Annotated in this window: 56 protein-coding genes (2 of these 56 cut by a window edge); 30 read left to right on the top strand and 26 right to left on the bottom strand. The window is 58.2% G+C overall.

Annotated elements, in window-relative coordinates:
- The 7 genes from tilS to ACR0NO_RS07260 form a co-directional block, all read left to right on the top strand.
- Window positions 1–1,075, top strand: partial view of a tRNA lysidine(34) synthetase TilS gene (gene tilS, locus ACR0NO_RS07290; protein ID WP_480723474.1) — the 3' portion only. Its footprint begins 185 nt before the window's first position; only the last 1,075 of its 1,260 coding nucleotides appear in the window; its start codon lies off the left edge, out of view; it ends in the stop codon at window positions 1,073–1,075.
- A 76-nt stretch (window positions 1,076–1,151) separates the two neighbouring features.
- On the top strand, window positions 1,152–3,068 hold the full coding sequence (ftsH, locus tag ACR0NO_RS07285; protein ID WP_170639309.1) for an ATP-dependent zinc metalloprotease FtsH: 1,917 nt from the start codon (window positions 1,152–1,154) through the stop codon (window positions 3,066–3,068).
- Window positions 3,069–3,162: 94 nt separating this feature from the next.
- Window positions 3,163–3,738, top strand: a complete 576-nt coding sequence (locus ACR0NO_RS07280; RefSeq protein ID WP_480723614.1) for an MOSC domain-containing protein — start codon at window positions 3,163–3,165, stop codon at window positions 3,736–3,738.
- Window positions 3,739–3,903: 165 nt separating this feature from the next.
- Entirely contained in the window at window positions 3,904–5,580 is a 1,677-nt protein-coding gene (locus tag ACR0NO_RS07275; RefSeq protein WP_480723473.1) for a formate--tetrahydrofolate ligase, read from the top strand.
- A 60-nt stretch (window positions 5,581–5,640) separates the two neighbouring features.
- Window positions 5,641–5,946, top strand: coding sequence for a chorismate mutase (locus ACR0NO_RS07270; RefSeq protein ID WP_425083877.1), 306 nt, complete (start codon window positions 5,641–5,643; stop codon window positions 5,944–5,946).
- 51 nt (window positions 5,947–5,997) lie between these two features.
- Complete coding sequence (folD, locus tag ACR0NO_RS07265; RefSeq protein WP_170477523.1) at window positions 5,998–6,888, top strand: bifunctional methylenetetrahydrofolate dehydrogenase/methenyltetrahydrofolate cyclohydrolase FolD; 891 nt, start codon at window positions 5,998–6,000, stop codon at window positions 6,886–6,888.
- A 266-nt stretch (window positions 6,889–7,154) separates the two neighbouring features.
- Window positions 7,155–7,844 carry a LytTR family DNA-binding domain-containing protein gene (locus ACR0NO_RS07260; RefSeq protein WP_480723472.1) on the top strand — a complete coding sequence of 230 codons (690 nt, stop codon included), beginning with the start codon at window positions 7,155–7,157 and terminating at the stop codon, window positions 7,842–7,844.
- A 24-nt stretch (window positions 7,845–7,868) separates the two neighbouring features.
- Here the strand turns inward: ACR0NO_RS07260 and pdeM are convergent, their stop codons facing one another.
- From pdeM to ACR0NO_RS07185, 15 genes are all read right to left on the bottom strand, one after another.
- Window positions 7,869–8,531, bottom strand: a complete 663-nt coding sequence (gene pdeM / locus ACR0NO_RS07255) for a ligase-associated DNA damage response endonuclease PdeM (protein ID WP_480723471.1) — start codon at window positions 8,529–8,531, stop codon at window positions 7,869–7,871.
- A gap of 41 nt (window positions 8,532–8,572) precedes the next feature.
- On the bottom strand, window positions 8,573–10,984 hold the full coding sequence (locus ACR0NO_RS07250; protein WP_480723470.1) for a ligase-associated DNA damage response DEXH box helicase: 2,412 nt from the start codon (window positions 10,982–10,984) through the stop codon (window positions 8,573–8,575).
- Window positions 10,985–11,024: 40 nt separating this feature from the next.
- Window positions 11,025–12,332 carry an ATPase gene (locus tag ACR0NO_RS07245; protein WP_170471981.1) on the bottom strand — a complete coding sequence of 436 codons (1,308 nt, stop codon included), beginning with the start codon at window positions 12,330–12,332 and terminating at the stop codon, window positions 11,025–11,027.
- A gap of 117 nt (window positions 12,333–12,449) precedes the next feature.
- Window positions 12,450–12,995 (bottom strand): prepilin peptidase, encoded by a 546-nt coding sequence (locus ACR0NO_RS07240; RefSeq protein ID WP_170665681.1) that lies wholly within the window; start codon window positions 12,993–12,995, stop codon window positions 12,450–12,452.
- Window positions 12,996–12,998: 3 nt separating this feature from the next.
- The gene (locus ACR0NO_RS07235) at window positions 12,999–13,850 is read right to left on the bottom strand and encodes a tetratricopeptide repeat protein (RefSeq protein ID WP_170471977.1); all 852 of its coding nucleotides are present in this window, start codon (window positions 13,848–13,850) and stop codon (window positions 12,999–13,001) included.
- A 30-nt stretch (window positions 13,851–13,880) separates the two neighbouring features.
- On the bottom strand, window positions 13,881–14,405 hold the full coding sequence (locus ACR0NO_RS07230; protein WP_170472275.1) for a tetratricopeptide repeat protein: 525 nt from the start codon (window positions 14,403–14,405) through the stop codon (window positions 13,881–13,883).
- A gap of 67 nt (window positions 14,406–14,472) precedes the next feature.
- On the bottom strand, window positions 14,473–15,447 hold the full coding sequence (locus ACR0NO_RS07225; RefSeq protein ID WP_170639316.1) for a type II secretion system F family protein: 975 nt from the start codon (window positions 15,445–15,447) through the stop codon (window positions 14,473–14,475).
- Window positions 15,448–15,457: 10 nt separating this feature from the next.
- Complete coding sequence (locus tag ACR0NO_RS07220; protein ID WP_170471973.1) at window positions 15,458–16,426, bottom strand: type II secretion system F family protein; 969 nt, start codon at window positions 16,424–16,426, stop codon at window positions 15,458–15,460.
- Between the two features lie 11 nt (window positions 16,427–16,437).
- A complete protein-coding gene (locus ACR0NO_RS07215) occupies window positions 16,438–17,868 on the bottom strand; it encodes a TadA family conjugal transfer-associated ATPase (protein ID WP_170471971.1) in 1,431 nt (476 codons plus the stop codon).
- Window positions 17,869–17,892: 24 nt separating this feature from the next.
- Complete coding sequence (locus tag ACR0NO_RS07210; protein WP_170471969.1) at window positions 17,893–19,128, bottom strand: CpaE/TadZ family protein; 1,236 nt, start codon at window positions 19,126–19,128, stop codon at window positions 17,893–17,895.
- Between the two features lie 199 nt (window positions 19,129–19,327).
- Window positions 19,328–19,954, bottom strand: coding sequence for an OmpA family protein (locus ACR0NO_RS07205; protein ID WP_170471968.1), 627 nt, complete (start codon window positions 19,952–19,954; stop codon window positions 19,328–19,330).
- A gap of 17 nt (window positions 19,955–19,971) precedes the next feature.
- Window positions 19,972–21,378 (bottom strand): type II and III secretion system protein family protein, encoded by a 1,407-nt coding sequence (locus ACR0NO_RS07200; RefSeq protein ID WP_170471966.1) that lies wholly within the window; start codon window positions 21,376–21,378, stop codon window positions 19,972–19,974.
- A gap of 193 nt (window positions 21,379–21,571) precedes the next feature.
- Complete coding sequence (gene cpaB, locus ACR0NO_RS07195) at window positions 21,572–22,480, bottom strand: Flp pilus assembly protein CpaB (RefSeq protein ID WP_170471964.1); 909 nt, start codon at window positions 22,478–22,480, stop codon at window positions 21,572–21,574.
- A gap of 236 nt (window positions 22,481–22,716) precedes the next feature.
- Window positions 22,717–22,953 (bottom strand): Flp family type IVb pilin, encoded by a 237-nt coding sequence (locus ACR0NO_RS07190; protein WP_170471962.1) that lies wholly within the window; start codon window positions 22,951–22,953, stop codon window positions 22,717–22,719.
- 288 nt (window positions 22,954–23,241) lie between these two features.
- Window positions 23,242–23,484: a hypothetical protein gene (locus tag ACR0NO_RS07185; protein ID WP_170471960.1), complete on the bottom strand. Its 243-nt coding sequence runs from the start codon at window positions 23,482–23,484 to the stop codon at window positions 23,242–23,244.
- A gap of 353 nt (window positions 23,485–23,837) precedes the next feature.
- Between ACR0NO_RS07185 and ACR0NO_RS07180 the strand changes: the two genes are divergently transcribed.
- On the top strand, window positions 23,838–24,707 hold the full coding sequence (locus ACR0NO_RS07180; protein WP_480723469.1) for a lytic transglycosylase domain-containing protein: 870 nt from the start codon (window positions 23,838–23,840) through the stop codon (window positions 24,705–24,707).
- Between the two features lie 33 nt (window positions 24,708–24,740).
- On the opposite strand, the gene ACR0NO_RS07175 is transcribed toward ACR0NO_RS07180, so the two are convergent.
- The 5 genes from ACR0NO_RS07175 to tldD form a co-directional block, all read right to left on the bottom strand.
- The gene (locus ACR0NO_RS07175) at window positions 24,741–25,367 is read right to left on the bottom strand and encodes a CoA transferase subunit B (RefSeq protein ID WP_419740955.1); all 627 of its coding nucleotides are present in this window, start codon (window positions 25,365–25,367) and stop codon (window positions 24,741–24,743) included.
- Window positions 25,367–26,071 carry a CoA transferase subunit A gene (locus tag ACR0NO_RS07170; protein ID WP_170640390.1) on the bottom strand — a complete coding sequence of 235 codons (705 nt, stop codon included), beginning with the start codon at window positions 26,069–26,071 and terminating at the stop codon, window positions 25,367–25,369. The genes ACR0NO_RS07175 and ACR0NO_RS07170 overlap by 1 nt, the downstream gene beginning before the upstream one ends.
- 101 nt (window positions 26,072–26,172) lie before the next feature.
- Window positions 26,173–28,824 (bottom strand): type I DNA topoisomerase, encoded by a 2,652-nt coding sequence (topA, locus tag ACR0NO_RS07165; protein WP_480723468.1) that lies wholly within the window; start codon window positions 28,822–28,824, stop codon window positions 26,173–26,175.
- Window positions 28,825–29,004: 180 nt separating this feature from the next.
- On the bottom strand, window positions 29,005–30,129 hold the full coding sequence (dprA, locus tag ACR0NO_RS07160) for a DNA-processing protein DprA (protein ID WP_480723467.1): 1,125 nt from the start codon (window positions 30,127–30,129) through the stop codon (window positions 29,005–29,007).
- Window positions 30,130–30,368: 239 nt separating this feature from the next.
- Window positions 30,369–31,790, bottom strand: a complete 1,422-nt coding sequence (gene tldD / locus ACR0NO_RS07155) for a metalloprotease TldD (RefSeq protein WP_480723466.1) — start codon at window positions 31,788–31,790, stop codon at window positions 30,369–30,371.
- A 176-nt stretch (window positions 31,791–31,966) separates the two neighbouring features.
- On the opposite strand from tldD, the gene coxB reads away from it, so the two are divergent.
- From coxB to ACR0NO_RS07100, 11 genes are all read left to right on the top strand, one after another.
- On the top strand, window positions 31,967–32,878 hold the full coding sequence (gene coxB, locus ACR0NO_RS07150) for a cytochrome c oxidase subunit II (RefSeq protein ID WP_480723465.1): 912 nt from the start codon (window positions 31,967–31,969) through the stop codon (window positions 32,876–32,878).
- Between the two features lie 81 nt (window positions 32,879–32,959).
- Entirely contained in the window at window positions 32,960–33,913 is a 954-nt protein-coding gene (gene cyoE, locus ACR0NO_RS07145) for a heme o synthase (RefSeq protein WP_480723464.1), read from the top strand.
- Complete coding sequence (locus ACR0NO_RS07140; protein ID WP_170462197.1) at window positions 33,913–34,074, top strand: hypothetical protein; 162 nt, start codon at window positions 33,913–33,915, stop codon at window positions 34,072–34,074. Before cyoE ends, ACR0NO_RS07140 begins: the two co-directional genes overlap by 1 nt.
- The gene (locus ACR0NO_RS07135; protein ID WP_170377874.1) at window positions 34,074–34,649 is read left to right on the top strand and encodes a cytochrome c oxidase assembly protein; all 576 of its coding nucleotides are present in this window, start codon (window positions 34,074–34,076) and stop codon (window positions 34,647–34,649) included. Before ACR0NO_RS07140 ends, ACR0NO_RS07135 begins: the two co-directional genes overlap by 1 nt.
- 22 nt (window positions 34,650–34,671) lie before the next feature.
- Entirely contained in the window at window positions 34,672–35,487 is an 816-nt protein-coding gene (locus ACR0NO_RS07130) for a cytochrome c oxidase subunit 3 (protein ID WP_480723463.1), read from the top strand.
- Window positions 35,488–35,641: 154 nt separating this feature from the next.
- Window positions 35,642–36,319 (top strand): SURF1 family protein, encoded by a 678-nt coding sequence (locus ACR0NO_RS07125; protein WP_480723462.1) that lies wholly within the window; start codon window positions 35,642–35,644, stop codon window positions 36,317–36,319.
- Complete coding sequence (thrC, locus tag ACR0NO_RS07120) at window positions 36,316–37,704, top strand: threonine synthase (protein ID WP_480723461.1); 1,389 nt, start codon at window positions 36,316–36,318, stop codon at window positions 37,702–37,704. Before ACR0NO_RS07125 ends, thrC begins: the two co-directional genes overlap by 4 nt.
- A complete protein-coding gene (locus ACR0NO_RS07115) occupies window positions 37,701–38,963 on the top strand; it encodes a M16 family metallopeptidase (protein WP_480723460.1) in 1,263 nt (420 codons plus the stop codon). Before thrC ends, ACR0NO_RS07115 begins: the two co-directional genes overlap by 4 nt.
- A complete protein-coding gene (locus tag ACR0NO_RS07110; protein WP_170701608.1) occupies window positions 38,963–39,547 on the top strand; it encodes a GNAT family N-acetyltransferase in 585 nt (194 codons plus the stop codon). The genes ACR0NO_RS07115 and ACR0NO_RS07110 overlap by 1 nt, the downstream gene beginning before the upstream one ends.
- Before the next feature lie 84 nt (window positions 39,548–39,631).
- Window positions 39,632–40,468 (top strand): MBL fold metallo-hydrolase, encoded by an 837-nt coding sequence (locus ACR0NO_RS07105; RefSeq protein ID WP_480723459.1) that lies wholly within the window; start codon window positions 39,632–39,634, stop codon window positions 40,466–40,468.
- Window positions 40,469–40,506: 38 nt separating this feature from the next.
- Complete coding sequence (locus ACR0NO_RS07100) at window positions 40,507–41,922, top strand: FAD-binding oxidoreductase (protein WP_480723458.1); 1,416 nt, start codon at window positions 40,507–40,509, stop codon at window positions 41,920–41,922.
- Window positions 41,923–41,958: 36 nt separating this feature from the next.
- On the opposite strand, the gene ACR0NO_RS07095 is transcribed toward ACR0NO_RS07100, so the two are convergent.
- Window positions 41,959–42,441 carry a fasciclin domain-containing protein gene (locus ACR0NO_RS07095; protein ID WP_480723457.1) on the bottom strand — a complete coding sequence of 161 codons (483 nt, stop codon included), beginning with the start codon at window positions 42,439–42,441 and terminating at the stop codon, window positions 41,959–41,961.
- A gap of 169 nt (window positions 42,442–42,610) precedes the next feature.
- A complete protein-coding gene (locus ACR0NO_RS07090) occupies window positions 42,611–43,150 on the bottom strand; it encodes an adenine phosphoribosyltransferase (RefSeq protein WP_480723456.1) in 540 nt (179 codons plus the stop codon).
- Window positions 43,151–43,474: 324 nt separating this feature from the next.
- Between ACR0NO_RS07090 and ACR0NO_RS07085 the strand changes: the two genes are divergently transcribed.
- Window positions 43,475–43,648, top strand: a complete 174-nt coding sequence (locus tag ACR0NO_RS07085) for a hypothetical protein (RefSeq protein ID WP_170377890.1) — start codon at window positions 43,475–43,477, stop codon at window positions 43,646–43,648.
- Here the strand turns inward: ACR0NO_RS07085 and ACR0NO_RS07080 are convergent.
- Window positions 43,645–44,274, bottom strand: a complete 630-nt coding sequence (locus ACR0NO_RS07080) for a LysE family translocator (RefSeq protein WP_170554643.1) — start codon at window positions 44,272–44,274, stop codon at window positions 43,645–43,647. The two genes, ACR0NO_RS07085 and ACR0NO_RS07080, sit on opposite strands and share 4 nt — an antisense overlap.
- A 167-nt stretch (window positions 44,275–44,441) precedes the next feature.
- On the opposite strand from ACR0NO_RS07080, the gene ACR0NO_RS07075 reads away from it, so the two are divergent.
- Complete coding sequence (locus tag ACR0NO_RS07075; protein ID WP_480723455.1) at window positions 44,442–45,278, top strand: alpha/beta hydrolase; 837 nt, start codon at window positions 44,442–44,444, stop codon at window positions 45,276–45,278.
- A 2-nt stretch (window positions 45,279–45,280) separates the two neighbouring features.
- On the opposite strand, the gene ACR0NO_RS07070 is transcribed toward ACR0NO_RS07075, so the two are convergent.
- Window positions 45,281–46,153: an S-methyl-5'-thioadenosine phosphorylase gene (locus ACR0NO_RS07070; protein WP_480723454.1), complete on the bottom strand. Its 873-nt coding sequence runs from the start codon at window positions 46,151–46,153 to the stop codon at window positions 45,281–45,283.
- A gap of 218 nt (window positions 46,154–46,371) precedes the next feature.
- On the opposite strand from ACR0NO_RS07070, the gene ACR0NO_RS07065 reads away from it, so the two are divergent.
- Window positions 46,372–48,006 (top strand): SulP family inorganic anion transporter, encoded by a 1,635-nt coding sequence (locus tag ACR0NO_RS07065; RefSeq protein ID WP_480723453.1) that lies wholly within the window; start codon window positions 46,372–46,374, stop codon window positions 48,004–48,006.
- A 140-nt stretch (window positions 48,007–48,146) separates the two neighbouring features.
- On the opposite strand, the gene ACR0NO_RS07060 is transcribed toward ACR0NO_RS07065, so the two are convergent.
- A complete protein-coding gene (locus tag ACR0NO_RS07060; protein WP_170639335.1) occupies window positions 48,147–48,752 on the bottom strand; it encodes a flavin reductase family protein in 606 nt (201 codons plus the stop codon).
- Window positions 48,753–48,824: 72 nt separating this feature from the next.
- Here ACR0NO_RS07060 and ACR0NO_RS07055 point away from each other — a divergent pair, with 72 nt between their 5' ends.
- The 5 genes from ACR0NO_RS07055 to ACR0NO_RS07035 all read left to right on the top strand — a co-directional run bounded on the left by ACR0NO_RS07055 (window position 48,825) and on the right by ACR0NO_RS07035 (window position 51,869).
- Entirely contained in the window at window positions 48,825–49,319 is a 495-nt protein-coding gene (locus tag ACR0NO_RS07055) for a GNAT family N-acetyltransferase (protein WP_480723452.1), read from the top strand.
- Between the two features lie 53 nt (window positions 49,320–49,372).
- The gene (locus ACR0NO_RS07050) at window positions 49,373–50,116 is read left to right on the top strand and encodes an EcsC family protein (RefSeq protein WP_480723451.1); all 744 of its coding nucleotides are present in this window, start codon (window positions 49,373–49,375) and stop codon (window positions 50,114–50,116) included.
- A 121-nt stretch (window positions 50,117–50,237) separates the two neighbouring features.
- Complete coding sequence (locus ACR0NO_RS07045; RefSeq protein WP_480723450.1) at window positions 50,238–50,699, top strand: NUDIX hydrolase; 462 nt, start codon at window positions 50,238–50,240, stop codon at window positions 50,697–50,699.
- Window positions 50,700–50,771: 72 nt separating this feature from the next.
- Window positions 50,772–51,227 carry a DUF1178 family protein gene (locus ACR0NO_RS07040; protein WP_170471911.1) on the top strand — a complete coding sequence of 152 codons (456 nt, stop codon included), beginning with the start codon at window positions 50,772–50,774 and terminating at the stop codon, window positions 51,225–51,227.
- 3 nt (window positions 51,228–51,230) lie between these two features.
- On the top strand, window positions 51,231–51,869 hold the full coding sequence (locus ACR0NO_RS07035; RefSeq protein ID WP_480723449.1) for an SDR family NAD(P)-dependent oxidoreductase: 639 nt from the start codon (window positions 51,231–51,233) through the stop codon (window positions 51,867–51,869).
- On the opposite strand, the gene ACR0NO_RS07030 is transcribed toward ACR0NO_RS07035, so the two are convergent.
- Window positions 51,863–52,219 carry a hypothetical protein gene (locus ACR0NO_RS07030; RefSeq protein WP_170640361.1) on the bottom strand — a complete coding sequence of 119 codons (357 nt, stop codon included), beginning with the start codon at window positions 52,217–52,219 and terminating at the stop codon, window positions 51,863–51,865. The two genes, ACR0NO_RS07035 and ACR0NO_RS07030, sit on opposite strands and share 7 nt — an antisense overlap.
- Before the next feature lie 165 nt (window positions 52,220–52,384).
- Between ACR0NO_RS07030 and ACR0NO_RS07025 the strand changes: the two genes are divergently transcribed.
- The 3 genes from ACR0NO_RS07025 to zwf form a co-directional block, all read left to right on the top strand.
- Entirely contained in the window at window positions 52,385–53,623 is a 1,239-nt protein-coding gene (locus ACR0NO_RS07025; protein WP_170377908.1) for an aspartate kinase, read from the top strand.
- Window positions 53,624–53,669: 46 nt separating this feature from the next.
- Window positions 53,670–55,913, top strand: a complete 2,244-nt coding sequence (gene ptsP, locus ACR0NO_RS07020) for a phosphoenolpyruvate--protein phosphotransferase (protein ID WP_170471907.1) — start codon at window positions 53,670–53,672, stop codon at window positions 55,911–55,913.
- A 161-nt stretch (window positions 55,914–56,074) separates the two neighbouring features.
- A protein-coding gene (gene zwf / locus ACR0NO_RS07015) for a glucose-6-phosphate dehydrogenase (RefSeq protein ID WP_480723448.1) crosses the window boundary here: on the top strand, window positions 56,075–56,648 show its 5' end (the start). Its footprint extends 872 nt past the window's final position; only the first 574 of its 1,446 coding nucleotides appear in the window; its start codon is at window positions 56,075–56,077; the stop codon falls past the right edge of the window.

The following is a 56,648-nucleotide window of genomic DNA, read 5'->3' as shown; positions in this document are numbered from 1 at the left end:
TTTGCGCGCCGAGTCGGCGGATGAGGCCCGAACGGTTGCAAAACAGGCTGCCACGTTGGGTATTCCCCACGATACTTTGCGGTGGCAGGGGTGGGACGGCGCAGGCAATTTGCAGGATCACGCCCGGCAGGCGCGGTATGCCTTGCTGACCGAATGGGCGAAGAGCAACGACATCAAAGCGATTGCTCTGGGCCATACGGCAGATGATCAGGCCGAAACGATTCTGATGCGACTGGCCCGTTCAGCCGGCGTCACGGGATTGTCGGGAATGCCAAGCAGTCGAACCCACGATGGGATCGACCTGTTGCGCCCTATGCTAGGGATCACTCGAGACAGGCTGCGGGCCTATTTGACTGAGATCGGCGCGCAGTGGGTTGAGGACCCCTCGAATCAGGACACCCGCTTCGATCGGATCAAGGCGCGGCGAGCCGTGTCTGATTTAAGGCCGCTTGGTATTTCCGCCGAAACCCTGACGCGCGTCGCCGACAACCTCACACAAGCGCGTGAGGCGCTGGAACGCTATGCGCAGGACTCCGCCCAACGGGTTGCTACGGTCGATGCCGGGTCCGTTGTGCTGGATCGCGAGGGCTTCGCCGCGCTGCCTGAAGAAATCCGGCGTAGGGTTCTGGTTGGCGCTATTTCATGGATCGCGGGGCCCGGCTATCCGCCGCGCCAATCAACCGTGGATCAGGCGTTGCAGGCCATCCTGAACGGAAGTTCTGGCGCAATTGGGGGCTGTTTGCTGTTTTCTCAGGCAGAAAAACAGTGGATATGCAGGGAATTCAACGCGGTTGACGGCCTGACCGCGAAAATCACGGGTACATGGGACGCGCGCTGGGCGCTGTCCGGCCCCGATATTCCGGGGGCTGAGATTCGGGCTTTGGGTGAAAACGGCCTGCAGATGCTGCCCGACTGGCGTGCCGCGGGGCGTCCACGGCTTGCTTTGCAAGCGTCTCCGGCGGTTTGGAGGGGCGACACTCTTGAGGCCGCACCCCTAGCCGGATTCGTCAATGGGTGGCGCGCTGATCTGGCCCCTGATTGGCCCGAGTTTCACGCATCTTTTTTATCGCATTGAACCTCAGCCAATCCTCTCTATTTTAAGAAGCAACCCGGCAGGTCCTTGTCTGCCGAAATCTTTTAGGAGAATTTCCTTGGGCAACGCTCGTAATATCGCCTTCTGGGTCGTTCTGTTCCTGCTGATCCTTGCACTGTTCAACCTGTTCAGCGGACCGGGCGGGACACTTCAGGGCAATGAACGCACCTATTCCGACTTTGTCAGCGCCGTTCAAAGCGGTGAGGTCAAGAACGTCACCCTGGATGGTGAGCAAATTCGCTACACCACACAAAGCGGCGCGAATTACACCACGATCAAACCCGGCGACGCCGAGGTCACGAAGCTGCTGATCGACGAACAGATTCCGGTCGAAGCGGTCAAGCAGCAGCAATCAGGCTTCCAATCGTTCCTGATCACTCTGCTGCCCTTCCTGTTGCTGATCGGCGTTTGGGTCTATTTCATGAACCGGATGCAGGGTGGCGGCAAAGGTGGTGCGATGGGCTTTGGCAAGTCCAAGGCCAAGATGCTGACCGAAAAGCACGGCCGCGTGACCTTTGATGACGTTGCTGGCATCGACGAGGCCAAGGAAGAGCTGGAAGAGATCGTTGAATTCCTGCGCAACCCGCAGAAGTTCAGCCGTCTTGGTGGCAAGATCCCGAAAGGTGCGTTGCTGGTTGGCCCTCCGGGTACCGGTAAAACGCTGCTGGCCCGTGCGATTGCGGGTGAGGCGGGTGTGCCGTTCTTCACCATCTCGGGTTCTGACTTCGTTGAGATGTTCGTGGGTGTCGGTGCGAGCCGTGTCCGTGACATGTTCGAACAGGCCAAGAAGAACGCGCCTTGTATCGTGTTTATCGACGAAATCGACGCCGTGGGTCGCCATCGTGGTGCCGGCTATGGCGGTGGTAACGATGAGCGCGAACAGACGCTCAACCAATTGCTGGTCGAGATGGACGGCTTTGAGGCCAACGAAGGTGTGATCATTCTGGCCGCGACCAACCGTAAAGACGTTCTGGACCCGGCTCTGCTGCGTCCCGGCCGTTTCGACCGGAACGTGACTGTTGGGAACCCCGACATCAAAGGCCGCGAGAAGATCTTGGGCGTGCATGCGCGCAAGACGCCTCTGGGCCCTGATGTTGACCTGCGTATCATCGCGCGCGGTACTCCGGGCTTCTCGGGTGCGGATCTGGCGAACCTCGTGAACGAAGCCGCGCTGATGGCTGCGCGTGTAGGCCGTCGCTTTGTCACCATGGAGGACTTTGAGAACGCCAAGGACAAAGTGATGATGGGGGCTGAGCGCCGCTCGATGGTGCTGACCCAGGATCAAAAAGAAAAGACCGCGTATCATGAGGCTGGTCACGCTGTTGTAGGTCTGGAGCTGCCGATGTGCGACCCGGTTTACAAGGCAACGATCATTCCGCGCGGTGGCGCGCTGGGTATGGTTGTCTCTCTACCAGAGATGGATCGCCTGAACTATCACCGTGATGAGTGTGAGCAAAAGCTGGCCATGACCATGGCGGGCAAAGCGGCCGAAGTCATCAAATATGGCGAAGACCATGTCTCGAACGGTCCGGCGGGTGACATCATGCAGGCCAGCCAATTGGCGCGCGCCATGGTGATGCGCTGGGGTATGTCGGACAAGGTCGGCAATATCGACTACGCCGAAGCCCATGAAGGCTACTCGGGCAACACCGCTGGTTTCTCGGTCTCTGCCCATACCAAAGAGCTGATCGAGGAAGAGGTGAAGCGCCTGATCCAACAGGGCTATGAGCGCGCCCACCAGATCCTGACCGACAAGAGTGAGGAATGGGAGCGTCTGGCGCAGGGCCTGTTGGAATACGAAACCCTGACCGGCGACGAGATCAAGCGGGTCATGAATGGCGATGCGCCGACCGAAGGCGATGACGAGGGCGACAGCCCGGATCAGGGCAGCGCGCCCAGCGTGACGGCTATTCCCAAGACCAAACCCAAGAAATCTCCGCCCGAAGGTGGGATGGAGCCGGAGCCAACCGCATAAACAAGAGAAACCCGAGGTCCAGACCTCGGGTTTTTCTTTTCATCCGCCAACTGCTCGTCATTATGCGGGCAAATGGATGAAGAAGGAAAAACCCATGCCGTTCCTGCGTGAAACCGAATACTCTGCCGAGGTCGTCTGGTTGGGGCGCGTCCCGGCCGGTCAGTCGCTGCGCGCTCAGCCCGTTGAGACGTTGGAGTTTGGCTTTGACGGGGTGCAGGGCGAACGGCACGAGGGGCTCAACCGTGCTTCATGCGTGCGTGTCAGCAATGTCTACCCGAAAGGCACCGAGATTCGGAATGTCCGTCAGGTGTCGATTCTGTCAGCCGAGGAGCTGTCCGAGATTGCCGCCGCGATGGAGCTGGACCATCTTGATCCGTCTTACTTGGGAGCTTCGATCGTGTTGAAGGGCATCCCTGATTTTTCCCATATCCCGCCGTCTTCGCGCCTTCGGTCCGAGGCGGATTTGACGATCACGGTCGATATGGAAAACGCACCTTGTGTCCTACCCGGACGTGAGATCGAGGCGGATCACAGCGGCTACGGTGCCGCCTTCAAACCGGCCGCGCAGGGGCGGCGGGGGATCACGGGATGGGTCGAACGGCCCGGAGCTCTGCATATCGGCGATCGTTTGAAGCTGTTTGTTCCCGATCAGCCGCTCTGGCAGCCATAGCATTCATTCGTTTCCGATTGGAAACACTTGAAATCGGGCGACGCCGTTTCGCGGCACGAATATGTCGGAATCCTTAGCCACTGCTTGGGTATGCAACTGTATGGGTTTGTCAGCACCGACGCGCCGCGTCGGTTTTGTACGGCATTCAATCAGGGACCCTGCCCAATGAGCTACAAATCTGACATCGAAATCGCGCGCGAAGCGAACAAGAAGCCGATTCAGGAAATCGGCGCAAAGATCGGTATCGAATCTGCCGATCTGCTGCCTTACGGCCACGACAAAGCGAAGGTCAGCCAGGACTTCATCAACTCGGTCCAGGACCGCGAAGATGGCAAGCTGATCCTGGTCACCGCGATCAACCCGACCCCTGCGGGTGAAGGCAAGACCACCACCACCGTGGGTCTGGGCGATGGCCTGAACCGCATCGGCAAAAACGCGATGATCTGTATCCGTGAAGCTTCGCTTGGCCCGAACTTCGGCATGAAGGGCGGCGCTGCAGGTGGCGGTTACGCTCAGGTTGTTCCGATGGAAGAAATGAACCTGCACTTCACAGGTGACTTCCACGCGATCACTTCGGCGCACTCGCTGCTATCGGCGATGATCGACAACCACATCTACTGGGGCAATGAAGCTGAGATCGACGTCCGCCGCGTTGCATGGCGTCGTGTGGTCGATATGAACGACCGTGCTCTGCGTCAGATCACGGCGTCGTTGGGTGGCGTGTCGAACGGCTTCCCGCGTGAAGCAGGCTTTGACATCACCGTTGCGTCCGAGGTTATGGCGATCCTGTGCCTTGCAAACGACCTGAAAGACCTGGAAAAGCGTCTGGGCGACATCATCGTTGCTTACCGCCGTGACAAGACCCCGGTTTACTGCCGCGACATCAAGGCAGAAGGCGCAATGACCGTTCTGCTGAAGGACGCAATGCAGCCGAACCTGGTGCAGACGCTGGAAAACAACCCGGCCTTCGTCCATGGCGGCCCGTTTGCGAATATCGCGCACGGCTGTAACTCGGTCATCGCGACCAAAACCGCTCTGAAGGTTGCTGACTATGTCGTGACCGAAGCCGGTTTCGGTGCTGACCTGGGTGCCGAGAAGTTCATGAACATCAAGTGCCGCAAAGCCGGTATCGCACCGTCGGCCGTTGTTTTGGTTGCCACCGTGCGCGCGATGAAGATGAACGGCGGCGTTGCAAAAGCCGATCTGGGTGCCGAAAACGTCGACGCGGTTCAGTCTGGCTGTGCCAACCTCGGCCGTCACATCGAGAACGTGAAGTCCTTCGGTGTGCCGGTTGTTGTCGCTATCAACCACTTCGTCACCGACACAGATGCTGAAGTTGAAGCGGTCAAGAGCTACTGCGCCGAGCACGGTGTTGAAGCGGTACTGTCGCGTCACTGGGAGCTGGGCTCCGAAGGCTCGGCGCCTCTGGCTGAGAAAGTTGTTGAAATCGTTGAAGGTGGCACCGCGAACTTCGCGCCGATCTACCCCGACGACATGCCTCTGTTCGAGAAAGTCGAAACCATCGCCAAGCGCATCTACCGCGCGGACGAGGTTCTGGCAGACAACAAGATCCGCAACCAGCTGAAGGAATGGGAAGCAGCCGGATATGGCAACCTGCCGGTCTGCATGGCGAAAACCCAATACTCGTTCTCGACCGACCCGACCCTGCGCGGCGCACCTTCTGGCCACTCGGTTCCGGTACGTGAAGTTCGCCTGTCCGCTGGTGCTGGCTTCATCGTGGTTGTCTGCGGCGAGATCATGACCATGCCGGGTCTGCCGCGCAAACCTGCCGCTGAGACAATCCGTCTCAACGAAGAAGGTCAGATTGAGGGCTTGTTCTAAGCCGATTTTTGAACCATCTCGTGGTCCGGGGATTACACCCCGGGCCATGAGGAGATCACGATGCCCACTCTGACACCGCCGCAAGACTGTGAGACGATGCAGGACTTGCGCGTTCAGATCGACAAGCTGGACCGCCAACTTATCGCGATGTTGGTGACGCGCGCGGGATATATTGATCGCGCCTCGCAGTTGAAGCCAGGCGAAGGCCTTCCGGCCCGCATCCCGGACCGTGTCGAAGAGGTGGTGCAACGTGTGCGCGCAAGCTCGGATCAGTTGGGGATGGACCCGGATCTGGCCGAAAAGCTCTGGCGCATTTTGATTGACTGGTCGATTGCCCGCGAAGAGCGCGTGATTGGCCCTGACTGAACACCCGGGCGCTAGGCGCCCGATCCGTTTTTGGAAAGAAGGGATCACAGGATGGTAGCCCAGGTTATCGACGGCAAAGCCTTTGCGGCCAAAGTGCGCGCGCAAGTGGCCGATCAGGTTGCAAAGCTGAAAGAAGAAAACGGCATCACGCCCGGTCTGGCAGTGGTTCTTGTGGGCGAAGACCCTGCAAGCCAGGTCTATGTGCGCTCAAAGGGCAAGCAGACCGTTGAGGTCGGCATGAACTCGTACGAGCACAAGCTGGACGCCGAGACCTCGGAAGAGGACCTGTTGGCGCTGATCGACAAGCTGAATAACGATCCTGCGGTTCACGGTATTCTGGTGCAACTGCCTCTGCCCAAGCACCTGAATGAAGACCTGGTGATCAACTCGATCGATCCGGCTAAGGACGTTGATGGCTTCCACATCTCGAATGTGGGCCTGCTGGGTACCGGTCAGAAGTCGATGGTTCCCTGCACCCCCCTAGGCTGCCTGATGATGCTGCGCGACTATCACGGCTCGCTGTCGGGTATGGATGCGGTTGTAATTGGCCGCTCGAACATCGTGGGCAAGCCGATGGCGCAACTGCTTCTGGGTGACAGCTGCACCGTAACCATCGCGCATTCTCGCACCAAGGACCTGCCGGACGTCGTGCGCCGCGCCGACATCGTTGTCGCCGCCGTAGGCCGCCCCGAGATGGTTCCGGGCGATTGGATCAAAGAAGGCGCGACCGTGATCGACGTGGGCATCAACCGCATTGAGCGCGACGGCAAAAACAAGCTGGTCGGTGACGTCGACTACGCCAGCGCGGCGGAGCGCGCGGGCGCGATCACTCCGGTTCCGGGTGGCGTGGGTCCGATGACCATCGCCTGCCTGCTGGCCAACACTCTGACCGCGTGCTGCCGCGCCAACGGCCTGCCAGAGCCCGAGGGCCTCACAGCCTGATCCACGACTTCGTCGGACCGCGCTGTGCAGTCCGACCCTGACGAGACGCGGGCCGTATCAGCGGCCTGCGCCTTAACCTATGCATGAATTGTGTTTTACAGGACCTCAATTCATGATATTCGTTATTTCCCAGTCAGTTGCCGAGTAAACATCGTGACCGTCCAAGATGTCCTGACTGGGTCTTGGGCCGTTGTTCTGTAAGTATGACGTTAAACATCGGGCTATTGCGTTCTCATTGTACCCCACAGAGGGTGGTGGCGGGCGTTGTGTTCCTGCCCTTACTTGCCTACGTATTCCCCCCATTTCTGGCCGCGGAGCTGTCTTTTTCCCTGCGTTTGCTGTTTTGGGCTGGTGTTATGGTGTTGGCATTGGCCGCCATTTGGGCCGCGCGGAATGTGATTGAACGACATCAGGTTTTGGAGCAGCTGCCCGCGCGCGATCTGGCATATGCGGTTGTGATTCTAACCATGTTCACTCCGACCCTTTGGCTTTTGGCATGGTTGTTGTTCACTTGGGGTGGTCATATGGCGCCTGAGATGGCTACTGTTGCCAGTTACGGCATATTGTTTGCCACAGGCTTGTTGCTGGTGCGTCGGGCCGAATGGCGCGATGGCAAGGTCGAAGCCGAACCTGAGCTAAAGCCGATGCCGCGGCTTGCGCGCCGTCTGCCCGAGAGTTTTCAGGGTGAGTTCTACCGCCTGACCGTGCGCGACCACAATGTGGACGTCGTAACGTCTGAGGGGACCTTTACGATCCGCTCACGCTTTACCGATGCCATAAACGAGATGGAGCCTGTTGCGGGCCATTGCTCGCACCGGTCGCATTGGGTGTGCGATGAGGCTGTAGCGGGTGTTGAACGGTCCGAGGGCAAGATCTTCCTGCGTCTCGTCAATGGCGATCTTGTTCCGGTCAGCCGTAAGTACCGGCCGATGCTGGAAGAGGGCGGCCTGATCTGAGGCGCTGCACGACGTCCTTCCGTCTCAGCGAGGCATTGGGATCATCTGCGGTTTAGGGCCCGTTAGGATTGCCAATGCCTTCGGTCCCATCAGACCAGTCAAAACCTGATCCGAGCTGCGCAACCCGCCTGTGTAGGTGCCAAAGGCGGGCAGGATCAGACGATTTGAATCGAACAGAAAGGCCGGGCGCGTGATGCTGCGGCCACTCGCGCGCAGCGTGGCCTTTGGATGATAGTGACCCGAAATCTCACCTTGTGCACCGGACTGCGCGATATGGCGAAAGGTGAGCGTGTCGCAAGTCCACTCGGCCAGATGCGTACCGCCGAGTTCAACCGGGCCGGGGTCGTGATTGCCTTCGATCCAGATCCAGCGACGCCCGGCTTGCAGGGTGGCAATGCGCAGCCTCTCGGCGCCGGGCAGGGACAGAGAGGCGTCCAGATCATCAAAGCTGTCCCCCAGGCAGATTACGGTTGCGGCCCGCGTAAACTCCAGATCTTTGGCCAGCCTGTCCAACGTGTCCTGACTCTCATAAGGCGGCAGGATCGCACCACCGCGCCGGGCCATGCGTTCGGACTTGCCGAGATGGAGATCGGATACACACAGCAATTGCCGCTCAGGCCACCACAATGCGCCGGAGGGTAGGGCGCTCAGGTTCTGCCCTGCAAAGGAAAATTCAACCTTGTTCATGGAACGTTCTTCGCGCGTTTTGCGCGCGCGCGCAAGGTGGATCAGAGGGTATCCAGCCCGGCCGCTTGCAGCAATCGCGCACTTTCCTCCGCCAACAAACGTTCTTCGCCGGCCCCTTTTACCGGAACTTTTCCAACTTCTAGGAACAAGGGTGCGGCGAGAGGTGACACGCGGTCCAGCCGAACCAGATCAATCCGGTCGCCAATCCGTTCGACCATCGCCTCGATCCGGCCGAAATCGACAAGGCCGCGCATGGCCTCTTCGCGGGTGATCTGCATCAAAAGGTGGTCGGGGTCGTATTTCAGCAGCGTGTCGTAGAGGATATCTGACGAAAACGTAGCCTGCCGACCGCTTTTGCGTTGCCCGCTGGTGTTGCGCTCGATCAGGCCCGCGATGGTGGCCGAGGCGCGAAAGGTGCGCTTCATGACGGCATTCCCAGCCAGCCATGTGTCCAACCCGTCGCGCAGCGCATCGATCCGAAACAGAGGCGTCGGATCGGTCACTGCATCCAAGCCCCAGATCAGGGTCGCGTAGTCGGTCGCAACAAATCCGAGAGGGGCAAGGCCTGTTTCCTCCATCCGTTTGGTGAGGAGCAGGCCTAAGGTTTGTTGCGCGTTGCGTCCAGCGAAGCCATAGACGCAAATATGCTCGCGCCCGTCGCTGGGAAAGCTTTCGACCAACAGGCGGTCGCGTTTGGGAAGTCGAGAGACATGCCTCTGAAGCTTCAACCAGTCGGCTGTGTGTTGCGGCAGCTGAGGCCAGTCGGTCTGCGCGAACATGCGCAGGATACGGTCGCTCAGCTGCGTTGAGGTGGCGAACTTGGTCCCCGCAAAAGTGGCGATTTTGGGCTTCTTGTCGGCACGGCGGCTGACTTCGACCACAAGCTCTCTCAGACCCTCGTAACGCACGATCTGACCGCCGATCAGGAAGGTGTCGCCGGGGGTCAAAGTGGCTGCAAAACCCTCTTCAACCTCGCCCAGTGGCTTACCGCCCCGGTTGCGCTTCAGGCGGACTTTTAGGGTATCAGTGTCCTGAATGGTGCCAAGGTTCATCCGAATCCGGGCTGCGGCGCGGGGGTCTCGTAGCTGCCACAAACCATCGGCGCGTTGCTGCAATCGTTGCCATCGGTCATAGGCCCGCAGGGCATAGCCGCCGGTCGCGCAGAAATCGAGACAGTCGTCAAACTCGGGCCGCGATAATTGCGCAAACGGTCCGGCCGAGGTCATCTCGGTGAACAGCGCATCCGCATCAAACGGTCCCGCAGATGCCGCGATCAGGATATGTTGGCACAGCACGTCTCGGGGGCCTACGCCGCGCGGCTCTCCGTCCAGATCATGGTCTTTTGCGGCCTCGAGAGCGGCAACGCATTCAACCACTTCAAACCTATTGGCAGGTACCAGCAAGGCTTTAGACGGCGCGTTGTAGCGGTGATTTGCCCGTCCGATACGCTGCACCAGTCGCTTGACGTTCTTGGGCGCGCCGATCTGGATGACCAGATCAACGTCACCCCAGTCGATGCCTAGATCGAGAGAGCCGGTGCAGACAATGGCGCGCAGGTCACCTCGGACCATGGCGGCCTCGACCTTCTCGCGTTGCTGGCGATCCAGACTGCCGTGATGGATTCCGATGGGCAGACTGTCCTCGTTGGCAAGCCACAGATTGTGAAAGAAAATCTCAGCCTGCGCGCGGGTGTTGTGGAAGATCAGTGTCGTCTTGTGTTGGCGGATTTGGTACAGCACCGCTGGGATCGCATAGGCCGCGCCTCCGCCCGACCATGGCGGCATCTCGGCAGTTTCCAGCATCGCGATGTTGGGATCGGGGCCAGGATCGGCTTGAATGATCTGACACGGGTCGGGGTGACGGGCCAGAAAGCGGGCAATGGCCTGAGGGTCCTCAACAGTGGCCGACAAGCCCACACGTCGGATGTTTGGACATAGAGTCTGGAGCCGCGCCAGCGCCAGCATCAGTTGATCCCCGCGCTTACTTTCGGCCAAAGCGTGGATTTCATCGACGATCACACGTTGCACTCCATCAAACATGCGTGGAGCGTCCTCATATGAGGTCAGCAGAGCCAGACTCTCGGGCGTGGTCAGCAGGATATGCGGCGGGTCGGCGCGCTGGCGTTTTTTCTGCGTGGCTGAGGTATCGCCTGTGCGGTCCTCAATGCGGATGGGCAACCCGATCTCGTCCACGGGTGTGCGCAGATTCCGTTTTATGTCCGCTGCAAGGGCCTTGAGGGGCGAGACGTATATAGTATGCAATCCGGTACGTGTGCCGTCCGCCAACTCGGCCAGTGAGGGCAGAAACCCCGCCATCGTTTTGCCGCCGCCCGTGGGCGCAATCAGCAAAGTGGCCGGGTCTTGCGCCCGGTCGAACATGTCCTGCTGATGAGGGTGGATGGTCCAGCCCTTGGTGCTGAACCAAGTGCCGATCCGGGCGGGAATCTGCGTCATATGCGCAGACTACCCCTGTCATCCCGAAAATGGCACGGCGTTATTTGACGATTTTCTCGTCCTTGACGAACATGTTGGCCCAGGCGCGGTCGATCAGGTCGGGGCTCATCTGATACGGAATGCCCTCGAACTCACAGATCGAGATCATCTGGTCGATCAGGAAGATCGGCTGGTAGTTCGCATAGATGTTGTCGATGGTCGGGTATTTCACCTTCAACAGATGCACCAACGCGGCCTCATCCAGCGGCATGCCGCGTTTGCGGGCGACCATTGCGAAGATCTTCAGGAAGTTTTCTTGGTTCGGGCCATCAATCTTGATCTTGAAGAAGATCCGGCGCAGGGCCGCTTGGTCGAAGATCTCATTCGGGTGGAAGTTGGTCGAGAAGATCACCAGCGTGTCGAAGGGGACTTCGAACTTTTCACCCGATTGCAGACCGAGGATATCCTTGTTCTCTTCCAGCGGAACAATCCAGCGGTTGACGAGGGCCTGAGGGGGTTCGGCCTGTCGTCCAAGGTCGTCCACGATGAAGATGCCACCGGTCGATTTCAGCTGCAGCGGGGCCTGATAGGTCCGCGCGGTGGGGTTGTAGACCAAGTCCAGCATGCTGAGCGACAGTTCACCACCGGTCACAACAGTTGGGCGCTCGCACTGAACATAGCGCGAATCGAACCTCTTGCGGCGGCGCAGGCTGTTGGGGTCGTCAGGCTCCTGCTCAATCGCGGTATGTACGATCGGGTCATAAACGGTGATCACCTGACCGGCATATTCGATCGCGTAGGGGACATAGACATTATCACCCAACGCGTCCCGAATACCGTTCGAGATCGAAGACTTACCATTCCCCGGAGGGCCATACATCAGGATCGAGCGGCCCGCGCTGACCGCGGGGCCGAGGTGATCCAGCAGGCTGTCGGGCAAAACCAGGTGGCCCATCGCATTGGTCAGCTGGTCTCGCGTGACCTGAATATTGCGGATCGATTGGCGTTTGACCTGCTCGCGATACACATCCAGGGGCACGGGCATTGCACCGAAATATTCCGACTGGCTGAGCGCGTCCAACGCACGGGCCTTGCCTGCGTCGGTCAGCTGATAGCCCATCTCATTGCCGCTATTGGCATTCAGGGTGCCAGTGGCCTCAAGCAGTTTTTGGTCACGCGCAATGTCGATCAGTTCCTGCGTGACAGAACCGGGCAGGCAGACGGCCTCGGCCACTTCGGTCACGGTGCTGGCGTTCTTGCGAAATATCGTCTTCAGCAAAATGTCCCGCATCATCACCAGCGGGAGCTGCATTTCACCCAGGCCCTTCGGGGCAGGGGGCGCCATAACTGCGGAGGTCTGCATATTCATGAGCGGGACTCGTCTGTTCTGATGTCACACCAAAGGCCCCAAAGCGGGCCAGTTGTGTGAAATCTGGCGCAGCTTTGTGGCGGGACCAAGGCAGGGACAAGGCGCGCAGATGATAGTTTACGATCCGAGAACAGTCCCAAGAATCAGATACATGGCAAGCGAACCGGATAGGGCCAGCCCCATCGGAAACTTTTTGCCCTTGTCCCAGCTCTCCCAATGTGGGGCAATCGTGCGCAGCCTTGTGTGCTTGGCCAAACGGTGGGTCGCTACTGCCCCCAAAGTACAGGCCATCAGAATAGCCATGAGCAGAATCAAATCCGCGAACCAGATGAACGGAGCGGCTGCGGCCAGAAACTTGGCATCGCCCGCGCCCATCGCTCCGGCGGCGTTCAGGATGATACCGGCAAGCAGAACCACGAAGATATGCAGGAATTGCCAGACATAGATAGGCAACGCGATATCAAGAGGGCCGATCTGCCCTCCCATCAGCCCCGTCGACCACGGAGGCAGCACAAACAGCCCAACGACGATATAGACCAGAACCAACGCCGCTACGGCGTGGTTCTTGATCTTCATTTCACGCATATCCGTGAACGCGACGTAAAAGCAGATCGGTAGCACAAAGGGCAGAAACCATGCTGCCGCATAGGCCGGTATCGCCATGTGTCAGCTTTCCTCGAGCGCGCGAAGCGAGCGGACGGCTTCATCGAAATGCTGGGGATGCGTCGCAATCGCCTCACGGAGGAGGTTCTTGCCGGTTGCCGTATCTCCTTGTTTCACCGCGGAAATTGCCATCGTGTTCAACAGCCGGGCGCGTTCAACCTGTGTCATGGGCACAACCGGCAGGCTGTAATTCCCCTGCGCCGACCGGGCCAGAACCAGATTGTTCTTGGCTGTAAACAGGCTCTTGTCCTGGCGGACTGCCTCGGTGAACAGGCGTTCGGCCTCGGCATATTGTCCACGGGTCAGCTTGGAATAGCCCCAGTTGTTCATAACCCCACCGGGGCGCGTGGTCAGGCCCACGGCAGTTTCATAGAAGTGATCGGCGCGTTTCCATTCCTTGCGGGAATCCGCGACGACGGCTTCAAGCCGGTAGCGCTTGAACGACTCGTGGGTCGGCGGGACCGAGTTCAAAACGGTGTGGGCCGTGTTCCAATCCCCATTGCGCACCAGCGCATCCGCGTATTCGACCCGGTCGGCCGCGTTGGCGCCGTTCATGGTCGTCACGCGTTTCCACGCGGCGGCCGCCTCGGTCGAGCGTTTGGCGCGACCCAGCGATATCGCAAGCCCGCGCTGCAGGTCGATCCGATCGGGGTTCTTGGCGGCGGCGTTATGGAAATAGGTGACCGCCTCGTTGGGGTCGGCTGCGGTCAGAAGCACGTCGTTCAGGTTAGTTTCGTCAATGACGTTCACTTCCTGAAATGTACGTTCAACCTTTTCCTCTTCAGTTTCTTTTGCACAGGCGGACAGGATCAACCCAGTGACCACGAGTGACGGAATCAAGAATTGTTGGCGCATTTTTGCGTCCTTTTACTGCTCTTGCCTCGGTTACTGGATTTTGCGTAGCGAAAATTGCCCGTCGCCTAGCTGCTCCAGCGTATATTCTTGTTCTTGGTCAGTATTATTAACAGGATTTTCCATTTTTGCGATAGCTAAGCGAAGATTGTCGCGGATTGCGTCACTTTCGCCATTGTCCAACGCAAAGGCCCGTCGAAACACCTGTTCTGCTTCGGGGTATTGTCGCGTTTCCATCAGCAGGACACCCAAATTGTTCCAAGCGATGGGCCAGTCCGTGTCATCCTCGACCGCGCGGCGCAGAAGGGTTTCGGCCTGCCCCAAACGACGCAGCCCCAGATTTGCCGTTCCCAATGAAGTCAGAACCTGCGGCGTCATCCCCTGTTCCAGCGCGGCGCGGGTAAAGCTGTCGAGGGCCAGCTCATATTCTCCGGCGGCCATCAGGCGGTTTCCTACGGTGATGTTGTCTTCGGCTTGTCCCGTCGGATCTATACCCGGCGCATCGAGGTCATCCGACAGGCTCCCTTCCGTGCAAGAGGCCACCATGGCGAAAACCATGATGGCCTGAAAATTTCGGCGAAGCCTAAGCAAGGCACAGCCTTTTTCTGGGAGCATCGAAGTTACATCATCCTCCGAAGTTCGAAATGACGCTTGCAGAAGGCCCCACCAGAATGATCAATAGAGGCGGTACCGTTAGGGTCATTGTGACCAGAGTCATCTTGGTAGGCAACTTGTTTGCGGCTTCTTCTGCACGCATCACACGTTTGTCACGCATTTCGGCAGCATAAACCCGCAGAGCCTCAGCAATTGAGGTACCAAACGTGGCTGATTGGATCATCACGGTCACAAACGCTCTCACATCCTGAACGCCGCAGCGCGTTCCAAAGTCACGCAAGACCGTATCCTTGTCCTTACCAGCTTTCATTTCATAGGCAACGACTTCGAATTCCTGCGCAATCTCCGGGTAGGAGCTTTTCATTTCCGATGCAACGCGCACGATCGCTTGGTCGAGGGACTGACCGGCTTCCACGCAGACCAGCATCAAGTCCAACGTGTCCGGAAAGGCAGATGTAATGGCTTCACGTCGCTCTTCAACGCGGCGAGTAATCCAGTATTTCGGTATGAAATACCCAATCCCGCCCGGAACCAGAACACGGATCAACAATTGGGTTCCAGTGAACTCCTGATCGCCAGCAAATACCGTGACCCATACAACTCCGAGGAGAATACCCAGGATACCCAGAGCGAATTGAGCGAAGTGAAAGAACCGGACCGCGTCCTTGGATTGATACCCCGCCTGACGCATTGTTAGCTGAATGGCCGACAGCTCTTCTTCGCTTTTGGGCTCAAGGAAAGTCGCAAACTTTTCCAGCTGCTCGTTTCGACCGCTTTGACGCAGTTGATCCTTTTTGGATTTCTTCGGCGTTTTTGGCGGGGCGTTCGAACGTTGAAGTTTTTTGAGGGGATCCTCAGGCTGGTTCAGCATCAACAGAACCGCCACGGCTACCAGAACCACGCCGAGTACACCGACCACGATCAGGGGGCCGAACTCTCCCAGGTGCTGCGCCAAAGTATCATTGATGGAGGCTAGAAATTCCATGACACAGACCTCAAACCTTAATGTTGGTGATCATTTTCATAACGATCAGGTTCAGTGTCAGCATGATGCCAACGATGAAACAGCATGGGATAAACCAGGGGTGGTCAAGAACTTCGTCATAGTAGTCTGGCGATTTTACCAAAATAAAGACCAGACAGAACAACGGGAATCCCGAAAGGAATTTGCCGGACCATTGCGCCTCCGCGGTGATTGCCTTGACGCGGCGGAACAGGCGGAAACGTGCACGTATCACCTGGGCCAATCCAGCCAGAATTTCGGCCAGGTTGCCACCTGACTGCTGCTGGATGCCAACTGCGACCGCTAGAAAGCGCAAGTCTTGCATGTCCAGTCGCTCTGCCATGTCTTTGAGGGCCTCGCCCACGTCACGACCATAGGCGCACTCATCCGCAATTACACCAAATTCGGTTCCAAGGGGGTCCTGAACTTCGTTTGCAGCGATCTGAATTGAAGACACGAAAGGGTTACCGACGCGCAGTGAGCGGACCATAAGCTCGACTGCGTCAGGCAGTTGTTCTTCGATCATGCTCATGCGTTTTTTGGCTTTGCTACTGACCCACATGAAGACGCCACCAACACCGATGGCGATCGAAATAGCCGCGCGCAGCACAGTTTCAGTTGCCGTGCCAATACTCAAGCCAACAAAGGCAAAAGCCGAAACAAGACCCATGATCATGATCAGTTGTCTTGGCGTGAACGCGATGGCGGCCTTTTGGGCCTTGTCAGCAAGCAGCGAATACAGAGGGATGCTCTGCGTTTTCATATGCTGCTGCATTTCCTTGCGCAGCTGTTCCAGAACTTGCTCGCGGCCCGCGCCCTTGTCGAGCATGTCCAGACGACGGTTGACCCGGCTGTTCAGGCTGATGGATTTGCCGAACGCCACAAGATAGATGCCTTCCACCAGGGCAAGAACGCCCACGAAGATGGCGACATAGATGAGAGCCTCCATAGGCAATTGCATGTCGTAATCTCCTACATTGTGGTTGGGTCGTAGATGGACGAGGGCAGGTCAAAGCCCCACAGGCGGAAGCGCTCGGAATAGTGGCTGCGCACGCCGGTGGCGGTGAAGTGACCGATGATTTTGTTATCGGGTGTCAGGCCAACGCGTTGGAAACGAAAGATTTCTTGCATCGAAATCACATCGCCTTCCATCCCGGTGATTTCGGTGATCGAGGTCATGCGGCGCGAGCCATCCTGGAGACGGCTGGCCTGAACGATCAAGTTCACAGCGCTTGAGATCTGGCTGCGAACCGCCTTGATCGGCATTTCGATCCCCGCCATCGCGATCATGTTCTCGAGACGCGAGATACCATCCCTTGCCGAGTTTGCGTGGATTGTGGTCATTGAGCCGTCGTGGCCGGTGTTCATCGCCTGCAGCATGTCGATCACCTCGGCGCCACGAGTCTCACCCACGATGATGCGGTCGGGACGCATCCGCAGGGCGTTTTTCAGACAATCGCGGGGGCTGACCTCACCTTTTCCTTCAACGTTTGGCGGGCGGCTTTCCATCCGGCCGACGTGAGTCTGCTGAAGTTGAAGTTCCGCCGTATCCTCGATGGTCAAGATACGTTCAGCGTCGTCAATAAAGCTCGAAAGCGCGTTCAGAGTAGTCGTTTTACCGGAACCCGTACCGCCCGAGACGATGATATTCAGGCGTGTCGAAACGGCGGCTTGAAGATAGGCGGCCATTTCTTCGGTGAACGCGCCGAAATTGACCAGATCATCGATGCCCAGCTTGTCTTTTTTGAACTTACGAATCGACACCAGCGAGCCGTCAACAGCGATCGGAGGGACCATCGCGTTGAAACGCGAGCCATCGGCCAGACGGGCGTCGACATAGGGGTTGGATTCGTCAACACGACGGCCCACTGCGGACACGATCTTGTCGATGATCCGCATCAGGTGTTTTTCGTCCTTAAACGTGATGTCGCTGATTTCCAGCTTACCCGCACGTTCGACAAAAATCTGTTGCGGGCCGTTCACCAGAATATCGTTGACCGTATCGTCGCGAAGCAGGGCTTCAAGTGGTCCGAGGCCCGTGACCTCGTCGTAAAGCTCCTTGTTCAGCTGCGCGCGGTCGTCGCGGTTGAGCACGATGCTTTTGGCTTCCAAAACTTCGCTGGCAATTGCGCTGATCTCGGTGCGAAGCTCGGCCTCTCCTGCGTTTTCAAGGGCTGCGAGGTTCAAATTTTCCAGTAGTTCCCGGTGCAGCTCAATCTTGATTTCGCTCAGGCGCTCTTTCCGTTTGCGGTCGCGGTCGGCGCTCGTGACTTCGCCAGCTTTCTTCTGAACGGGCTTGCGTGCAACTGCTGTTGCCGTTGGCGCTGCGGGGGCCGCTTCGGGCGCTTTGGCCGGAGTCTCGACCGGCTGCGCATCAGACGCTTTCTTATATCTGGAAAACATGGCGGCTCTTCCCTTGGAGTTGTGTTATGCGGCCTCAGCGTCGTTGCTGCCGAGGCTGTGGAGCGACTTTGCAAGCTTGGCAATTTCGCGGCGCAGCGGGTTTTTGGCGGCTGAACTGGCCAGTGGCAGGCCATGATCGCCACTTTGCATCACCGGCTTGCCCCCATCGGGCAGTTGCAGGTCGATCGAAATTCCGAGGCTTTCGCCCATACGTTTGATGCGCCCCTTGCCGTTTAGATCGGTGAACTTGGGGGCCCGATTTAGGGCGAAGCGCAATTTGTTGAACGGCAGCTCTTCGGCCTGTAAGGCGCGTTTCAGACGCAATGCGTTCTGAGCCGAGCGCATGTCCAACTCGATCATGGCGAAATAGACATGTGCAGCTTGAAGAACAGTTTCTGACCACAAAACCAATGTCTTGGGCATGTCCACGATCACATAGTCGAAATGTTTGCGCGCCGTATCTATCACGCGCTGGATGTCTTCGGGTGTGATCAAATCCAACGGCACCATGTCGGATGGGGCCGTCAAAACCTGCATTTTTTCTTCATAGCTTTGAAGGGCTTGCGAGAAGACCTCATCATCCATTGACGCTGTGTCGGACAGCATCTCGAACACGGTTTCACGGCGTGGCAGGTCCAAATAGGTCGAAACCGTGCCGTATTGCAGATCCAGGTCGATCAGACAGACAGAAGGTGCGTCCTTGTCCGAGATTGTGGCTAGTTCCCAGGCCAGGTTCACAGCCAGTGTCGTGGAACCAACGCCGCCCGCCAGACCTTGTACAACGAACAGAGCGCCTTCTTTTGATTCGCCACTGGTCAGAGTGGCAGCGGCTGCTTGTGCTGCAACCACAGGATCGGGCTTGTTCATTCGCTCGATCGCTTCGTTCAATTCGCCTTCGGGAAGCGGGTAAGGGACAAATTCATCCGCGCCTTTGCGCAAAAGCTGGTGTAGCGAGGCGGGGGTCACGTCCTCGGCAATAAGCACCACTTTGATCTTCTTGTCTTTTGCCTGGGTGATGATTTCGCCCATCAACGAGAGGTTGTCTTCATCTTCACCATCAATGGCCAGGGCAACGAATTCCAGTGTTTCTGCCTCAGGTTGGCTGAAAAACGCGAGAGCTTCGGCAAAGCCAAGATCGCCCCAACGCTCACCCAGAATTGTTTCCATGTCTTCGATCAGCAGATCGAAGTTTTGGACGTCCCGGCTGATCGTGCAGGCCAGAATTCCCGAGTCGTTGTCTTGCGGCGTCGCGCTACTCATATACACAATCCTCGTAGAGAGGGCTTGGCATTTCATGCGAACGTGTACGCTCGGGTAGATTTGCTGTCGCCCCAATGCGGTCAATTTTGGCCGCAGGTCACCCTATTGTTCACAATGTCGCTTGGAAGTTGGGCGAGAATTTGGCGCAAAAGAACCAATTGTAGGGAAACGGGCGACGATGTCGCCCGTTCAGATGGGATTATCCACCGCCGCCGCCAGTTGCGTCGACTTGTTCGACTGTAGAACCGGAAGCTGCGCTTTCGACGTATTCGCGATAGATGACATCAGCATACTTGCCGTCCAGCGTTTGTGGTGCGCGATCCACAAAGCCCGAAACCTCGGTTACTGTCCGGCGATTCCGGCGATCGCGATTCGTTGTAGCAACCAATGGGCGCGTTTTGCCGAAAGAAACCACCGCCTCTAATCGAGACCGCGAGATTCCCTGTTGGGCAAAGAAGGACACAACAGCCTGTGCCCGACGCAAGCCAAGGCTCTTGTTATAGCTGGCTGAGCCCACTGCGTCCGTGTGGCCATACACACGGAACCGTGCTTCAGGGAATTGTTTGATCCAATCCGCCTGCTGCAACAGAATACGTTGGGCCGACGCATCGAGCTGTGAACTGTTGAAGGCAAAGTTCACTTGGCTGGGGACTTCAGCGGCGAACCGGCGGCTCAGAATCTGAGCGTATGTCAGCTCACCGTTCATGACCTGCGAATTGTTCAGCGTCGCGTTGCCAAAGGTTCCCGCATCAATTTCATACCCGGCTTCGCGTGTACATGCGGTAACTGCGACCGAAAGACCTAAGGTGAGTATCAACGTTTTCATTGGTCCTAACCTCCTCATCAATCCAGAATATAGCCGTAAGAACTGCCAAAATCTTGTTTGGCGACTTCCGATGCGCCACCTGCGCCTGCGCGCTCGGTCCGAGCAACGCGACCGTTGATAAACAGATCAAACTCACTGGGGGGTTTTACTCGATCTGTCGGCAAAGCAAGCGTTTCCCCACGGGTCGGCGAGACCAGATGCGCGGTGATGATGATAACCAACTCACTTTGTTCGCGCTGGTACTGCGCGCTGCGGAACAGGGTGCCCAGAACAGGAACGTCGCCCAACCATGGCACCTGATTGCTCAGATCCGTGAAGTCATCCTGAATCAGGCCTGCGATCGCAAAGCTTTCACCGTCGCGCAGCTCAATTGTTGTTGAGGTCTGGCGGGTAATGAAACTTGGGACCGAATCGCCGTTAATCGTAAAGTCCGAAGACGTATCAATACTCGATACCGCTGTACCAAGTTCCAAGTTGATAAGATCACCGTCGACTACGCGCGGAATGAAGTCGATTTCAACACCGAACGCGCGGTATTCGATCGCGACAACACCGTCATCTGCTGGCACAGGAATCGGGACCTCACCACCGGCGAGGAACGTTGCCTGCTGACCGGACAGAGCGGATAGGTTCGGTTCGGCGAGCGTACGCGCAAGACCTTTGGTTTCGAGTGCCTCAAGTAGTAGCCTAACTTGGGTCGAACCGGCGCCAAAACCGAACAGAATTGCACCCGTATTTGCTTGCGCGATCGGAATGTTATTGGCCAGCGCATTGTTCAACGCACCTTGCGTGTTTAGGGTGTTGAAACCGGCTGTGACGTCGCCGCCTCCAAAGCCAAGAGATGTCGACAGGTTCTTTGCGACCGAGCGGTTCATCTCGGCAAAGCGAACCTTCAGCATGACCTGCTGCACACCGCCGACCGACATCAGGTTCGAGACCCGGTCGGGGGCATAGCGTTCGGCTAGTTCCAATGCGCGGGCTAGCTTGGCCGCTCCTGAAACCGTGCCGGACAAGACGATGCCGTCGTTCGCAGTGCGCACTTCGATTTGTTCGTTTGGCAAGATCTGCCTCAGACGCTCTTTAAATTCAGTCACGTCAGGGGACACGCGTACGCGGACATTCGCCAAAAGCATGCCGGCCCCATCGAACAGTGTAAGAGTAGTTAGGCCGGGTGCTCTGCCCAAGACATAGATCGTTCGCTCTGAAAGCGACGAGATGTCGGCAATACCGGCATTCGCGATACTCAGTTCGGCAAACGGCTCTTCACTTTCAACAACGATCGCGCGGTTTACAGGTACTTCCAGCGTTTCCACTGTGCCCTTCTTCACCACGCGAAGAGTTTCGGCCCAAGCGGCATCGCCGACTGGGCTAACAACGAGCGACAACCCCAGCAGGGTTGCGCTGATCCAGGAACGTATTTTCATGTGACCTGCCTCTCCGATCACGCCTCGTTTTTATGGGTCTTATGCCCTATAGGCGAAACTCTGCGCGAAAACGGAATTTATTGCAATAATCAAGGGTTTCTGGAAGTTTCCTTATGTGGGCAATTGGCAACATAGGAATCAAATGAGCCGCGCAAATTGCGCGGCTCGGCAGGTGTAACGTCCTGAATAGGCGTCAGTTTGTACAGGCGATCACACTATCGGCAACTTCGCTGTTACCGCGACGAATGCGCGTCTTGCAAACTTGTTGCTCCACACGTTCAGGGACGGGGGCGGCTTCTTCCTCGACGACACCCAACAACGCGCGTTGATCGATTTCAATGACCTCTGACGACACCGTTTCGTCTTCAATCCCAACAAGCGCCAGGGTCAGTCTGCCCGTGTTTTGCGCTTGCGTAAGTACAGCAACCTGCTCACGTGTGACTGCAACGGTGATCGTTCGCGCGATGGTTGTTCCGGTCACATCCGTTCCTGCGATCTGGTCAACGGCGATTAGTTCGACCCGGGGCTGGATCAGGCGGGTGATCTCGCCATCCGCTTCGGCGGTTGTCCCGCGACGCGAACCGGTCCAGTACACGTCCACAAAATCTCCGGGGCGCAAGAAACCGGAAACGCCCGAAGCCACATCAACCCGAATAGCGAAAGCGCGCATACCTTTGTCCAGCTGAGACGTCAGACCCGCCCCTTCGCCCGGTTGAGTGATTTTGACCTCCATCAGCGCTTCGTCTTTTTCCATTGTGCGAAGAACGAAACGATCTTTGCTGCCTGACTCGGGGAAAAGAACCGCAAGGTCTGTAAAGCTGCCTTCCGGGATCGCGTTTTCTGGCCAATCAACAACACGCACGTCGTCTTCTGCCAGCCGTTCTCCGTATTTCAGGGTCCGATTTGATACAATAACACCTACGGTTGGAATCACTTCTATCGCAGCGTTTTCTGCTGCGGCGGCCTCTAACGCGGCTGCTGCTGCTTGCCGTTCGCGTGCGAGTTCCTGTTGATAAGCAGAGATATAGTTCTGCGCCATGTAGACTGCACCACCGGCCAGAGCTAGTCCGACAATTAGGACAAGTCCGAATATCGCTCGCATACATCCACCTCTTTCTGTGCTAGTTGGGCAAATAGCGCCCAACAAGAAGTTCTGAAACAGCGACCTGTTTAACGGGGAATTGTGTCGAAATCTGGGGCAAAAGCGTTTTTCGATACAAAAACTTTTTTGTTCATCTGCGACGCGCGCGCACAAATCACTGACGTCAAAGCAATCGCGCGCCGGACAGAAAACTCGTTGCAAACTGTCACAGGCGCACGATCTTCAGGGCAAAGATATCATTCGCCGTTTACGGTTCCGGCTGAAGTGATTCCGCCAGCGTTGTCATTGTCACCAGTGCTGACTGTCGCCGTTGACAAGGCTTGGTCCACGTTTCCGCCGAAATTGTCCATTCCGGTCCTCATCACAAGTATGAGTGCAGAGCTGAGTCCGATGATCAAAGCGACCAAGACGACCCAATCAACCGTGATTGCGCCCTCTTCGCTTTTCACAAAGCGATTTTGAAACTGTTTCATGTGTCGTCCTTCCAAGAGCCTCTTCTGCCCAAGCCATTGCCAGCCCAAGTGCAGATAATTTGATCTATACAGTTTTAGCTGACGTGGATGGCGGAAATTGGGCCAGAAAAAGGAGGTCATGCCAAATTGCCACTGCTTTCGCATTGGTCACGGAACAAAAACTCATTTTTGACGGTGACAAAAAGCGCTTGTTAAAATAGCGCCTTGTAGACTTTGGGTGTATTTACCTCAAAAAGAAAAGCCGCACCAAGATCTTGGTGCGGCCTAGCAACTTAGCTGTAAGCTAAATTATTCGTCGGTGCCGGTCGCAGAGCCTGCTGCGGTGATGCCGCCTGCGTTGGTGTTGTCGCCAGTCGAAACAGTAGCGGTGCTCAGCGCGGTGTCTACGTCGTCCGCCAGGCTGGTCGCGCCGCCTTCGATTTGCTGGTATGCAACGGCTGCCAGGCCGATGACTGCTGCGGTCAGAACAACCCAGTCAACTGTTACTGCGCCGTCTTCGTCTTTGCGGAAGTTCTTGATGAACTTGATCATGTTACGTCCCTCCTAAAGGATCTAAAAAAGTATTCTAAACCTCGGCGTCTTTCAGAGCTTCCTCTCTCAGTCCGCTCCCGATCGTCTCGGTATGCATCTATGTTTGCCTGTTGTGCGTGGCAGGAATTGGGCCAAACAGGGAAAAATTCGCCCGATGCTTAACTTTCTGGTCACTTTTTTTATAAGATATTGAAAGTAAATATAAAAAAACAAATTCGGTTGTTTGGGGTCGTCTTTTAGCGATGCAAATTTGCGGCAAATGAGGCGAAACTGCCCCAATTTGCTTGGTTTTTCTGGCTTTACGCGAAGATTCGAGGTTCAAATCAATCAAAACGAAAACATGAGGCAGGCAAATGAATCTCCGGGACGCAGTTACATGCGCCGGCGTATTGGCGTTTCTGGTATGCACGCCAGACACCGTGCGCTCGGATGAGGTCGAACCGCGTGGTGTCTATAAAAGGATCAAGGCGCCTCTGCCGGGTCAGCGGCCCAAGGTTAACATTCGGATTACCTCCGAAGAACATGCAGCCCGCCCCTCAGCGCCTAGTACTGGATCTGAGCTTGCGGTCCCCGAGGTCATCAAACGCGCCAAAGTGCCGCCGGCGGAGGACGCCCCCGTAATCGCGACCAAAACGCCGCCGAAAGGCGCCCATAAAGCCTTTTGGGAGAAGATCTCGCCCGAACTGGCACAAGCCGGGCCAGGACGGCTGGATTCTGCCATCGACGCTCTGGCCGCGACAAGCGTCTCGACACCCCGTTTGCAGACCCTGCAGGGCATCGTGAACAATCAGGGCCGCGATATCCTACGCTCGACCATTGGCACCAATGTTTCGCCTGCACTGGTGCTGGCGGTTATCTCGGTGGAATCGGCTGGACGGGCCGACGCGGTCAGCTCAGCCGGGGCACAAGGATTGATGCAGCTGATGCCTGCAACGGCCGAGCGGTTTGGCGTGCAGGACAGCTTTCAGCCCTCTCAGAATATCTCTGGTGGGGTCAGATACCTGGATTGGCTGATGGGTGAGTTCGACAATGACCCGATATTGGCGCTTGCCGGGTACAACGCCGGTGAGGGGGCCGTTCGCAAACACAGCGGTGTGCCGCCATATGCAGAGACGCGGGACTACGTGCCCAAGGTGCTCGCGGCTTTTCAAGTCGCGCGTGCGCTCTGCGCTACGCCGCCGGTCTATGCCTCAGATGGGTGCGTATTCCAGACGCTGAACTAGGGCCTGCCTGTCGCAGCAGGCCCTGATCTTTGTTTAGTTGACGATGTTCGCCTCAGTTGCGGCGCGGATCTCGTCTTCGGTGACGCCTTCTGCGATCTCGACGATCTTCAGACCGCCTTGAACCACATCCAGAACCCCGAGGTTGGTAATGATGCGATTCACAACCTTTTTCCCGGTCAGTGGGAGGGTGCACTTTTTCAGCAGCTTGGATTTGCCGTGTTTGTTGGTGTGATCCATCACCACAATTACACGGCCGACACCGGCTACAAGATCCATCGCGCCGCCCATGCCTTTGACTAGAACGCCGGGAATCATCCAGTTGGCCAGGTCGCCTTCTTCATCCACTTCCATCGCGCCCAGTACCGCCGCAGCGATCTTGCCGCCCCGGATCATCGCGAACGAGGTCGCGCTGTCGAAATATGCGGTGCGCGACAGCTCAGTGATGGTTTGCTTACCCGCGTTGATCAGGTCGGGGTCTTCTTCGCCTTCGAACGGGAAGGGGCCCATACCCAGCATACCATTCTCGGATTGCAGGGTGATGTCCTTGTCGCCCACATAGTTTGCCACCAGCGTCGGAATACCGATGCCGAGGTTCACATACATGCCGTCTTCAAGCTCTTGCGCCGCACGGGCGGCCATCTGGTTCCGATCCCAAGGCATTATGCTTCCTCCTTCTTACGGGTGGTGCGCTGTTCAATGCGCTTTTCGTGATCGCCCTGAATGATCCGATGCACATAGATGCCCGGCAGGTGGATCGCATCCGGGTCCATTGAACCGCGGGGGACAATCTCTTCGACTTCGGCGATGCAGATCTTGCCGCAGGTCGCGGCAGGCACGTTGAAGTTCCGCGCGGTCTTGCGGAAGATCAGGTTGCCGGTGTCATCGGCCTTCCAGGCTTTGACAATGGCCAGATCGGCAAAGATGCCTTCTTCCAGAATGTAGGTCTCGCCATTGAAGTCTTTGTGTTCCTTGCCCTCAGCGATCACGGTGCCCACGCCGGTTTTGGTGTAGAAACCGGGGATACCTGCGCCACCTGCGCGCATCCGTTCGGCCAGAGTGCCCTGCGGATTGAATTCCAGCTCAAGCTCTCCGGCCAGGTACTGACGCATGAATTCCGCGTTTTCGCCGACGTACGAGCTGATCATCTTCTTGACCTGCTTGGTTTGCAGCAGGATGCCGATACCGAAATCGTCGACGCCTGCGTTGTTCGACGCAAAGGTCAGGTCCTGAGCGCCCGAGTCTTTGATCGCCTCTAGCAGCAGTTCCGGGATGCCGCACAGGCCGAAACCGCCCGCCGCGATCATCATGCCATCCGACAGCACTCCGTCGAGCGCGTCAGAGGCATTGGCATAGATTTTCTTCATGGAAAACTCCCCCAATGACATGGTGATGGGCAGGTTGTGCCGCCGCGTCAGGGGGAAGTCAACGAATCCAAGGGGCTGGTGGTATTTCTACCTATCCAACCCTAGCTTGCCGTTTTCTTCGTTGTTTTCTTGGCGGTGGCCTTCTTTTTTGGGGCAGCCTTTTTCTTCGTTCCCTTCTTTGCGGCGCGTTCATTGACCAGTTCGATGGCCATTTCTTGCGTCACATCCTCGGGTTTGATGTCTTTGGGAATGGTGGCGTTGACCTTTTCCCACTTCACATACGGCCCATAGCGCCCATCAAGAACCTTCATGGCACCACCATCAGGGTGTTCGCCTAGCTCTTTGAGGGGGGCTGCCGCCGCGCGCCGACCACGTCCCGGATTGGTGCGTTTTTCTGCCAGCATCTCGACCGCGCGGTTCATGCCGATCTCGAACACGTCATTGGGGTCTTTGACATTGACGTAGACCGGTTTCGACTCTTCCGGCAGTTGGTGCATGATATACGGCCCGAACCGCCCGAAGTTCGAACTAATCATACCGCCTTCGGGATGTTCACCGATCTGGCGGGGCAGGGACAGCAGGGTCAGGGCCTTCTCAAGGTCCATGTCATCCTTGCTCCACCCACGGGGCAGAGAGGCGCGCGGGGGTTTCTTGTTCTCGGGCGTTGGCTCTCCGCGCTGGACATAGGGACCGAACCGGCCGGATTTCAGCCAGATCTCATCGCCTGCATCCTCACCCAGAAGACGTTCATCCCCTTCGGCCCCTTCGCCCGCGATGGGCCGGGTATAGGTGCATTCGGGATAGTTGCCGCAGCCCACGAACCCGCCGGTACGAGAGGTTTTAAGATGCAGTTGACCCGTCCCACATTTCGGGCAAATGCGCGGGTCCGACCCGTCCTCACGAGGCGGATACAGTTGCGGGGCCAACGCCTCGTCGAGCTTGTCCAGCACTTCCGAGATGCGCAGCTCAGACGTTTCGCCAATCGCGGCCGAGAAATCGCGCCAGAACTTGCCCAGCAGATCCTTGTAATCGCGATCTCCCGCACTGACGTCATCCAGCTCTTCTTCCAGATTCGCCGTGAACTCATAGCCCACGTATTGGCGGAAGAAGTTTAGCAGAAAGATCGTAACGATCCGGCCCTTTTCTTCGGGGATCAGGCGGTTCTTGTCCTTACGCACATATTCCCGGTCCTGAATCGTGGTCACGATCGAGGCATAAGTCGAAGGACGGCCGATCCCCAGTTCCTCCATCCGCTTGACCAATGTGGCCTCGGTATAGCGCGGAGGCGGCTGCGTGTGGTGTTGTAACGCCAGAACGGCTTCGTTTTCGGACAGAATTGCTTCTTTCGCGGTTTTTGCGCCTTCAGTGACCTGAGCCTCACCTGTCGCCTTTTCGAATTGGCCAATCAGAGTGTCCTTGGCAAACCGCGCCGGATCGCCCTGCATGATTTGCGGCAAGCGCTTGTCGTCATCATCGGCCACATCGTCGCGGCCTTCTTCGTAGACGCGCATGAAGCCGTCAAACAGCACCACCTGACCGGTCGCGCGCAGGCCGACCTGAGCATCATCGCTGCCTATTTCAACGGTTGTGCGTTCCAGGCGCGCAGCAGCCATCTGGCAAGCAATCGTGCGCTTCCAGATCAGATCATAAAGCTTGCGCTGATCTTCATCGGTCACCTTCAGCTCTTTTGCATCGCGCGTCATATCCGTCGGGCGGATACATTCGTGCGCTTCCTGTGCGTTCTTGGCCTTGTTCTTGTAGATGCGTGGGCTGTCCGGCACATATTCGGCACCAAAACGGTCAGTAATGGCGTCTCGGGTGGCGGCGACCGCTTCGGGGGCCATGTCGATGCCGTCAGTTCGCATATAGGTGATGTAGCCCGCCTCATAGAGGCGTTGCGCCACCTGCATCGCGTGCCGCGCACCCATACCGAACTTACGGCTGGCCTCCTGTTGCAGGGTTGAGGTCATGAATGGCGCGCTGGGGTTGCGCGCCGCAGGTTTCGCCTCGACTGATGTGACACTCAGCGTGCGGCTGGTGATGGCCTGAACAGCCAGCTCTGCCTGCGTCGCGTCTTTCAGATCGTGCTTGTCCAGCTTTTTGCCGGCATAGGTGACCAGGCGCGCCTCGTAGGTTTGGCCGCGTGGTGTTTCGAACAGGGCCTTGACCGACCAGTATTCAACCGGCTTGAAGGCCTCGATTTCCATCTCGCGTTCGACGATCAGCCGCAGGCAGACAGATTGGACCCGGCCTGCCGATTTCGCGCCGGGCAATTTACGCCACAGTACCGGCGACAAGTTGAAGCCCACCAGATAGTCCAGCGCGCGGCGGGCCAAATAGGCCTCGACCAGCGGCATGTCGACCTCGCGTGGGTTTTGCATCGCTTCGGTCACTGCCTCTTTGGTGATCGCGTTGAAGGTCACGCGGCTGACCGGTGTATCTTTCTTGATTGAGCGCCGCTTGGTTAGCGCTTCCTGCAAGTGCCAGCTGATCGCTTCCCCCTCGCGATCGGGGTCGGTTGCGAGGATCAGGGCGTTGTCTTCTTTCAGCGCATCGGCAATGGCTTTGACGTGCTTTTTGCTGTCATTGCCGACCTCCCATTTCATCTCGAATTCATGGTCGGTATCGACTGATCCGTCCTTGGGTGGCAGGTCCCGCACATGGCCATAGGAGGCCAGAACTGTGTAGTCGGGGCCGAGATATTTATTGATTGTTTTTGCTTTGGCCGGAGATTCTACAACAACTACGGGCATTTAAGGGGAAACCTCGCTCGACGAATAGGGCGCCTGTTATGGTCGTGCAAAATGTGTGGGGCAAGGCCGGAATGTCAATGCGTTCCTTTTGCAGTGTGAAAAACGCTACCTTTTCAGCGCTCTAAAGACCACTGGGGCGAGCGTAGTCTCACAGAGTTGGAACTTGTTGGCACGCCCTTTTCAGCTTGCTAGCGACAAAAGCCCACCGGGTTGGCGCTGGATTCGGCCCTCAAGTTCCAAATCTACCAAAGCGGGCCCAAGATCACCTGCCGACGCTGCGATATCGCGCAACAGTTGGTCCTCAGCGATGGGCGATGGGCCGAGTCGTTGCAGGATCTGATCGTGCAGCGCCACAGCGGGTGTCGGTGTTGGCGGAGCAGGGGGCTCACTGCGCGTTTGGAAGAGGTCTTTTCCCTTGGGCAGGGCTTCGATCACATCTTCCGCAGACCGGATCAAGGTCGCGCCGTCCCGAATCAACAAATTGCATCCGGAGGCACGTGCGTCGAACGGATGACCAGGAACGGCAAGAACTTCGCGTCCTTGGTCCAGCGCGTCCCGAGCGGTGATGAGGCTGCCTGACTTAGCTGCGGCCTCAACCACCACGACCGCCTCTGCCAGCCCCGATATAATCCTGTTGCGGCGCGGAAAGTGGCGGGCTTGTGGTGTCAGCCCCATAGGTTGCTCCGACAGACGCAGGCCGGCCTCACCGATCTTATGCGCCAGGTCCGTGTTCTCGGTCGGGTAGATGACATCGACCCCTCCGGCCATCACGGCGATAGTGCCTGTGTCCAGCGCGGCCATATGGGCCGAAGTATCGATCCCTCGGGCAAGACCAGAGACAATAACATGGCCGAGATCACCGAGTTCTTTCGCCAGACCACGGGCCATGCGCGCGCCGAGCGAGGAACAATTGCGCGCGCCCACCATTGCGATTGCGGGTTTCTGCAGCATGGAAAGATCGCCAACAGCCCATAGAAGCGGGGGCGCGTCAGATACATCCTGCAAAGCTATTGGAAAATCGGCGGACCCAAGGCACACAAGCCGCGCTTTGGCGGCTTGTGCGGCCTTGAGTTCCGCCTCAATCACGCCGGGAGGGCAGATTTCATACCCGTTTATTCCGGCAGCGCGTGCCATTTCAGGCAGCGCGGCCAGCGCGTTCTGCGCTGAGCCATGTTCGCTTAGCAGCCGACGAAACGTCGCCGGACCAACCTTGCGTGAGCGCAACAGGCGGAGCCACGAAAACCGATCCTCTTCCGTGGTGGGTGGGAGTGGGGGGTGATTGGAAGAATGCTGCTCTTCGGTCATCCGATGCTCCGCCTGATTGCAGAACTGGTTTACGGGTGTCGGGGTTAACAGCCTGTAAATCGTTGAAAATTAGATGCAATTTTCTAGGCGTGTTCTCCGGGGAATGCTGTTAAGCAATTGTAATATAAAAATAAAAATTCCGCCGAGGTGAATGAGCTGTAATTCCAATTGACCTCAACCACTCTGTCGAAAAGGCGCAGGGTTAACCCTGCGCCTTTCTAAAGTCACGTGATTCTGACTCAGGCGGCTGAGCCTCCGACGGTTAGTCCGTCCATCAGAACCGTTGGCTGGCCGACGCCTACCGGCACCCATTGACCATCCTTGCCGCAGGTTCCCATTCCCGGATCCAGCGCCATGTCGTTGCCCAAACCACGGATGCGGTTCAGCGCAGAGGGTCCGTCCCCGATCAGCGTCGCGCCCTTGACCGGCGCGCCGATCTTGCCGTTTTCGACCCGGTAGGCCTCGGTACAGGAAAAGACGAATTTGCCGTTGGTGATGTCGACCTGACCACCACCGAAACCCACGGCCCAGATCCCGTCCTTAATGTCAGCAACCAGAGCAGCCGGGTCTGCATCGCCTCCCAGCATCACCGTATTGGTCATGCGCGGCATCGGTTTGTGCGCGTAGCTCTGGCGTCGTCCATTGCCGGTAGGCGCGACGCCCATCAGGCGGGCGTTCTGGCGGTCCTGCATATAGCCGGTCAGGATACCATCCTCAATCAATAAGGTCCGCGAGCTTGGCGTTCCCTCGTCATCCACCGTGATCGAGCCACGCCGATCAGCAATCGTGCCATCATCCACTACGGTCACGCCCTTGGAGGCAATTTGCTGCCCCATCAGACCTGCAAAGGCCGAGCTGCCCTTGCGGTTGAAATCCCCTTCCAACCCGTGCCCGATGGCTTCGTGCAGCAGAATACCGGGCCAGCCAGGGCCTAAGGCGACCTCCATCACCCCCGCAGGGGCAGGGACTGCTTCGAGATTAACCAGCGCGATCCGCAGGGCCTCACGCGCCTTGTTCCGCCAGTCGGCGGGGTCGATCAGCCCGCTCAGGCCGACGCGGCCACCACCGCCCGCCGAGCCGCTTTCACGGCGACCATTCTGCTCGACAATGACCGACACATTAACCCGAGTCATCGGGCGCACGTCGCGAACCAGCACGCCGTCGGGGCGCAGGATCTCGACCTCTTGCACTGCGGCGGCGATGGTCGCGCTGACTTGCACGACGCGGGGGTCGAGATCACGCACGAAGGCGTCGATCTCGCGTAGGGTCTCGACTTTGACCGGAAAGCTGGCGGTTTCGATGGGATCTTCATCGGTATAGAGGCGTTTGTTTGTTGCCATAGGGGCCTCGGCCAAGGTGCCCCCTCCGTCGCCAACGGCCAGCCGAGCGGTCTCGGACGCGCGTTTCAACGCGGGAATCGAAACGTCTGTCGAATGTGCATAGCCCGCTACTTCGCCCTGAACGGCCCGCAGCCCGAATCCCTCGGACGCATCGTAGGATGCGGTCTTCAACCGACCATCGTCAAAGACCAGAGACTCGGATTTCCGCCGTTCGACAAACAATTCTCCGTCCTCGGCCCCGGCGGTCGCCGATTGCAAAATGGAGAGCGCTTCATCATGCGGAAGAGCGCTTTCAAAAGGGCGAAACGGGGCCTGAGTCATGGGTTGTAACCTTTCCGGTTTGATCCAGATCAAAAATAGCGTCTGTTTGACGCAAGCATTTTGCTTTATCTACCCGCAGGAATATGGTTTTTAACGCGGCCAAAGACAACGGGTGTGGTTTCACCGATTCATACCTTTTCGCCAGAGACGCAAAGATCAAACGATCAGGACAAGACATGAAGAATGCTTTGATGCTTTCCGGGCTTGCTACGGCCCTCTCCAGCCTTCCCGCCATGGCTCAGGAGCTTGAGATAATTGGCAAGCCGGTTGACGGTGGAATGGGCTTTCAACCCGCAGCGACCAGCCTTGCAGACGGGATTCACAGGCTGGACGCGATGATTCTGGTGATCATCACTGTGATCTGCCTGTTTGTTGCTGCGCTGCTGGTTTACTGCATCGTGCGCTACAATCAGCGCGCCAACCCGACACCGGCGCGGTTCTCGCACTACACCCCGGTTGAGATCGCCTGGACTTTGGGTCCGATCCTGATTCTGGTGTTCATCGGCGCCTTCTCTCTGCCGGTTCTGTTCAAGCAGCAGGAAATTCCCGAAGGTGACGTTGTCATCAAGGTGGTCGGCAACCAGTGGTACTGGACTTACGAATATGTTGATCACGATTTCGCGTTCGACAGCTACCTGCTTGGCCACCCAGCTACGCTGGATGAGGGTGCACGCCCCGCAGATGCGGACGTAACCCCCTTCGTTCTGGATGACGCCATGCGCGCCAAACTGGCTGATGCGGGCTACAGCGACGATGAATGGTTGCTGGCCACCGATACCGCCGTTGTAGTTCCGGTCGGCAAGGTCATCGTGATGCAGGTTACCGCATCTGACGTGATCCACTCGTGGACGATCCCGTCCTTCGGCGTTAAGCAGGACGGCGTTCCCGGTCGTTTGGCCGAGCTGTGGTTTGAAGCTGACAAAGAGGGCGTCTATTTCGGCCAGTGTTCCGAGCTTTGCGGCAAGGACCACGCTTATATGCCGATCACCGTCAAAGTGGTCAGCGAAGAGGCCTACGAACAGTGGCTGAACGGCGCGATCGAGGAATATGCGGGCACGCCGCAAAACTTCCTGGTGGCCTCGAACTGAGCGTAGACTGGGCGTTCGCGCCTTAGAATACCCGTTGGCTGCGCACTCAACCGCGCAGCTTTCGCCCCAAAAGGACCCGAGATGACCGACGCAAGCATCAATGCCAGCACATCGACCGCCACGGCATACGCGGATGAGGCCAGCTTTGGCGATTATTTCGCCCTGCTGAAGCCGCGTGTGATGTCTCTGGTCGTGTTTACGGCTCTGGTCGGCTTGCTGGCGGCTCCGGTGTCGGTGCATCCTTTCGTGGGCTTCTGCGCGATCCTGTTCATCGCCATTGGCGGCGGTGCATCTGGTGCGCTGAACATGTGGTGGGATGCGGATATCGACCGGGTGATGAAGCGGACCAAGGGCCGCCCGATTCCCGCTGGTAAGGTACAGGAAGGCGAGGCGCTATCGCTGGGTCTGGCGCTGTCCGGCCTGTCGGTGATTATGCTGGGCCTTGCGACCAACTGGTTCGCCGGCGCGTTTCTGGGTTTCACCATTTTCTTCTACGTTGTGGTCTACACGATGTGGCTGAAGCGCTCGACGCCGCAGAACATCGTGATTGGTGGCGCGGCAGGGGCGTTCCCTCCGGTGATCGGCTGGGTTGCCGCAACCGGGTCAATGACGCTTGAGCCATGGTTGATGTTCGCTCTGACATTCATGTGGACGCCTCCGCATTTTTGGGCGCTGGCGCTTTTCATGCGCTCGGACTATGACGATGCGGGCGTGCCCATGTTGACCGTGACCCATGGTCGTCGCGCGACCCGTAAGCATATTCTCGTTTACACCGGCCTTCTGGCTTTTCTGGCCGTTGGCACCGCGTTCTCAGACATCGGTGGACCGATTTATCTGGCGGTTGCCCTGGTGCTGAACGCCCTGTTCCTGCGTGGCGCATGGCAGATCTCGCGCCGTACCGAAGACGACGCGGAAGCGGACAATTTCAAGGTCGAGCGGAGTTTCTTCAAGCTGTCTCTGCTGTACCTATTCCTGCATTTCGGCGCGATTCTGGTTGAGGCGCTGCTGAAACCTTACGGCTTGGGAGGGTGGTGATGAGCCTGCGCAAAAGCCACGAAATTCACCAACGTCGTTTCAGCCGAAACCTGGGTGTTGGCCTGACACTTGCGGCCTTCATCGTGATCATCTTCGGCCTCACAATCGTCAAGGTCTCGGGCACCAGCCTGGGACAACCCGTGCAGGAGGTGCAAAACTGATGGCTCTGTCCGGTCCTCAGAAAACTGTTGTGCAAACCGTGGGTGTGGTTGTCCTGATGGGCAGCCTCGCTTGGGCGGCTGTCCCGTTTTACGACTGGTTCTGCCGTGTTACCGGATTCGGAGGCACCACCGGCGTCGCCGAAGCCGCGCCTGATGATATCCTCGACCGCAAAGTGACGGTCCGTTTCGACGCATCCAAAGCCAAGGACATGGCATGGGAGTTCAAGCCCGTCGAGCGTGAGATGGAGGTGCGCATCGGTGAAACCGGGCTGGCCTTCTATGAGGCCTACAACCCGACTGATCGCCCGATTGCCGGACAGGCGTCCTACAACGTCGCGCCGTATTCGGCAGGTGGGTATTTCCAGAAGATCGCCTGTTTCTGCTTTGAAGAGCAGGTTCTGCAACCGGGTGAGCGGGTAGAGATGCCGGTCAGCTTCTTTGTTGACCCGGAAATGGTCGAAGACCTTGAAGCGAAATATGTGCATACGATTACTCTGTCGTATACATTCTACGAAATTGACCTGCCCGAGGGCTATGCCGCCCTTGAAACGCAGGAAGACACAAACACGAACTAACGCCTTTAGGTGAGGGACGCTGATGGCACACGCAAAAAACCATGATTATCACATTCTGGCCCCGTCGATCTGGCCGCTGATCGGCGCTGTCGGTGGCTTTGTGATGCTGTTCGGAGCCGTCCTTTGGATGCACGGTGTGACACCGTGGCTGTTCTGGGCTGGTCTCGTTGCCGTGCTGTACACCATGTTCGCCTGGTGGTCCGAAGTCGTTGTGGAAAGCCGTCAGGGCGACCACACGCCGGTTGTGCGCATCGGCCTGCGCTACGGCTTCATCCTGTTCGTGATGTCCGAGGTGATGTTCTTCTTCGCCTGGTTCTGGTCGTTCTTCAAACATCGCATGTACCCGATGTACGACTATGCGGGCACCGAATACATCCAGCCGGATATCCATGCGGTTGACCCGTTCCACCTGCCGCTGATCAACACTCTGGTCCTGCTGCTGTCGGGCTGTGCGATCACTTGGGCGCACCACGCTCTGGTCCATGACAACGACCGCAAGGCGCTGATCAACGGTCTGGCCATCGGTATCGTGCTGGGTATCCTGTTCACGGCGCTTCAGGCGTTTGAATACTATGAATTGCTGGCCCATGAAGACTGGAAATTCGGTGGCGACCAGTTCTATTCGAACTTCTTCATGGCAACCGGCTTCCACGGCTTTCACGTGGTCATCGGTACGATCTTCCTGACAGTCTGTCTGATCCGCGCGCTGAAGGGGGACTTCACCCCGGAGAAGCACGTCGGTTTCGAGGCGGCAGCCTGGTACTGGCACTTCGTTGACGTGGTCTGGCTGTTCCTGTTCTTCGCAGTCTACATCTGGGGACAGGCGCCGCTGTTCTAAGCGGCTCTGGTTTTGAAGTGCAAAAGCCGCTCTTAGGGGCGGCTTTTTCGTGTTTTGAGGGGCAAGATTGCGCCCCATACAATTGCGTGGTTGCATTCTCGTGCCTGCCCCCCTTAACAAGACGCCGGTTCCTGCAACGAGCGATAGTCCTGCCATGCGCCGCACTCTGTTTCTGCTGATCTTCAGTCTCGCCGGTTTGGGCGTCTTGCTCTGGCTTGGTACGTGGCAGGTCCAGCGTCTGGCGTGGAAACAAGAGATCCTTTCCGAGATTGACAGCCGCATTGCGGCCGACCCGGTTCCTCTGCCGCAACAGGTGTCAGAGGATGAGGACAAGTATCTGCCTGTAACAGTCTCGGGTGATATGGAGCCGGGCGAGATCCACGTTCTGGTCTCGGTCAAGCAGGTCGGGGCCGGATATCGTATCATCCAGTCGTTCAGCACCGAGGATCGCACCATTTTGGTGGACCGGGGTTTTGTGCCAACCACGGCCAAGCAGACTGACCGTTTGACTGGCCCGATGGAAGTTACCGGCAACCTGCATTGGCCCGATGAGATCGACGGCTATACGCCTGAGGCCGATATCGACAGCAACATCTGGTTCGCCCGCGACGTGCCCAATCTGGCCGCCGCGCTGGGGACCGAGCCGATCTTGCTGATCGCCCGGTCTCAGACCGATCCGGGCGTGACGCCGCTGCCTGTCGACACGGCCGGAATTCCCAATGATCACCTGCAATATGCAATCACATGGTTTGGACTGGCCCTCGTCTGGGCCGCGATGACCGGATACTTCCTGTGGCGCAATCGCGCCCCTTCTGAGAGTGACTCGCAATGAAATACATCTCGACCCGTGGCCAAGCGCCTGAACTGAGCTTTGAAGAGGCGATGCTGACTGGACTGGCCCGTGACGGTGGCTTGTACCTACCCGCCGAAATCCCAACGCTCAGCCATGATGAGATAGCCGCCATGGCCGGGCTTTCCTACGAGGAGATCGCGTTCCGCGTGATGTGGCCCTATGTCAGCGGTTCCTTCGCAGAGGATGAGTTCAAACAGATCATCGCCCGCGCCTATGAAGGCTTCGGCCACGACGCCCGCGCGCCTTTGAAGCAATTGAACGAAAACCACTTCCTGTTGGAACTGTTCCACGGGCCCACTCTGGCCTTCAAGGACTTCGCAATGCAGTTGATCGGCCAGCTATTCCAGGTGGCCCTGAAACGCCGCAATGACCGCGTGACCATCGTTGGCGCGACCAGTGGCGATACCGGCTCGGCCGCGATTGAGGCATTCCGGGGGCTGGATGCGGTGGATGTGTTCATCCTCTATCCGCATGGACGGGTGTCCGAGGTGCAGCGCCGCCAGATGACGACGCCAGCGGACAGCAATGTCCATGCGCTCGCCGTGGATGGTGACTTTGACGATTGTCAGGCCGCACTGAAGGATATGTTCAACGATTTCGACTTCCGAGATGAGGTCAAATTGGCGGGCGTAAACTCGATCAACTTTGCCCGCGTTCTGGCGCAGATCGTGTACTACTTCTCGGCGGCTGTCAGCCTTGGCGCGCCGCATCGCAAAGTCAGCTTCACCGTGCCCACCGGCAATTTCGGGGACATCTTCGCAGGCTATCTGGCCAAACGTATGGGTTTGCCGATCGACCGTTTGGTCGTGGCGACCAACCAGAACGACATTCTGCACCGCTGTCTATCGGGTGAGGGCTATTTCAAAGGCGAGACCATCCCCTCGATCAGCCCGTCGATGGACATTCAGGTCAGCTCAAACTTCGAACGCGCCCTGTACTATGCCTATGGCGAGGATGGCAGCGCGGTCGCTCAGTTGATGGATGAGCTGAAATCCGGCGGCTTCAACGTCAGCCAAGGCGCGATGGAGGCCCTGCGCGAGAGCTTTGATTCGGGCCGCGTGTCCGAGGATGAGACGCTTGAGACGATCAAACACACTCTGGCCCACAGCGCCGAGCTGGTCTGCCCGCATTCGGCCATCGGCATCAAAGTGGCCGAGGATCACCGCGCGGTGGATGTGCCGATGATCACTCTGGCCACCGCACACCCGGCGAAATTCCCGGCAGCGGTCGAGAAGGCGAGCGGGGAACATCCGCCTCTTCCATCCCGCATGTCTGATCTGTATGAACGTCCGGAACGGGTGACGCGGATTGCCAATGATCTGGGTGCCCTTGAGGATCATATCAGAAGGCATATCGCTGAGTGACAGTCAGACAAGACCAGCTGAAGAACGGCTTTCGTATCGTCAGTGAACATATGCCGGGGCTGCAATCTGCAGCCATCGGCATCTGGGTGACCGCCGGCGGGCGGCATGAGCGGATCGAACAGAACGGGATCGCGCATTTCCTTGAGCATATGGCGTTCAAGGGAACCGAGCGGCGTTCTTCGCTGCAAATCGCAGAGGCGATCGAGGATGTGGGTGGCTATATCAACGCCTATACCTCGCGCGAGGTGACGGCCTATTACGCGCGCGTCCTGAAAGACGACGTGGCGCTGGCGATGGATGTGATCGGCGACATCGTTCTGAACCCGGTTTTTGATCCGCGCGAGATTGAGGTTGAACGTGGCGTGATCCTGCAGGAAATCGGGCAGGCTTACGATACGCCCGACGATGTGATTTTCGACTGGCTGCAGGAACAAAGCTATCACGATCAGCCACTCGGCCGCACCATTCTTGGGCCGACCGAGCGGGTGAGTTCCTTCTCGCGAGAGGATCTTTCCGGCTTCGTGGCTGAGCACTATGGCCCCGAACAAATGATCCTGTCTGCGGCGGGTGCTGTGGATCACGACGCGCTGATGAAAATGGCCGAAGAGATGTTTGGCCACTTGCAACCGCGCAAGGGCCTGACACCGGAAGCTGCCCGCTTCACTGGCGGTGAGGCGCGGCAAGAAAAAGATCTGGAGCAGGCGCATTTTGCTCTGGCTCTGGAAAGCCCGGGCTATCGCGATGATGGGATCTATACCGCTCAGATCTATTCGACGGCGTTGGGCGGCGGCATGTCCTCGCGTCTGTTCCAGGAAGTGCGTGAGTCGCGCGGGCTCTGCTACACGATCTTTGCGCAGACCGGGGCCTATGCGGATACAGGCACCACCACGATCTACGCGGGCACGTCTGCCGATCAGGTCGCCGAGCTTGCAACCATCACGATAGACGAGATGAAGCGCGCTGCCGAAGACATGAGCGAAGAAGAGGTCGCTCGTGCCCGTGCGCAGATGAAAGCCGGGATGCTGATGGGTCTGGAAAGCCCCTCAAACCGGGCTGAGCGTTTGGCGCGTCTGGTGCAGATCTGGGGACGGGTACCTTCACTTGAGGATACCGTCGCCAAAATTGATGCGGTCAGTACCGAGGATGTCCGGGCCTTCGCCGAACGCATGGCCGTTCAGGCCCCGGCCGCCTTGGCGCTATACGGTCCGGTTTCGGGCGCGCCAACGCTGGCAGATTTGCAGGAGAGGCGTGCGGCGTGATGCTGTTGGGCAGGCGCAAGCTGAAACTTGAAACCGCGCGGCTGAGGCTGCGCCCGCCTGTGCATTCCGACTTCAACGAATGGGCCGCTCTGCGCCGCGCCTCAGAGGAGTACCTTACCCCTTGGGAGCCGATCTGGGCGCAGGATCATTTAAGCCGCAAGTCTTTCACCAACCGGGTCTACTGGGCGCAGCGCTCAGTCGCTAGCGGAACCGCAATACCGTTGTTTCTGTTTCGCCGTTCAGACGACGTGCTGGTGGGGGCGATCACGCTGGACAACATCCGCCGCGGCCCTGCGCAGGCTGGAACGCTGGGCTATTGGACTGGTCAGAGTTTTGCGCGCAACGGCTATATGCGCGAGGCCATCGGCGCAGTCGTTCATCACGCGTTCACCCGTCTGGACCTCAGCCGGATTGAGGCGGCCTGCTTGCCTGAAAACAAACCTTCACGCGGGTTGTTGGAACGCTCGGGTTTTAAGTACGAAGGCGTGGCGCAGTCCTATCTGCAGATCAACGGGCGGTGGCGGACGCATGTTCTTTACGCCAGCTTGCGGTCGGATCGGCGGGGCCGGACGGACGCAGGGTAGGGGGCTCTGCCCCCGTCGCGGCAAGCCGCGCCTCCCCCGGGATATTTTTGGCCAGATGAACAAGGGGCATGACTTGTAGCAGGGATGCGCTACACTCCTTTTATGCGCTGGATTGTGGCTGTATTGGTATTTCTCTCGGGTGCGGCTGCGGCGCAGGAGCGGCGGCCAAGCCATTGTATCGCCATCGCCGACGCGGCACCTGGGATTGAATATCTGCACAAGGCCGCATGGCAGGACCCGGTGCCGGAGTTTTCGGTGCGGATCAGTTATGTCGCGCATGCCTCCTTTCTGATCCAGACTGCGGGTGGGTTGAACGCGGTCACGGATTTCACCGGGTTCATCGGCAGCGCCGATCTGATCCCCGATGTCGTGACGATGAACCATGCACACAGCACCCATTGGACGGCGCATCCGGACCCTGCCATTCCCCATGTGCTGCCGGGGTGGGGTGAGTTCGGGCAGGGGATCGACCATCATCTGGATCTGGGCGAGATGATGGTTCGCAATGTCTCGACCGATATCCGGTCGTCCTATGGTGGGGTCGAGGAGAAGGGGAACTCGATTTTCGTGTTCGAGGTCGAAGGGCTGTGCATCGGTCATTTGGGACACTTGCATCACGTGCCTTCGGATGAGCAGTTTGCCGCGCTGGGGCGGTTGGATGTTGTGATGGCGGCCGTGGATGGTGGGACGACCATGCCTCTGCCCGAGATGATCTCGGTCCTCAAACGGCTGAAAAGCTCGGTAATTATTCCAATGCATTGGTTCTCCGGTTTCTCGCTGGATCGCTTTCTCGTTGATATTCGTAATGACTTCCCGGTCGTGCGCGAAGGTGTGTCTGAGCTGACCGTCTCGTTGCGCAGTTTGCCGGATCGGCCCACAGTTATCGTGCTGGAGCCGCAATATCTGATCGATCTGGAATAAGGCTTGCCGGTCGCGCGCATGTTGGGCAAGGAAGGCGTATGGATTTGAACCCCGCAGATGCCAAGCTTGCTGACGCCATTCGCGCTGAATTGGGCGATGATGTGTTGCGTCCGGTTTCTGAACGTTACCTGGAAGAGCCGCGCAACCGTTTTGCAGGCGAAATTGGGCTGTTGGCCCTGCCGCGCAACGTGCAGGACGTGGCGGCGCTGGTACGGCGTGCCTCGGGTGCGTGCGTGCCGATTGTGCCCTATGGCGGCGGCACGGGCTTGGTCGGCGGTCAGGTCATGACCTCTGGTCCGGCACCTTTGTTGATCTCACTGGAGCGTATGACCGCCATTCGTGCGGTTTATCCCACCGAAAACGTCCTGATTGCCGAGGCTGGGGCCGTTCTAGAGGACGTTCAGGCCGCAGCAGAGGCGGCGGACAGGCTGTTTCCCCTGTCTCTGGCCGCGCAGGGATCGTGTCGAATCGGTGGCAATCTGGCGACCAATGCCGGGGGCGTCAATGTGCTGCGATATGGCAATGCGCGTGATCTGTGCCTGGGGCTTGAGGCGGTGTTGCCCAGCGGTGAAATTTGGCATGGCCTGAGCCGGTTGAGAAAAGACAACACGGGCTATGATCTGCGCAATCTGTTGATCGGGTCCGAGGGGACCCTTGGGATTATCACCGCAGCTTCGCTGAAGCTGTTTCCACGTCCTGCTGAGGTTGGAACGGCGATGTTTCAGGTGACCTCGCCCGAGGCCGCGATCGACCTGCTGGCCCTTACGCGCGATTTGGTGGGCGAGACGGTCAGTTCGTTTGAACTGATCCACCGGCAGGGGTTGGATTTCCTGACCGAGGTGTTGCCCGATGTGCGCCAGCCATTCGATACTCCGCCCGATTGGAGCGTACTGATCGAACTTGGATTGGCAGCCGGGCAGACCGCGTCTGAGCGTTGGGAGGCAATATTCGCCGCTGCGGAGCCTCGGGGCCTTGTAAAAGATGGCGTGATTGCCCAGAGCGAGGCGCAGCGCCGCGCGCTGTGGGCTGTTCGCGAGCGTATCCCTGAGGCCAACCGCCTGATCGGGTCGGTTTCGAGCCATGATATATCTGTCCCGATCTCGACCATCCCCGAATTCATTCGGCAAGGTACCGAGGTGATCGGCGCGTTAGGTCCGTTCCGTATCAACTGTTTCGGGCATTTGGGCGATGGCAACCTTCACTACAACGTCTTCCCGCCCAAGGGTCAGAGCCGCGATGCCTTTGATGACCACCGCAAAGCTGTGAAGAGCGCGGTTCATGATCTGGTTCACGCGTTTGACGGCTCGGTCAGTGCTGAACACGGGGTGGGGCGGTTGAAGGTCGAGGACCTGGAGCGCTATGGCGATCCAATCAAATTACAGGCGATGCGAGGTATCAAGGCTGCGTTAGACCCTAATGGGATCATGAACCCCGGAGCGATCCTGAAGTCTTAGACACGGCCCGAGCGTTCCGGACCGTGTCTGATTGCTTTACGACGAGGGCAGAATGACCTTGTCGATCACGTGGATCACGCCGTTTGATGTCTCGATATCGGCCTGAACGACGTTGGCGTCATTCACCATCACGCCCGAGTCCAGATCAATCGTGATATCGCCGCCCTGTACCGTGGCTGCGGTCATGTCGTCAGACAGATCGCCCGACATCACTTTGCCCGGCACCACATGGTAGGTCAGCACGGCGACCAACTGGTCTTTGTTTTCGGGCTTCAGCAGGTCGGCCACTGTGCCTTCGGGCAGGGCTGCGAACGCTTCGTCCGTCGGGGCGAACACGGTGAACGGGCCTTCGCCTTTCAGAGTGTCTACCAGCTCGGCGGCCTGAACGGCGGCGACGAGAGTTTCAAAGCTACCGGCTGAGACAGCGGTATCGACGATGTCTTTGCCATGACCGTCTGCCATTGCGGATGTGCCCAACAGGATCGTTGCGACGCTGGCGACTGCGAGTTTGCGGAACATTTTGTGGTCTCCCAAATTAGAAATGCTTCAAGCAGCATCAATCGGGATACGGCGTGCAACGCGTTCGGATCACGCGTTTTGCGCAAAGAATTGCCTTGAACAGTCGCGAAACAGCGCTAAGCCAACGCTGTTTCAAATTTCAATACAATAATATGTGAGTTTTTTCGGCTCACAGACCTTCGAATTCACATAGGACATGAACATCCATGCCCATATCTTCAAGCACTTTGCGCCCGCCCAGTTCCGGGAGGTCCACAATAAACGCGCAAGAGATGATCTCACCCCCCAGCCGCTCAATCAGTTTGATACCGGCGCCAGCGGTTCCACCGGTTGCCAGCAGGTCATCGACGACCAAGACCTTTTCGCCTGCTTGGATGGCATCATCGTGGATTTCGACAATCGCCTCGCCATATTCCAACTTGTAGTCCTGGCTGATCGTGGTGCCGGGCAGCTTACCCTTTTTGCGGATGGGAACGAAACCGACGCTCAATTGATGCGCAATAGCGCCACCCAGAATGAAGCCGCGCGCCTCAAGTCCGACGACCTTATCGATCCGCTCGCCCGCATAGGGGTGCAGCATCTGGTCGATGGCCATGCGAAACCCACGCGGATCGGCAAACAGGGTGGTGACGTCCCGAAACATGATCCCTTCATGAGGGAAATCGACGATGGTTCGGATGTAATCCTTGACCGAGTTGTTTCTGAACATGAGGCACCCCTTTGGCATCAGAACACGCGGGGGTGTTTGGCCCATTGGGGTCAACCTTGCAAGGATAGAATGCCGCCTGCGCCTATCTACGACGGTTCGGGACGGCCTTTGATAGCCCGTAATACCGGTACAGCGTGGCGGGCAGCCACGACAGGTGAGGTTTGCGCCAATTGCGCTGGTCTCGCAAAAGAAATGCTTGAGCCGCATGAAGGTTCATTGCCAAAATCCTTTTTTTGTTGTTAGGTGCCCGATATCTACATCCTATATGCTATGTATATACATTGCATCGCGGAAAGAATCAAGTAGTTTGCGGGATTAAGGCGCGTGGCGAAGAAAGACGGTAAGGGTTCTACCAAGAAAAACAGTCAGTTGGTGTTGCGTCTGGACAAGGACGAACGTGATGCCTTTGTCGAATTGTGCAAAGAGCTGGACACGTCAGCAGCACGCGAAATCCGCCGCTTTATCCGCGGGTTCATGAAAGAACACGCAGACGATTAGGCGGGTCGCCGCAAAACAGCCGTCGCAACGCCCATACCGATCAGAGCCAGACCTCCGAACCGGGTCATTGCGTTGATCACGCCAGCGCGCCCGATCATGAGCCGCAGTCGATCAGCCAAAAGCGCATAAGCGAGAGCGTTCAGCCAAGCAAGACCCACGAAGGTCGCGATCAGGATCGCGAATTGAGGGCCCAGGGGTTCGGCCGGGCGCAGGAACTGCGGGACGAAGGCGATGAAAAAGGCGATCGATTTCGGGTTCAAGGCGGTAACCGCCGCCGCATGCCCAAAAACCCCGCGCGCGGTGACGTCTCGCCCTGTTTCAACCGGGTTCAACCCGCCGGATGGCGCGCTGCGCAACAGTTTGATGCCCAGCCAGATCAGGTAGGCGGCCCCGATCCATTTCAACACGGAAAACAACGTCGCGGATGCTAGAACTAATGCGCCCAGCCCCAACAGAGACGCTGTCATCGCAACAAGATCACCAACGGCAACCCCGGTGGCCGAGGCAACCGCCACGCTGCGCCCTTTTGAAAGCGCATAGCTGAGAACCAACAGCACGGTCGGTCCGGGGATCAGCAGCAACGCGGTCGATGCGGCCACGAAAGCCAGCCAGAGTTCTAAAGACATGGTCCATCCTGTTCCTGTTCGCCTCGCAGCAAGCCCTCACACGGGGCAGGCGTCAAGCGGTTTCAGCCTCGCCCAGTAATTCTAAAGGCCGGATTAAGCCTGATACATCTCTCTTGAATCCCGCGCATCGATGCCCAGACTGATAAGACGGATGAACGGAGGCCCCGATGGAGCAGACTCAGAAAATGACGCACGACCAGACAGCGCGGCTGAGAAAAGGCGCGTTTGTCCTGATTGCGGTGATCGCGGCGCTCTATGTGTTGGCCGTGGTTTATATGTATGTGAATCAGCGCGATCTACTGTTCAAACCATCCGGCGCGTTGCCTGAGCCCAGCTCGGTCGGTTTGGCGGATGTCGAGGTCCTGTCGCTGCCCATGCCGGATGGCACCGACCTGGCGGTCTGGTCCGCGCCTGCAGTGGCTGAGGGTGCGCCGACCGTTCTGTTTTTCCATGGGCAAAGCGGCAATCTTGGGGACTGCGCCGACCGGCTGCGCGAAATCCTGAACAGCGGCTTCGGTCTGCTCGCGCCCAGTTATCGAGGGTTCCCCGGCAGCGATGGCACTCCGTCCGAGGCCGCTTTCGTCGCTGACGGTCTGGCCCTCTATGACCAACTAAGCGCGCAGGGCCAACCCGTTGTGCTCCACGGTCAGAGCCTTGGAACCGGCGTCGCAGCGGCTGTTGCCGCGCAGCGCCCCGACGCGGAGCTACTGGTTTTGGAGGCACCGTTTACCGCAACCGTTGATGTCGCGGCCGAGCGCTACCCGTGGTTACCTGTCTCACTTCTCATGCAGGACAAGTTCGCCACACGCGACATTATCGGCCAGATCGAGGTGCCGACGCTAATCTTCCACGGCACCGAGGACATCGTGGTCCCGCCACATCACGGAACAGCGCTTGCCGAAGGAAGCGAAGCGGAATTGTTCATTATCGAGGGCGGCACCCACAATGATCTCTGGTCGCATGGCTTGTGGCAGACCGTACAGGACAATCTGCCTCCACTGTAAGACTACAGAACCCGGCCTGCCACCGCGTCCAGCTTTGCCAGCACGGTCAGGTCGCGATCTTCCGGGGCCGTCAGGATCGCGTGGTCCAAGGCCCTGTCACAACCATGCGGGCAGGGCGTGCGGATCGGGCCCAACAAGGCCGGTAGTCCTTTTACCAAAGCTCGACCCTTTTCTGCATTCACGGTGAGGGTTGCAATGATCGAGGTCACGTCGACCTCGCCATGATCAGGGTGCCAGCTGTCATAGTCAGTCACCATCGCGATCGAGGCATAGCAAAGCTCAGCTTCGCGGGCGAGTTTCGCTTCTGGCATATTTGTCATGCCGATCACATCGCAACCCCATTGTTCGCGGTACATCTTGGACTCGGCCAGGGTCGAAAACTGCGGCCCCTCCATCGCCAGATAGGTGCCGCCGTGATGCACGGTGATGCCGGCGGCTATTCCGGCCTCTTCGCAGGCATTCGACAAGCGCGGGCAGGTCGGATGCGCCACGCTGACATGGGCGACGCAGCCGGTTCCGAAGAAGCTTTTCTCACGTGCAAAGGTCCGGTCGATGAACTGATCCACGATCACGAAATCTCCCGGCGCCATATGCTCGCGGAACGATCCGCAAGCGGAGACTGAGATCACATCCGTCACCCCCAGCCGCTTCAGAGCGTCGATATTGGCGCGATAGGGGACTTCGGTCGGTGAATGGATGTGTCCACGCCCATGGCGCGGCAGGAACACCATGTCGACCCCGTCCAATGAGCCAGTCAGAACCTCATCGGAGGGCGCGCCCCACGGCGTATCGACCCGGACCCACTCCGCATTTTCCAGCCCGTCGATGTCGTAAATGCCTGATCCGCCGATGACGGCGATTTTTGTTTGGGTCACGTTGGGTCTCCGCTGCTCAATCCATGCGGGAAAACTCTGCGGGTCGCAGGCGAAATTGGCAAGTGGTCTCAGTCATTTGCACCTATTCGCTGCGAGTTGCGCAGCAAAGCTATGCGGTTGACGCATATCAGGGTCCCGCTGTGCGCGGTATCTCTTGGGTACTTTGACAGGTAAAAGGCCCCCTTTCGCGCGAAGATAAAGACCCACAGGACCGTCCCATGCCCCGAGCCATGCTGGCAAGCTTTGCCAACCGTATTGCCAAGCCCGATCTCCGTTGGGTGCCTGATGAAGGCCTGACCTTGTCGCGCCTGCGGATTGAGCTGCTGTCAGGTTTGACCGTTGCCCTGGCGCTGGTGCCCGAGGCCGTGGCCTTTGCCTTTGTCGCGGGCGTGCATCCTCTGGTCGGTCTCTACGCGGCCTTCATGGTCGGCCTGATCACTGCGCTAATCGGAGGTCGCCCCGGCATGATTTCGGGCGCAACGGGCGCGTTGGCGGTCGTTATGGTGGCGCTGGTTGCGCAGCATGGGGTCGAGTACTTGTTCGCAACCGTGGTTTTGATGGGCATTTTGCAGGTGATTGCCGGTGCGATGCATTGGGGGCGTTTCATTCGCCTTGTGCCGCATCCGGTGATGTTGGGTTTTGTGAACGGTCTGGCGATCGTGATCTTTCTGGCGCAGATGGGCCAGTTCAAGGTCCCCGGAACTATGGAAAACACCGGCCACGGGATGAGCGGGGGCGAGTGGCTCTCGGGCGTGCAGCTTTACACCATGCTGGGTCTCGTCGCGCTGACCATGGCGGTGATCTGGATCATGCCGCGGATCACGCGTATCATTCCGGCCCCTCTGGCGGGTATTCTGGTCGTTGCAGCGCTGGTGATCGGCTTTGGTCTGGACGTGCCACGCGTCGGTGATCTGGCCTCGATCGAGGGTGGCTTGCCTGCCTTCCATATCCCTATGGTGCCGCTGAACTTCGAAACGCTCGAGATTATCTTGCCCTACGCGGTCATTCTGGCCGCCATCGGGTTAATCGAATCCCTGCTGACTCTGAACCTTGTGGGCGAGATCACCAACAAACGCGGCGGTGCCTCGCAGGAATGCATTGCGCAGGGTGTCGCGAACGTCGCCACCGGCTTCTTCGGAGGCATGGGCGGTTGCGCCATGATCGGCCAGTCGATGATCAACGTGAAATCTGGAGGCCGCACCCGGATCGCAGGTATCGCGGCTGCTCTGTTCCTTCTGATCTTCATCTTGTTCGCCTCGCCGCTGATCGAGCAAATCCCGCTGGCTGCGTTGGTTGGCGTAATGTTCATGGTGGTGATCGGGACCTTCGCCTGGAACTCATTCAAGATCATGCGCAAGGTGCCTTTGATGGACGCCTTCGTGATTGTTCTGGTGACTGTCGTTACGGTGATGGAAGACCTTGCGGTTGCGGTTGTCGTCGGCGTGATTGTTTCGGCCCTGGCCTATGCATGGAATAACGCCAAGCGTATTCATGCTGTCACCCGCGACTCTGAGACGGAAAAGGGCGCGAAAGTTTATGAAATTCAGGGGCCCTTGTTCTTTGGCTCGTCTGACGGATTTGTCGAACTGTTCGACGTTCCGAACGATCCCGACGTGGTCATTGTAGATTTCGCCGAAAGCCGCGTGGTCGACCAATCCGCCCTGCAGGCCATCGAAAACGTTGCTGCAAAATACGAAGCTGCGGGCAAGCGTGTGATGCTGCGTCATCTTAGCCACGACTGCCACAAGCTGCTGAACAAAGCGGGCCACTTGATGGTCGATAGCGACGATGACCCGGATTACGGCTTGGCGGTGGACTACTCGGTCCGTACCGGCATCCTGGGCGGCCACTGAGGTATTTGCGAGGCTATGCCTCGCGCTCCGAGATATTTATTGGCCAGATGAATGAAGGATCCCTCTGCTTCATCTGGCTAGAAATATCTCGGGGGAGCGCCCCGCAGGGCGGCGGGGGTAGCGCCCACATAGGACAGGCCTCAATCATCAGGCCTGTTCAATGAAAACAACTCGGTGACAACTGAATAGTCTCGGTAGCCAAGCCGCGCCAAAGGCTGGAAGGTCGTCACGTCGAATTTACCATCCTTCAGGCAGTCATCGCGCAGATGGACCCCGGTCACTTCGCCGAAGACAACGCGGTTTGCCTCACCGGGTAAGGTTGTGATCTCGGTCAGCTTGCACTCCAGCGCAGCGGGCGCATCTGCGACGCGTGAGCAAGCGATGGTTTCGCACTCGACCGCCGTCAGGCCTGCATGGGCGAATTCGTCGGTATCCTTTGGCAGTCCGGCTGAACTGGCGTTCATCGCATCCCGGTGGGCAAAGGCTACGATGTTCACGCAGAATACGCCCGTTGCCTCGATATTGGCGATGCTGTCCTTGCCGCCGTCCTGATCGTGCTTGGTTCCTGTTGTGGCAAACATCACCTGTGGCGGGGTGTAGGCAACCCCGTTGAAGAATGAGTAGGGGGCCAGGTTGTTGATCCCATTTGCGTCGCGCGACGAAATCCATCCGATGGGGCGCGGGGTGATGATGGCGTTGAACGGGTTGTGCGGCAGGCCGTGGCCGTCTTCGGGGCGATAGAACATATGGTCTCCAAGCGTTTGCCCAAGGCGTAACGAAGTGCTAGGGCGATTGCCAGCTAGGAAAAGAGGGCAGGCGTGCAGCACTTCGCGATCAGGCCGGAAGAGCCGCAGGATTGGTGGGAGGTCGAGACCCTCTATGATCTGTGCTTTGCGCCGGGGCGTGAGGCACTTTCCTCTTATCGTTTGCGCGATGATGTGCCGCCAGTGGCTGGTTTGTCTTTGGTTGCGCGCGATGGGCAGGGAATTCTGGCCGGAGCGATCCGGTTCTGGCCGATCCACGTTGGCGATCATGACGCCTTGCTGTTGGGACCTGTCGCGGTTCATCCAACGCATCAAGGCGAGGGGCTTGGCGGTTACCTTATCAACTCCGGCGTTGAAACGGGACGGGAAATGGGTTGGGATCGTGTCATGCTGGTAGGCGACGCGCCATATTACGCCCGGTTCGGTTTCACGCCATTGACGGGGGTTGAGATGCCGCCGCCGACCAACCCAGAGCGTGTTTTGGGCATGGCTCTGAGCCCCGGAAAGTGGGACAATATTACCGGAGCCGTAACCCGCTGGACGCGCTGAGCTATTGAAACACCGCGCCTAAATTCCGATCTTTCAAGGAACGGAGGGTTCGGATGCAGGATGTTATACTGATCGACAGTGTTGACGCGGATGCGGAATTGGATCGCTTGGCGAAACACTACCGCTCGGCCGGTGGGGCGGGTGTAAAACTGCTCAACGCTTTGGGCGGCTCGGCGGAATCCCTGCTGGACCAACTGCCCGAACCCTTGCGCGACGGCTTGACCGGAGCGACCGAACAAGCCCTTTGGATGGCAATGCAGGCGGCACAAGGCTCGCGGCAGGTCGTGCCCGATCAGGCCCCTTGGGTGAACACTGCCGTGACGACGGCGATGGGCGCTGCGGGCGGATTGGGTGGCCTGTCTACCGCTTTGGTCGAGTTGCCGGCGACCACGGCCATGCTGTTGCGCTCAATCCAGGGCGCGGCAGCGCGCGAAGGCTTTGACCCGGCTGAAGAAAACGTGAAATTCGACTGTGTTCGGGTGTTGGCGGCAGCGGGTCCGTTGTCACACGATGACGGAGCCGATTTGGGGTTCTTTTCCGTGCGACTGACGCTGACAGGCCCCGCGATGAAGAAATTGATTGCAGCTGTGGCTCCGAAGCTATCGGTTGTGTTGGGTCAGAAACTGGCGGCGCAATCCGTACCGGTTCTGGGGGCGCTTGCGGGGGGTGGGACGAATTACATCTACACCCGCTACTACCAGCAGATCGCCCATGTTCACTTTGGTTTGCGCCGGTTGGCGATGGACGCAGATATCTCGCATGATGTTCTGGTTCGCAGGCTCAGTGCGCGTATGTAGCGGTTAAATTTGGTCGCTGCCGCATCATGTGGTATACTAAGTTTAACAAGCCGCGATACAAAAGCTTAATAGGAAACGCGGTATACAGGCACTGATCTGATGCGAAAGTGAGTGTGGCGCGATGAAAGTTTCTCGGGCGTCCAGTATTGACCTCGATGTGGGGCAGGTACCGGTCCTGCCTCAGGCAGCCGCGTTGTGCTATCGGCTGGCGCGCGGTCGTCCTGAGGTTCTGTTGATCACCTCCCGAAAGGCGCAGCGCTGGATCATCCCGAAAGGGTGGCTGATTGATGGGTTAAGCGCCTCGGAAACCGCGGCTCAGGAGGCGTGGGAAGAGGCGGGCGTGATTGGCACATGTGTGCCGGTCAAGCTTGGCCAGTTCTCGATGGCCAAAACCTGCGCCAAGCGTGGACCGGTTCTTTGCGTGGTGGACGTCTACCCGCTGCACGTGGATCAGGTTCAGAATCAGTTTCCCGAGACAGGGCAGCGGAAACGCAAATGGTGTACGCTTCAAAAGGCCGCATCGAAAGTCAACTCGCCCGATCTTGCCGCTATTTTGCGCAAGTTTGCGCCCCGGATACACTAAACTTAATACTGAGAGACTTGATATTGGAGTTTCGGTCGGTATCTATTCGCCAACCGACATTTTGGAAGGACCATGATTCAATACGCGTTGAAGTGCAGCAAGGGCCATAGTTTCGACAGCTGGTTCCAATCTGCCGAAGCCTACGACAAGCTGGCAGCCTCGGGCATGGTGACATGCGCGGTATGTGGATGTGCGCATGTTGAAAAGGCAATCATGACTCCGCGTGTCCGGCCTGCGCGGGATGCTCAGAAGACGGCGCAAATGCCAAAACCGTCGTCGGATGATATCAACGTGACCAGCACCCCTACTGAAGTTGAACGTGTCTTGGCCGAACTGCGCCGCAAGGTCGAAGAAAACTCGGACTATGTGGGCCATGACTTCGCCTCGGAGGCGCGCAAGATGCATCTGGGCGAGGCACCCGAGCGCTCGATCTATGGCGAAGTGAAACCGGATGAGGCGAAATCCCTGATCGAAGACGGGGTGCCGGTTGCGCCACTGCCCTTTATTCCCAGCAGAAAGACAAACTGACCTATGCATATCGTGATTACCGGAGCCAATCGGGGAATTGGATGGGCTCTGGCAGAGCGGTATCGCGCGCAGGGTCGTGAGGTTACGGGAACTGCGCGGGATGGCAGTGCCGAGGTTCAATTAGACGTAGCCGATCCGGCGCATCAAGCGGCCATGGCTGACCAGCTAAAAGGGCAGCCCGTCGACCTGTTGATTTGCAATGCGGGCGTTTATTTGGACAAAGGTCACAGCATTGATGACTACCCCGCCGAGATGTGGGCGCATAGTTTTGCGGCCAATGTCACTGGCGTTTTCCTGACCATACAGTCGTTGCTGCCCAATCTGCGGGCGGCTGGCGGGCGGATTGCGATCATGTCGTCTCAGATGGCCTCGCACACCCGCGCGCCGGGCGGCAGCTACATCTACCGCGCCTCCAAGGCGGCGGCGTTGAATTTGGGGCGTAATCTGGCGGCCGACTTAAAGGCGGATGGGATAGCAGTGGGCATTTATCACCCCGGTTGGGTGAAGACCGACATGGGTGGCTCAGCGGCGGACATCCATGTGGATCAGGCCGTCGCTGGCCTGATGGAGCGTTTCGACGCGCTGTCGCTGGACAACACAGGTTGTTTTGAAACCTATGATGGCAAACCCCACGCTTACTGAGTGCTCAGCGCGGCCTTGGGCAGTTCATAGACCTCACCGGGTTCGATGAAGATCACCATGATATCGCCCCGAACTTCATGGTTGATCGGTGAGGGCGAGCTGCTGGAATCCGGAATGCCATCGGTGAAGTAAATTCTGCGAACATCACCACCGGGCAACATCACGGCCAATGTTGCGGTGCCATCATCACGGCGGCGCAGCTCGGCGTTGCAGCTTTGCAGCGGATCACCGGCTCTGCCGGCGCAGGGAACCGTACCCAGCGCGTTCTGTCCATCGGTGCCAGCCACGCTGGCCTGCTGGGACAGGGCTGGGGATGCGATCACGGCAAGGACGGTTGCGAAACGAAGCATGAATAACCTCTTGGAATTGCTTTAGCGCTAGGCTGACATTGCGTTTTCGGAAAGTAAAGCGGCCCCTTGACGCAATATCTGTTATGCAGCGCCCCTTGCTCTTGGTGTCCCCCTCGCATATGAGGCTCGGGACTTTAAATCCAAGGCGCGGAGACACTTGCCCCCATGCCCGTACTCGTGATGAAATTCGGTGGCACATCGGTTGCCAATCTTGACCGCATCCGCCGCGCGGCGAAACGTATCGGCGTTGAGGTGGCAAAGGGCTATGACGTCATCGTCATCGTCTCGGCTATGTCCGGCAAAACCAACGAATTGGTAGGATGGGTGAACGAGACTTCGCCACTGTTCGACGCCCGCGAATACGATGCTGTGGTGTCATCGGGCGAAAACGTCACTGCAGGTCTGATGGCGCTGACGTTGCAGGAGATGGAAATTCCGGCGCGCAGCTGGCAGGGCTGGCAAGTGCCGCTGCTGACCAATGGCGCGCATTCCTCCGCCCGGATCGAGGAAATTCCGACCGACAATCTGAACCAAAAGTTCGGCGAAGGAATGAGGGTGGCCGTTGTTGCCGGTTTCCAGGGTATCAGTCCCGAAGGCCGGATCACGACGCTGGGCCGTGGCGGCTCGGACACGACCGCTGTGGCTTTTGCTGCCGCGTTTGAGGCCGAGCGCTGCGACATCTACACGGATGTCGATGGCGTCTACACGACCGACCCGCGTATCTGTGAAAAGGCGCGCAAGCTGGACCGGATTTCGTTCGAGGAAATGCTCGAACTGGCGTCGCTGGGTGCGAAAGTGCTGCAAACCCGCTCGGTCGAGCTGGCGATGCGCTATAAGGTGAAACTGCGCGTTCTTTCAAGTTTCGAAGAACAATCCGACGAGGCCGGTACGCTGGTCTGCGACGAGGAGGATATCATGGAATCCAATGTTGTGGCCGGTGTGGCCTATTCCCGTGACGAAGCCAAGATGACCGTCGTTTCCGTGGCCGACCGCCCCGGCATCGCCTCGATCATCTTCACCGCGCTCAGCGATGAGGGCGTGAATGTGGATATGATCGTCCAGAACATCTCGGATGAGGGGCGCACGGATATGACCTTCTCGTGCCCAACCGATCAGGTTGCGCGCGCCGAAAAAGCGCTGCTGGCGATCAAGGATGCGGGTGAGCTGAACTATGCCGAGTTGGTGGCCGACGAAGACGTCTGCAAGGTTTCGGTTGTGGGCATCGGCATGCGCTCGCAATCGGGTGTTGCGGCCAAGATGTTCAAGGTTCTCTCGGATGAGGGGATCAACATCAAGGTCATTACAACCTCCGAGATCAAAATTTCCGTCCTTGTCGACAGGAAATACATGGAACTTGCTGTTCAGGCACTGCATGATGCCTTTGAACTGGACAAGGCGGCCTAAGCTCATCGGCCAAAGGTTTCGCCTGACGCACTAATTGGGTTGGGCCATGGCGGACGGTACGGAAACAGAATCCCGCAAGCTGCTGGTTCGGCTGCGCGAGGAAATGGCGAGCGAGGCGGCCGGTCAGGAGCGTCTCGACCGCATCACGCAGCTGATTGCGGACAGCATTCGCTGCGAGGTCTGCTCGATCTATCTGTTCCGTGACGAAGAAACCCTTGAGCTTTGCGCGACTGAAGGTCTCTCGCCCGAGGCGGTTCACCAGACCCGGATGCGTCTGGGCGAAGGTCTTGTGGGCCGCGTGGCCAAATCTGGCAAGGTCGTGAATACGGCGGATGCGCCCGCAGCCAAAGGGTTCCGGTTCATGCCGGAAACGGGCGAAGAGCGTTTTTCCTCATTCCTCGGCGTGCCGGTACAGCGGCTCGGTCAGAAACTGGGCGTTCTGGTGGTGCAGTCCCGTGACGCGCGTGAATTCTCCGCCGATGAGATCTATGCGCTGGAAGTGGTGGCGATGGTTCTGGCTGAGATGGCCGAACTGGGTGCCTTTGTCGGTGAAGGCGCGGCCCTGTCTCCCTTGCACCAGCAATCTGTGCAATTGACCGGCGGTCCGGCGCAGGAAGGGTCTGCCGAAGGGCATGTCTGGCTGCACGAGCCGCGCGTTGTCGTGACCAACCCGATTGCCGAAGACCCGCACCGCGAAAGCGAGCGGTTGAATGAGGCGGTCGAGGAGCTGCGCGTCGGTGTCGACAAGATGCTCGAAATCTCGCAGAACGGTGACAAAGAGCAGCTGAAAGTTCTTGAAGCCTACCGCATGTTCGCCAATTCCAAGGGCTGGATGCGGAGGATGGAGGAAGACATCGCCCTCGGTCTCAGCGCCGAGGCCGCGGTCGAAAAAGAGCAGTCACAAGCCCGCGCCCGTATGGGGCAGGTGACCGATCCCTATCTGCGGGAACGGCTGGCGGATCTGGATGACCTCAGCAATCGTTTGCTGCGCATCCTGACGGGGCAAGGCAAGACCGACAGTGCCGATCTACCGCCCGATCCGATCCTCATCGCCCGCAACATCGGCCCCGGAGACCTGTTGGAATATGGCCGGTCCCTGAAGGGGATCGTGCTCGAGGAGGGCTCGGTCGGCAGCCACGCCACGATTGTTGCCCGCGCATTGGCGATCCCTTTGGTCGTGCATGTCGGGCGGATCACGACCGAGGCTCTGAATGGCGACCACATTCTGGTCGATGGGGATAACGGCGTTGTCCATCTGCGTCCCGAAGACTCGGTGGTCAGCGCGTTTCGCGACAAGATCGCGATGCAGGCCAAAGCGCAGGAGCGCTATGCCTCGATCCGGGAAACGCCGACGGTTACGCAGGATGGCGCTCGGATCAACATGGCGATGAATGCGGGCCTGATGGCCGATCTGCCCTCGCTCGGGAACTCGGGCGCGGAAGGAGTTGGCTTGTTCCGAACCGAGCTGCAATTCCTGATCCGCAACCAGATGCCGAAACGCTCTGAGCTGGTGACCCAATACCAGCGGGTTCTGGACGCGGCCGGAGAAAAACGCGTTGTGTTCCGGACCCTTGATATCGGGTCGGACAAGGTTCTGCCCTACATGAAGCACGTGGCCGAACCGAACCCGGCGCTGGGTTGGCGTGCGATCCGTGTCGGTCTGGACAAGCGCGGCGTGATGCGGATGCAGTTGCAGGCTCTTTTGCGCGCTGCCAATGGTCGCCCGCTGACCATCATGTTCCCCTTTGTCGCACAGGCCGAGGAGTTCCGCGAGGCTCGCTGGGAGGTCAACAAAACCATCGAACGTGAAAAACGTCTTGGCCATATCCTGCCGGAAACGCTCGAAGTGGGGGCGATGCTGGAAACGCCGTCGCTGGCGTTCTCACCGCAAAAGTTCTTTGACGAGGTGGATTTCATATCGATCGGGGGCAACGACCTGAAACAGTTCTTCTTTGCTGCCGACCGCGAAAACGAGCTGGTGCGCCGCCGATATGACACGTTGAACGTCAGTTTCCTCAGCTTCATCGAACGGATCGTGGAACGCTGCAGTATCTCGGATACGCCGCTGAGTTTCTGTGGCGAGGACGCCGGTCGCCCGGTTGAGGCGCTGTGTCTGGCTGCAATGGGTATCCGCACCTTGTCCATGCGTCCGGCTTCGATCGGCCCAGTCAAAAGCCTTTTGCTGAGATCGAACCTGCAGGACGTCCGCAAGATCATCGCGGATGCACGTCATCGTGGTGAGCAATCCGTGCGCCCGGCGGTCATGGAGTGGTTGCGGTCGCAATCGTGACCCATCAGTCGGCCTATTGGGGATTCCGGGCTTGATTTTTATTTCAAGGTTCCGTATCCAGCGGTGGAAATGTTAGCGATAACATTCGGGGCCGTGCCAGCGACCCCCATCGCGACTGAGGTTCTGCTTCTTGAGGCAGGAAGCATAAAAGGAAGCTGATAATGGTTTCACGCGTCATCCCGGTAGACCCGTTCGACCTCGTGCTGTTTGGCGCGACGGGCGATCTGGCGCAGCGCAAGATCTTGCCAGGGCTGTATCACCGGTTTGAAATGGGCCAGATGCCGGAGGATGCGCGGATCATCGGAACCGCCAGGTCCGACATGGACAGTGACGGGTTTCGTGACCAGTTGCGCGCGTCGATGGATAAATTCGCGCCGAGTTACGACAAGAAAACTCTGGATCGCTTTCTGACCCATGTTAACTATGTGCCGGTGGATGCGCTGGGCGATGCGGGTTGGTCCGATCTGGCTAAAGCCTTGCGCCCGGATGTGGTGCGAGCTTTCTATCTGTCGGTCGGGCCCAGCCTGTTCTCAGGCATTGCACAGCGTCTGAATGATCACGGGCTTGCGACGCCTGACAGCCGGATCGTGGTGGAGAAGCCCTTCGGTCATGATCTGGCCTCGGCTAAGGCTTTGAACGAGGGGCTGCGCGCCTGTTTCGAAGAACACCAAATTTACCGGATCGACCACTATCTGGGTAAGGAAACCGTGCAGAACTTGATGGCGCTGCGCTTTG

It is taken from the genome of Ruegeria sp. CL3 (genome assembly GCF_056536505.1).
Note: the sequence above shows the minus strand (reverse complement) of the source record. Positions and strands in the feature narration are given on the sequence as shown.

Coding starts and splice junctions, on each gene's coding strand:
- ACR0NO_RS07175 (WP_419740955.1), bottom strand. CDS start 25,367: ATGCCTTGGGATCGGAACCAGATGGCCGCCCGTGCGGCGCAAGAGCTT.
- ACR0NO_RS07065 (WP_480723453.1), top strand. CDS start 46,372: ATGCCCCGAGCCATGCTGGCAAGCTTTGCCAACCGTATTGCCAAGCCC.
- ACR0NO_RS07050 (WP_480723451.1), top strand. CDS start 49,373: ATGCAGGATGTTATACTGATCGACAGTGTTGACGCGGATGCGGAATTG.
- ACR0NO_RS07220 (WP_170471973.1), bottom strand. CDS start 16,426: ATGCAATTGCCTATGGAGGCTCTCATCTATGTCGCCATCTTCGTGGGC.
- cyoE (WP_480723464.1), top strand. CDS start 32,960: ATGACCGACGCAAGCATCAATGCCAGCACATCGACCGCCACGGCATAC.
- ACR0NO_RS07095 (WP_480723457.1), bottom strand. CDS start 42,441: ATGTTCCGCAAACTCGCAGTCGCCAGCGTCGCAACGATCCTGTTGGGC.
- ACR0NO_RS07270 (WP_425083877.1), top strand. CDS start 5,641: ATGCCCACTCTGACACCGCCGCAAGACTGTGAGACGATGCAGGACTTG.
- thrC (WP_480723461.1), top strand. CDS start 36,316: ATGAAATACATCTCGACCCGTGGCCAAGCGCCTGAACTGAGCTTTGAA.
- ACR0NO_RS07075 (WP_480723455.1), top strand. CDS start 44,442: ATGGAGCAGACTCAGAAAATGACGCACGACCAGACAGCGCGGCTGAGA.
- ACR0NO_RS07130 (WP_480723463.1), top strand. CDS start 34,672: ATGGCACACGCAAAAAACCATGATTATCACATTCTGGCCCCGTCGATC.
- ACR0NO_RS07240 (WP_170665681.1), bottom strand. CDS start 12,995: ATGGCGATACCGGCCTATGCGGCAGCATGGTTTCTGCCCTTTGTGCTA.
- ACR0NO_RS07225 (WP_170639316.1), bottom strand. CDS start 15,447: ATGGAATTTCTAGCCTCCATCAATGATACTTTGGCGCAGCACCTGGGA.
- cpaB (WP_170471964.1), bottom strand. CDS start 22,480: ATGCGAGCGATATTCGGACTTGTCCTAATTGTCGGACTAGCTCTGGCC.
- topA (WP_480723468.1), bottom strand. CDS start 28,824: ATGCCCGTAGTTGTTGTAGAATCTCCGGCCAAAGCAAAAACAATCAAT.
- ACR0NO_RS07125 (WP_480723462.1), top strand. CDS start 35,642: ATGCGCCGCACTCTGTTTCTGCTGATCTTCAGTCTCGCCGGTTTGGGC.
- ACR0NO_RS07210 (WP_170471969.1), bottom strand. CDS start 19,128: ATGAGTAGCGCGACGCCGCAAGACAACGACTCGGGAATTCTGGCCTGC.
- ACR0NO_RS07205 (WP_170471968.1), bottom strand. CDS start 19,954: ATGAAAACGTTGATACTCACCTTAGGTCTTTCGGTCGCAGTTACCGCA.
- ACR0NO_RS07100 (WP_480723458.1), top strand. CDS start 40,507: ATGGATTTGAACCCCGCAGATGCCAAGCTTGCTGACGCCATTCGCGCT.
- ACR0NO_RS07185 (WP_170471960.1), bottom strand. CDS start 23,484: ATGATCAAGTTCATCAAGAACTTCCGCAAAGACGAAGACGGCGCAGTA.
- ACR0NO_RS07200 (WP_170471966.1), bottom strand. CDS start 21,378: ATGAAAATACGTTCCTGGATCAGCGCAACCCTGCTGGGGTTGTCGCTC.
- ACR0NO_RS07025 (WP_170377908.1), top strand. CDS start 52,385: ATGCCCGTACTCGTGATGAAATTCGGTGGCACATCGGTTGCCAATCTT.
- ACR0NO_RS07230 (WP_170472275.1), bottom strand. CDS start 14,405: ATGGTTTTCGCCATGGTGGCCTCTTGCACGGAAGGGAGCCTGTCGGAT.
- ACR0NO_RS07105 (WP_480723459.1), top strand. CDS start 39,632: ATGCGCTACACTCCTTTTATGCGCTGGATTGTGGCTGTATTGGTATTT.
- ACR0NO_RS07110 (WP_170701608.1), top strand. CDS start 38,963: ATGCTGTTGGGCAGGCGCAAGCTGAAACTTGAAACCGCGCGGCTGAGG.
- ACR0NO_RS07250 (WP_480723470.1), bottom strand. CDS start 10,984: ATGACGCAGATTCCCGCCCGGATCGGCACTTGGTTCAGCACCAAGGGC.
- ACR0NO_RS07140 (WP_170462197.1), top strand. CDS start 33,913: ATGAGCCTGCGCAAAAGCCACGAAATTCACCAACGTCGTTTCAGCCGA.
- coxB (WP_480723465.1), top strand. CDS start 31,967: ATGAAGAATGCTTTGATGCTTTCCGGGCTTGCTACGGCCCTCTCCAGC.
- ACR0NO_RS07275 (WP_480723473.1), top strand. CDS start 3,904: ATGAGCTACAAATCTGACATCGAAATCGCGCGCGAAGCGAACAAGAAG.
- ACR0NO_RS07180 (WP_480723469.1), top strand. CDS start 23,838: ATGAATCTCCGGGACGCAGTTACATGCGCCGGCGTATTGGCGTTTCTG.
- ACR0NO_RS07280 (WP_480723614.1), top strand. CDS start 3,163: ATGCCGTTCCTGCGTGAAACCGAATACTCTGCCGAGGTCGTCTGGTTG.
- ACR0NO_RS07135 (WP_170377874.1), top strand. CDS start 34,074: ATGGCTCTGTCCGGTCCTCAGAAAACTGTTGTGCAAACCGTGGGTGTG.
- ACR0NO_RS07030 (WP_170640361.1), bottom strand. CDS start 52,219: ATGCTTCGTTTCGCAACCGTCCTTGCCGTGATCGCATCCCCAGCCCTG.
- ACR0NO_RS07170 (WP_170640390.1), bottom strand. CDS start 26,071: ATGAAGAAAATCTATGCCAATGCCTCTGACGCGCTCGACGGAGTGCTG.
- ACR0NO_RS07035 (WP_480723449.1), top strand. CDS start 51,231: ATGCATATCGTGATTACCGGAGCCAATCGGGGAATTGGATGGGCTCTG.
- ACR0NO_RS07245 (WP_170471981.1), bottom strand. CDS start 12,332: ATGAATATGCAGACCTCCGCAGTTATGGCGCCCCCTGCCCCGAAGGGC.
- ACR0NO_RS07190 (WP_170471962.1), bottom strand. CDS start 22,953: ATGAAACAGTTTCAAAATCGCTTTGTGAAAAGCGAAGAGGGCGCAATC.
- ACR0NO_RS07090 (WP_480723456.1), bottom strand. CDS start 43,150: ATGTTCAGAAACAACTCGGTCAAGGATTACATCCGAACCATCGTCGAT.
- ptsP (WP_170471907.1), top strand. CDS start 53,670: ATGGCGGACGGTACGGAAACAGAATCCCGCAAGCTGCTGGTTCGGCTG.
- ACR0NO_RS07045 (WP_480723450.1), top strand. CDS start 50,238: ATGAAAGTTTCTCGGGCGTCCAGTATTGACCTCGATGTGGGGCAGGTA.
- ACR0NO_RS07215 (WP_170471971.1), bottom strand. CDS start 17,868: ATGTTTTCCAGATATAAGAAAGCGTCTGATGCGCAGCCGGTCGAGACT.
- ACR0NO_RS07060 (WP_170639335.1), bottom strand. CDS start 48,752: ATGTTCTATCGCCCCGAAGACGGCCACGGCCTGCCGCACAACCCGTTC.
- folD (WP_170477523.1), top strand. CDS start 5,998: ATGGTAGCCCAGGTTATCGACGGCAAAGCCTTTGCGGCCAAAGTGCGC.
- dprA (WP_480723467.1), bottom strand. CDS start 30,129: ATGACCGAAGAGCAGCATTCTTCCAATCACCCCCCACTCCCACCCACC.
- ACR0NO_RS07235 (WP_170471977.1), bottom strand. CDS start 13,850: ATGCGCCAACAATTCTTGATTCCGTCACTCGTGGTCACTGGGTTGATC.
- tldD (WP_480723466.1), bottom strand. CDS start 31,790: ATGACTCAGGCCCCGTTTCGCCCTTTTGAAAGCGCTCTTCCGCATGAT.
- ACR0NO_RS07040 (WP_170471911.1), top strand. CDS start 50,772: ATGATTCAATACGCGTTGAAGTGCAGCAAGGGCCATAGTTTCGACAGC.
- ACR0NO_RS07080 (WP_170554643.1), bottom strand. CDS start 44,274: ATGTCTTTAGAACTCTGGCTGGCTTTCGTGGCCGCATCGACCGCGTTG.
- pdeM (WP_480723471.1), bottom strand. CDS start 8,531: ATGAACAAGGTTGAATTTTCCTTTGCAGGGCAGAACCTGAGCGCCCTA.